Here is a 55,238-nt window from a genome sequence, read left to right as displayed (position 1 = left end):
TCGTTCGTTTGCCCTAAATTGCATCCTCCTAGTATCCGCAACACTCGATACGGGTGGCTGGTTGGGCCTTACCCGACAGGGACTCGCACCCTGCAAGAGATGCCAAGCTGCGCCTGGCGCACTACCAATGCGCTTTCGTACCAGTGAACATGGCGGGCATGGGGACCGGCCATTCCTAAGGCCGCCTTTTTGAACGCGAATCGGTATAAAGGCTCTGAGGCCAACGCCGTGGCCGCGTTTTCACTCAGTTGATTTACTTGACTCTAAGAGGCAGGCTTTTCCGAAATAATGTGGTCTGATCTCCCTCAAAATTCGGATCGTTGTATCGATTCAGGTCGTAGATCAGGCTTGCTCGGACTTCATATTCGCCTGTTTTTAACTTCGGGTCCCAGGACAGGATACGCTCCTCTCCGGCTCGAATAATGGTTTCGTGGGGACCCTGCGCATCAGCCATACTGGCCGAAATAGCATCCGGGCGTTTCTTATCTTCTTCAAGGAAAGCCTTGTCATCCGGACGATCCCCATACCAAGGAGCGAACATCCAGTCCTGTCTTGCTACAACTATGCCTTTGCCATCAGCCACATCGGCTTTGAGATACATGCCTCGTCGGTTCGAGCCTGTGGGAACGGAATGTCCTGCCCCTATGTTGATGATATGAAAATTGAGGGCTGATGTTGATTCTTTCTCTGACACAATGACAAGGCTCAATGCGCCTGATAACCGTTGGGGAGAATGTCCACCGGTCCATAGGTGTCTTGCCACTGCCCTGACTGGCACATCCTCATTCTCAGCCGACTTCCGAAGAGTTCCAGGCATGTGACAGTCTTGGCACTGTTGAGAACCCAAGCCCGGTTTATGAAAATCTTCTCGCCATTCCAGGAAGGTCTGGGTCTGTTTAGCAACCACGCGTTTTCCAACGGAGTGGCAATGAGCACACATGGCTGCCGTCTTTATCTTTGGTTCCTTAACGGTTTCATGTGGTGCTTCAGCTCCATAGGGTCCTCGAATCTTGCCCTCCGGGGTGAGATGGCAACTGGCGCAGGTGATTCCAAGTGATTCTTTGCCTTGAGGACGCGCTTTGGGTCGCTCGATCTCAGGCTTGTCCAAATCGGGAATATCAAAGGGTTCAGGGTAATGGCAAACATTACAGGATCTTCCTCCTTCCTCCACATCGCGAGCGTGTACAGGCCAGGGGTCCGTTCCCGCAAATGAGTGTGCTGAACCAGCAGTCAGGACTCTTCCCGAAAGCGAGAGTAATTCCTGCTTCGGGTCCTTGTAAGCCATCGGTTTGTACATGAGATCGGTCCCGAATCCAAAAGCGTACTCTCGGTAGATTGCCTGATGGCATTCTCCGCACTCGGCTGATGGAGTGGCCGTACCCTGGGGAAAATCTTTGGACTTGGATACGAATTTCTTCTGTTCCGCTACAGGCTGCTGTTGGGCTTGTGCCGCGCTCTTCTCCAAATAGACCAGGGCCAAGGTCCCTGCGATCATCAAGAGCGCCATGACAAAGATACATGCCTTTCTCATGGGCCTGAACCTCCTATGTAGACCAGCGGCAGAAAACTCGGCCAGTTTGTCAAAACTCAACAATAACGAAAACCTTGATCGCAGTCACAGGATCGATCACCCGGTTGGGATTGATCCCGAACTGATTAGCTGGAGATGGGTTGTCCCAGTTCGGAACGGTCTTATCAATGCAGGCGTAATTGAACCACCTTCCCGGTTGCCAGTAGCCTGCCGCCATTCTCACAGTCCATTTGTCCAGCAATTGCCAGTCTATACCGGCGTCAATCTCCCATCCCAGATTGTTGTCGGGAATCGAAGGCGCACCCGTCGTGGCGGCATTGATGGTGCTTAGGTTCTGGAATTGAACCGTGGTGCCCGTAGGCCCAGGCCGCATGAATCCCCATCCGTAACCCTGTGCGGATGCTCTGTCAAACCAGCAAAAGCTTCCAAAGAGATTCAAATTGGATGCCGCGGCATAGTCCAGTCTTGCAGCGAGAATCGAGGCGTCGTTAAGGTACCCGTCCGTGTTCAGGTTGAACAAGTTCAAGCCTCCGCCGTAATAGAAGTTCATGACAAGGCTGTACGGCATGAATAGTCCGTTGTTGGCAAAGCCGTAAAAATACGGCTGTCTATCGATGACCACACCGTGCCTTCTATCCGGCCCTGGCAGCCACGCGTAAATGAAGGAGGCCTTGATCGGGCCAGCCATGAGGCCCGTCTCCACCATCCATCTCCAGGCTTCAATGTACCGAGGAGCAAACAGGCTTCCGGTTCCGTCCGCTCGGTCAGGCGTCCCGAGGAAGGTTCCATTCAGAGATCGTTGGAATTTAGTGGTTTTGTTGACCCAGTCCAACTCAGCGTTGAGAAAATACCTTCCGTTATTGTATTTGAGAAATATTCCGCCGTCCGTGCCGACGACATCGCTCGTGGGAAAAGATGCTCGGTCGATTTGGGACCGTTGGGATTCAGGCCCTCTGTGAAAGCTAAAGTATTCAGCTACCATGCCTACGGAAATCGGTCCGGCGTCGAAAGTAATGAACGCGGTCGGCGACAAAGCCAGAACTGCGTTCGTATCCAGAGGATTGAAGTACGGATTCTCGGTTGTTTGGGGAATCGAATTGTTAGGCTGATCTTGTCTAAAAGGGTTGTCCGGCTGCTGCCTCCACGGATAGAAACCGACTCCGATTCTCAATGGACCTGTGGGCGCCACCAGGAGCAATGATTCTGAAGTCAGGTCCTCGGCTCCATTGTACTGGAGTCCGCACCCAAAATTAAACGGTCTTTTTCCATAGGTCACTATTCCCCAAGGAGTTTGGGCGCTAAACCACCACATGGTCCACTGCCCCTCTGAAATAGCAACCTGAACTCCCGGACTCGTGGAATTGGTGTATGACGAGGCTATGGGGTCGCCGAAGGCTCCGATCCGATATTCGCCTCTCAGTCTCATGGCAGAATTGATTCTCAGCTCTGGAAGAACATTCGTCTCCATAACCTGATCGGCAGCGCTACTGGATGACGAGAGATCGTTGAGTTTTCCGCTCACCCAGCCGTTGACCGAGGCGAAATTCCCTGGTGTAGAACTATTGTCCAGGTCGTACTTCCCGAAGAAGCCCCTAGATCCGAGTTGTCCGACGAATCGGTTCTTCCAGACCAGCTCGCCCTCCATTGAAAATTCCCAGGCGGAGGATGAACTTGCCCCGAAGAACAGGTTCACCAAGAACATCCCTATGAGCAGCCGGACGAATCTCGAATGAAACATGATCCCTCACTCACTTCAGCTAAACCAATTCCATACACATTAGAACAAGCCCGTTCAGGATACAGGAACGGAAGAACTCTTGACAATCAAATGTTCCGGAAAGCTTCCGGTTTTTGGTTTGTTCAATCTCGTCCTTCATGGCGATTCCTTTGGAAAATAGTTCGACGCGATTCACGGTTTGCCGCTTACCACCAAATCGTCAAAATGGGTCTGAGCATCAGATTTCGTCCACAGTCCGATTTTGCCTGCTTCCTTGAAAGTCGAGTCCTTCGCGTCCAGATACTTTTTGCCATCGTAATAGCACTCAATGTGATCGCCTGTCATGGTAACACGCAGTGTCTGCCATCCCAAAGGATGCGGGATTTCTGCGCTCTTGAGTTCGGAACGTTGTCCGTTCACGACGTGATAGAGCCTATAATTGTCTTCCAATGGATTGTAACGAGCCACATAATAGTTCTTGGCATCCTTCGCCCTCCAGACGATGCCTCCGCCTTGATCAGTGCTGCCCGCGATGGCTCTCATTTTGACCGTCACATCCACGTCCTTATAATTGGTGTTGGTGACAAGCGTGAGGTTGAACGTTTGACCGGAACTTCTTGCCAACTGGGCCAGGACATTGGGTTTTGACGGAGCCGTGTCGTCGGCAACGACTTCCCATCTTCCCCTTTCATTCGTGAAGCCTTTAGCAGTTTCACCAATCTTGTCTGTATCGAAATTCCATGACATTTTCCCATTTTGGGCTGCTACAACTACCGCTGTCATCATCACTCCAAACACAAAGATCATTATTATCTTCATTTTTCAGCCTTCTTTCAGAATCAAAAATTGTGTGCGACTTAGATAACTTTTGGGATGGTCCTCAGAGAAGCGCTCCCAGTCCCACCTATTTGATAGGTCCTTTCGCCTCATCGAACGCGGCTCGCACGGTTTGAGCCAGTTTCTCCGCAGGTCCTGTTCCCCAGTAATGGAGGAAAAATACCCGTGGCAGCTCGTCCAGCATGTGATTGTGAACCGCAACGATTTCGATGCCGCCTTTTCTGAATGCCTGTATTACTGGGTTGACCTCCTTTGGGGACATCACTACATCACCGGCCACATGCGCCTTTTCATCAGTTCCTACGAACCCGGCCCAGGAGTTGAGCCCCATGCTTGAGGTCAATTCCACGCCATGCATTTTGACTCCAGGACGACCTACCGTGATTTTGAAGGAACCACCGGCCGCCTTGCCCGAATGCCCAATGACTTGCTCGATTTTCTTAGTGTCCAAGTTTAGAGGAGGTTCTGAACTTCCTGACGAGCCGGAACTTGGGGGAGGAGTGGCGGTTTTGTCCAAAGCACTTCTGATACCTTGGGCCATCTTCACGGGATCTCCCATTCCGCCGATGTGCATAAACATGATCCGAGGCTGGTCATAGAAAAAATGGTCGTGTAGCGCCGTGACCTGGACATTTGCCTCTCCCAGTGCGGAGATGACGGGATTGACCTCTTTTTCCAACAGGACAAGGTCCCCCATCACCATAGTATCCTTGCCCATGTCCTTCCATGCGGTCCAGGAACCAAAGCCGAGCGCTGTGGGCATCTGCTCACCATCAATAGTCACCTTGATGTCGCTGCGCGCAAAACGAACGACAAACGCCCCTTCATCCATTTGGCCCGGAAATCCCAAAATCTTTGCAACATCGCCAAGATCGGCAGAGGCACAGGCGACGTTTGAGGTGGACAGTGACAGCAGAACGACCAAAGGCAAAACCATTAAGAGTTTCCATGAATTACCCATTGCTCAATTTTCCTTCTAGCAATCTTTTTACTGGTAAGCATTCTTTATGGCACCGTCAAACGCGACAACTATTTTGTGCTATAACAACAACTTCAGCACCCCTTCAGTGTGGCAACCTAGGATAAGCCCCATCGAAACAGATGATAGACGATACCGAGCATAGCGCTGCATGCTATGGTCTTGATGACGCTCAACTTGAAGCGGAAAATCGCCAACATCGCGAACGCCGTGATGAAGAGTGATGGTACGTTGATTGTGGTCCATACCGGAATCTGCAAATGGACTCCGAAAAAATGGGCATCCCGAAGCGACCCGAAGACAGTGTGCAGAGCGAACCACACAGCCAGGTTGAGAACTACTCCCACTATGGCTGCTGATATGGATGACATTGCCGTGTTTAGCGACTTATTTCCTCTCAATGCCTCAACGTAAGGTCCTCCGACAAGGACCCAGAGGAAACAGGGGACAAACGTGGCCCAAGTTGTCAGCATTGCTCCGAGAGTCCCTGCAATCATCGGATTGAGGACTCCTGGGTTGCGAAAGGCCGCCAGGAACCCGACAAACGGCAAGACCAGAATGAGAGGTCCGGGGGTAGTCTCCGCCAGTCCAAGCCCGTCCAGCATCTCTCCGGGAGTGACCCATTTGTAGTTTTCCACGGCTTGCTGGGCTACATACGCTAAGACGGCATAAGCGCCTCCGAATGTCACTACAGCAGCTTTGCTAAAGAATGTCGCTTCCTGGAAATAAATGCTTTCGGATCCCAGCAAGATCAAAATGAGGGCGATGGGACCGAACCACAAAATCGTCCAGACAAGAGCCACGACGACAGCCCTTGAGACGGAAGGTTTCGTATGCTCCGGCGGTTCTTCCTCCAGCATCTTATCTACCAGAGCAGAATCACAAGGGTCCGAGTTCGTCGCATGCCCTTGATTTACTTCGAAGAGCGTCGGACTGAGGCATCCCCCCAGATAACCGATGACCGCGGCTGAGATAACGATTAACGGGAAAGGCACATCAAAGAAGAAGATTCCGACGAAGGATAGCCCCGCCAGCGTTACCGTGAGTCTGTTTTTCAGCACTCTTTTCCCTATGCGCACGACCGCCTGTATAACAACTGCCAGAACAGCCGGTTTCAGGCCTAAAAACAACCATTGCACAATGCTCAAATCCTGATAGCCGGCATACAAAACACTCAAGATCAACATCGCAATGAACCCTGGAAGGACAAAGACCGTCCCTGCTATGATCCCTCCGGGGATTTTGTGCAGCAGCCAGCCGATGTAAATGGCCAGCTGCTGGGCTTCAGGACCGGGAAGAAGCATGCAATAATTCAGCGCATGGAGAAAGCGGCTCTCACCTATCCACCGCTTTTCTTCCACCAAATATCTGTGCATGACCGCGATCTGAGCGACGGGACCTCCAAAGCTGTTGAGGGCAACCTTCATCCACACCCAAAACGCTTCTCGGAAGGTGACCATTTTCAGTGGGGAACCTTCGCAGACCGGTTCAGGCGAAGGGCTCTTCGCTTTGCCTGTTGATTCCAAGCCATATCTCCTTAATTCAGAACAGAATTCCTGTCGTTCCTCATCGAGCCGGTTTCACCTTGTCTTCACACCAGGCATAAAGGGCATCGTACATGGGGAATTCAAGCTCCATCTTCTTGTGATCGTCGGTCCCATGGAGGAGAGAAAAACCATGCGCCATGGCTTTGAGTCCCGCTCCCTGCGGTGAACTGCCCAGGTCTGCGGACACATCGGCCGCATGGATGATTTTGGCCATTTCGATCAGAGCGGGATCGTCCATCAAGCCATACTTGATTGCGATGCTCTCGAAGGAACAACGCCCCTCGACATGTCCCAGTTCTACTCCCGGAACATCATACGGGGTTGCCCCTTCTCGCTCGGCGGTAGCAATGACCTGCCCCTTCGGTACGAAAAGAAATACGGCATCCTTATCTATGAATCGTTTGATGAGCCAAGGACAGGCGATGCGATCAACGTGGGCATTTTCCCTAGTTATCCATTTCATTTATCTTCCCCCTCCGGGTCGCCAAGCTCGGTCCAGGCCTTTATACCGCCCTGGAGAAACCGGACATCCGGGTGGCTCTGTTGAAGCCGATCAGCAACTGACTGACTCACGGAACCACCCTTGACACAGTACACTACCACCGGCCTGTTTTGAGGGATTTCATCGGTCCACTCATCGGCCTTTTCCGGATCAAGCCAGTCAGCGCCGCCGATTTTCTTCGGCGCAGCCTCGAAGTCGGCTTTTCTCCGCACATCGAAAAGGGCCGGTTTCCGCTCACTGCCCATGAGGGCTTTTAGTTCCTGGGGGGTTATGGAATCCGCCATTTTCAATTCTCCTCTCTTCTCGAAGATTATTTTGCGGGGAACCGCGCCAGGCAATGTCCCCCACAGTCGTTTTCCCTACTATGGCACTGGTGGCTCATGATCTTTGCAAAAAGGAGCCTCCCCGACCACGGGCGCTTGACACACGCGGCATAAGCCTCTCCTCACGGGGTCCTTGATGTCCGCGCACGGGTCAGCTGCCTGTGCTTCCGCTGATCCCGATGGTGCGGTTTCCTCAAACTTGCTTGTCTTTTCATCTCTTTCGGACATGGCGAATACCTCCTCTTCGTTTATCCCCATGCCGGATGTTCCATTCGGCTACGGGACGGGGCTCGTTAAAAACCGTTCTTGGAGCAGAGTGTCTCTAAAGGCCTCTTTCCTAAAATCTTCACAGTCCAATCTCTCTGACCACTTGACAAGAAGATACAACTGCATCATCATCATGTCAAGTGTTGCAATGAGGTGTGACGATGACCGAATGTCTTGACGGAAAATGGCTGCTTCTCATCCACCAGATTCCCCCAAAGCCGGGCTACCTCAGGGTCAAAATCTGGAGGAGGCTGCAGGCTCTCGGCGCTGTGGCTATAAAGAACTCCGTGTACGTCATCCCCAGGAACGAACAGACCCTAGAGGACTTCCAATGGGTCCTCAGGGAGATCGTACAGGCAGGGGCCGAGGCTTCGATCTGTGCGGCGAGCTTTGTCGAGGGATTGACGGACGAGCATGTGGAAGCTCTGTTCCGGACAGCGCGTGACGCGGACTATGGACAGATTGCCGATGAGGCGAAAGCGGTCATCGATGCCGCACCGCCTGGCGCGTCGATGACGGACGAAGATCGATCCGAATTGGAGGCAGCTCTCACACGCCTCAACAAGCGATTCTCGGTCGTCGTCAACCTAGACTTCTTCGGGGCACCAGGCCGCGAATCTGCACTAACCCTGTTGGAAAAGATTGAGTCCAGGCTCGCAGAAGCACGGAATCGTACGGATACGGGAACGAAGGCGGTTGACACTTCGGATGTCACGCAGTTCCGAGGACGTACATGGGTGACCCGGAAAGGGGTGTACGTAGATCGCATCGCCTGTGCATGGCTCATTCGCCGCTTCATCGATCCTGACGCCTCATTCAGGTTCGTTTCCGAGCGAGGGTACCGTCCGAAGACGGGAGAATTGCGATTCGACACGTTTGAAGGAGAGTTCACCCACGAAGGTGATCTCTGCAGCTTCGAGGTTCTTGTCCAGCGTTTTGCTGTAAATGACAAAGCCCTCGCAGAAATCGGCAAGATCGTACACGACCTCGATCTGAAGGAAACAAAATTCAGGAAACCTGAAACTGCAGGCATTTTAGCCTTGCTCGACGGAATTGTGGCGTCTCGCAAGCCCGATGATGCCCGGTTGGATCGGGGCTCAACTCTGTTCGACGACCTCTACGAATATTTTCGTAGAAAGTAATTCCCCAGGAGGAACACACCATGCCCAGCATAGAGAAACACGTGGAGACGAGTCGCCGAAGGACCGGCAAGGATTATCTGGAACTACACGAATGGATCGACAAGGACCCGGAAAAGAAGGTCGAACGGCACGACATCACGAAAATCTATGAGTACGGGAAAATGATGGAGGAGAAATATGGTCCTGAAGGGCTTCAGGAGTACCTCCAGCATATCCACGATGACTTTGTCGCGAGGTTCAACCACGTCAAAGAGGACGTGGACAAGGCCATTGCTGACACGCTGGCCTACTTCGGGGTGAAATCGCCGAAATAGGTTCGCCGAGTGCAGGTCTGCCGGTAGTTTAGGGGCGTCAAAACAAATCCACGACCGCGTCAGGCCTCTCAAGAATGATCGGATGAACGGCTCCGGAGCCCTGGTGTGTGAGCCGGTAGGGAGAACAAAGCATGCCCAGTACTGAAGAACATGTGGAAATAAGTCGTCAAAGAACCGGGAAGGACCATAGGGAATTGCACGAGTGGATGGACGCGGATCCAGGAAAAAAAGTTGAACGCCACGATGTGAACAGGATCTGTGAATACGGACAACTCATGAAAGCATTATACGGAGAAGAAGGTCTGGAAGAGTATGTGCAGCACATTTACGACGACGTGATCGCAAGGTATTTGCGCGGCAAGACTGATCTTGAGTCGGCTATCCTTGCTCAGACGGCCTTTTTCGCACTGAAATCGACTGCAAAAGGCCCTGACGGAGACGCGTGCAGGGTAAAGGCGTCAGATGTGGATCTTCTCCGGCAAGCAGGGGTATCTGAGGGCGACATAGCACATTCGATTCAAGTGGCCCAGAAGGCCCTGGAACTTGCTGAGAGGACCGGTGCGGACCTGGACAAAGTGTTGGTAGGCAGAGGAGCGCTGTTGCATGACCTGGGGAAAGCCAAAGGGCGTGGACACGACCACGGCATTTTCGGTGGTGAGATTGGCCGAAAGATGGGGCTTCCCGACGCTATTACCACGATCATGGAGAAGCACGTCAATGCTGGCCTAACGGAGGAGGAAGCTCATGGGCTCGGCCTGCCCAGAAAGGACTACTCGCCCAATACCATTGAAGAAAAGATAGTGATTTACGCGGACAAGCTCGTGGACATCATCACGGCTTCAGACAGAATCGTCGCCACGGAACACGAAGCCGAGGAACGGTTCCCTGAGATACTGAAGACACATCCCAATCTGGCGAAAGGCGATAAACCTCTCAGCAGGCATCTTCAATATCACGAGGAGATACAAGGACTGACAAAAGCCCGCTGAGGCGTCAAGAAAGGCTCTGATGATGACAAAGTCCAGCACGAAAATTCTCACAGAACCCACAAACGGCGTCGATGTGAACGATAGCATCAGATCAACCTTCAGCGGCTTGTGTGCGGTGGGTTTTTTTGCCAGGGCCTCCTATGCGTTGGCTCGAACGCCGGTATTGGCGCTATTCGCTGCCTCTCTGGGAGCCGGACCTGAAGCCATAGGTTTCGCTGTCGCGATTTCAACGGTCACGGGGATTTTCTTCAAGATGCCGGCTGGAGTACTCTCGGACGTGATCGGTAGGACTCGGACATTATTCATGGGCCTGGCGGTTTTCGCGGTTGTTCCGTTTGCCTACTTGTGGGTTTCTTCATACGAGGCCCTCGTAGTAGTCCGGTTCTTTCACGGGTTCGCGACGGCCATATACGGTCCCGTGGCAATGGCCGTGGTCGTCGGTGTTGCAGGGGATAAACGTGGCGAGATGCTCTCCTGGTTTTCTTCCATAACCATCATCGGCAACCTAATAGGCGCGCCGCTCGGGGGCCTGATGCTCACAGAGCTGTCCGCCGGAGCAGACCCGAGCTTAACCCACTTCCATATTGTGTATGGAGTAGTTGCGGCGTTAGGGATGGCTTCTTTGTTGATTGCTCTTTGGGTCATGCAAGGGAAGTGGGATGCTCCGAAACATGAAAATGGACGCACGCTCAGGGCAATTTGGGACCAGTTTCGAATTGGAACTCGGGAAATCCTGATGGACCGCAGAGTGCTACTCACCAGCAACATGGAAGGCGTGCAAAACCTTTCTGTAGGCGCTTTGGAAGCGTTTCTACCAATCTACGCAGTCGTGATCTGCGGGTTCTCCGCGTTCCAGGCAGGCCTCCTCTGGGGAGTGCAAATCTTCGTCACGGTTCTCTCTAAGCCCCTTATGGGCAAGATCTCCGATCGGCATGGGCGCCAGACCCTCCTGTTCTGGGGCATGTTCGTTTGTGTGATTCCTTTCGTGCTCATTCCCTGGTTCCGGAGCTTTCCCGTGCTCCTCGTTCTGGCAGCGATCTTCGGTCTTGGTGAGGCTATAGTCACCTCTTCCGCGGCAGCCCTTGTGGCGGACTTCTGTAGACAAGACCATCTGGGCTGTGCCATGGGAACCTTCGGGACCATATTCGATGTGGGGCATGCTTCGGGTCCGCTGCTTGCGGGTCTTCTCATCGGACTGACGGGTTCCGGCACTGACTACCGTTTATCTTTCGCTATTGTGGCCGCGCTCTTGGTTGCGGCTGCAATAGTCTTCCGCGCAGGAGTCAAACGCTAGCATTAGGACTAGTGCGGAAGAAATAGTCATTCAGATTCCATCACTTACACACAAAAGGAGAAAGAAACATGGCCGCATTGGACACTGACAGCAAAGAACACTTCAGGAAGCCTTTTAACTTTGAGGAGGCCCAGGAAAAAGGCTTTACTCGGAAGACCCTTTTTGAAACGGAACACATGCGCTTCAGCATATACATGATCCTGCCGGGCCAGGAGAACCCGCTGCACCGGCATCCCTTGTCGGATGAGATCCTCGCTTTCACTCATGGGGAGGGAGAGTGTGTGGTGGGGGATGAGGTTGTTGCAGTGGAGCCGGGCAGCGTTCTATTCATACCACAAGATGTGCCCCACGCTGTCAGGAACACACACAAAACCGAGACCTTGGGTTGCACTGTGGTGCAGTCCCCGCTTCCGTGCGAGCATGTGATGGGCACCTGAGCGAAAGAAGGTGGCTGGTAATCATTCACGTACGTGCGGGAGCGTCTCCCATGCCCCGAAGGGGCAGCCCGACAGTAGCCACGGGCGTAAGCCCGTGGAGAATGGTCCACACAATCATTTGGATCACCAACCCTGGAGGGGTCGCCCATGACCGTGAGTTGGACTTCGGGATTGGTCGACCCCTCCAGGGTCGGTGATTCAGGGCTGTGGCAATGCTTCCGGTCCACGGGTTACACCCGTGGCTACCATTGGTACGCCCCTTCAGGGCTAAGAATCCCTTCCACCCCCGCAAGACTGAATGGTTGCGGTGGCTGTTGTTTTACGCATCCTTGTGAATCCCCAAGGCTCAAATCGCATCTTATTTGAATGAATTACAGGACCACGAGATATGTGGAGGCTCCAAACGGTATTGGAGGTTTCAGCATGAGAATTCATCAAGGATTGAGCATATTGTCGATTCTGGTGGCCATATTATTTGTCATGAGCGCCCTGGCGGCCGATTCGGCCGTGGCGGCAGGAAATAGCGCGAAAAAGAGCACGTTTAAGGATGCTCAAACAAAAGCCGACAGAATCCTAAAGGACGCGGCAGGAGTGAGCAGTTCCGGTGTAGCTCCGGCTCAACAGGCAACCATAGCGGGCAATCCTCCGGTTGCCTTCTACACCACTTATCCGCCGGGAGGGACAGGGCCTGTTTACACATGGTTCATACCCGCGCAGCCCGCGGGCCAAAGAGCGGGACAGGCTGTCGCGGGAACAGGCGATTGGCGTACGCCGGCCGGCCAGGGAACCGCCGCTCCACAGCAGGGTGTAGCAGCGTCACAGGCTAATCCACCGAGCAGCGGCTGGGGTCCGGCCTCGCTCTGTTATTGGCTGCCGAGGTGGGGAACCGGTACTGGATGGAACGCCCCGGCAACGTCAAGTAGAACCGTGGTGCCGACTTACAACCAGCTCGCTCGGCCTGGGACCCCGCAAGCGTTACCCGGAGCCGCGGCCAGCAGTCCCATGACCGTCTGTTACAGCGGTTGCGTTCCTTCTTGGACCGGTCCCGGGTACACGACCGGCACGGTCTGCGCTCCGGCGTGTTACTGAGGTGCGCGACCTATCGTAAGCTGCTGCAGTCGTTGGCAGAGACACCTCCGGGCGGAAATGGATGCGACTTGCTGGAGTCCTCCGGTATTGTTAATTTATGAGCGAAAGAGGCCATCTGGAGTCGGATTGTGCCGTCAATCAGGTGGTCGAAAAACAGTGTGAATCGGGAGGATCTTAGCTCCGAAAGGCTGCTTCGGAATAAATTGATGCAATGACGCTGCGAGGTACGATGGATTTTCGCAAATCTGACGAAGCAGGTTAAGAGAAAGAGTAAAAGACAATGGTACACATCGATCTCAATGACGAACAGGCCGACATGCTTGAACACGTGGTCGAGAATTATTTGTCCGAATTGACCTCGGAAATCTCTAACACGGAGAAACTGTCGTTTCGTGAGGATCTCAAGCGAGAGAAGGCTTTTCTCCTGGATTTCAAGGAAAGGATCACGAAGAAGGCTGCTTAGAGTATGGGCCTATACTTCTACGAGTATTCCCGCAAGGGGCTTGCACAGGCCCTCTAAGCGCATTGCTGCAACGTCGGTGCGAGCGGGCCTCTTCCCTACTCGGGTAAGAGGTTCGCTCGTGACTTTTTCGAATTCGTACGGGCAAATCATTGCCTTTGCGGGGTGGCTCGTAATCATTCATACTGATTTGCGATGAAACTTGGAACACGGCAGAGAAGAAGCACGGACCTGCTTGGGCAGGTCAGTGCCCTACACGATGGCGATCCGAGTCATTCTTCTAAATGCCAATCGGTATGAAAAGCAGGGAGCGATCTCCGAAAATGAAGGTTGGGGTAGTGGGATCAGGTTTGGTCGGGGCAACGTCGGCTTATGCTTTGGTTATGACAGGCGTGGGAAGCGAAATAGTGCTGCTCGACAAAAACAAGGATCGTACGAAGAGCTGTCGATGAGTTGGGACATTGAAATCTTTCATGAAAGGGTACGCCACCTGACCGTCCAAACTACTGCTTGGGCGCAAGATCTTGACTGAAATTCAAAACCCCATTATTTTACACACGAATTTGTCTTATCCTTCACTACTATCTTTCCATTGACGCGCGTGATTAGCTTGCACACGCCGCGGGCTGAGGTTTCGGGGATGAAAAGGATCATCATCGTCCTTGCCGTTTGGCTGGTCCCCTTCTCGGCTGCCGCGAACGATATCGTTGGCTCTCTGGTCGTTTCAGCCGTACCTGCCGAGACTTTTGGTTCTACAGCGTTCAGGTTCGGGCAAATCAGAATCACTCCTTCGGGGCGACTGGGTTATCAAAGGATGGGGGTGGATGCCAGAATTCCGGTGCCCTTTGAACTCTCCATTAAAGGAGGCGAAGGGTACAGAGGAGACCCGGCCAGATTGAAGCTTCCGGAAGCGAATCTTTGGATCGCGGAAGCAAGCGTAACGGCCCAGGTGAACCCTAATCTTGCCTTCTTCACGAGTGTCGCGGGAAACTTCGTCCAGAGTTTCTTGGGTCCCACACTTGGAGGGACGGTTGTCCCGAACAGGCCGTCCGAATGGAGGGAGCGTCAACTTGAGTGGTGGGAGATTGAAGTGGGAGCGACTTTCAATGTTTGGAGCCCTTTTGGGCTTATCGGTGGGTTGCGATGGGATCATTTCGACCTTGCTTTCCGCGACGCCCGCGGTGTTGCCGGCGCAAGTTCCGGCACATACAAAAACGTGAATCTCGAGGCCACCGACCTTTCAAGTGAGATCTGGATACCGTATGCAGGGTTTGGATTACTGGGACGGAGTTACAAGGCCTACATCATTGCCAGTCCTTTCGCTGCTACTGATATTAAGGTGCTCACCAGGATGACTGCGAATGTATTGCCGTCAAACAATTTCTCCGGGGAGGCAGAGGTTGCCTTGAATAAGCCGGCCGGATTTGTTGAGGCCAGGTTCGAGTACGATGCGAGGGTTTCGCCTGAAATCCGTCTGGGGCTATGGTCCAAAGGCAGCTGGCTCGCAACCCGAGGCACCGGAAAGGTCGAAGGCAAATACACCACAAATCACCCGGACCTGACAGCAACACCCCTTGGTGGAGAGTCCATGACCTTCTCGCGATATAATGTCGCGGCTGGATTGGCCTTGAAGCTCTCATTCTGAGGTCGTATGGGGCGTCAACCTCGTCACCAGTCCTTGAGGCCGAACTTGTTCATTTTGTTGAGGAGTCCCTGTCTCGAGAGGCCGAGGGACCTGGCAGAGAGGCTTCTATTGCCGTCGTAACGGTCAAGGGCCTGGATGATCATCTTGCGTTCGAGGGCATCAACCGCGTCTCTGAGCTTCGGCAACTCCGTGGAGGTTTTGGCCTTGAATATCTGTTCAAGGGATTGAGTAATTCGCGGGGAGAGGCATCGCACCGAAATGTTGCCACCTTCCGACGCGAGAATCTGAGCCCTTTCAATCTCGTTTTCCAGCTCCCGGACGTTCCCCGGCCAAGGATAACGGACCAGAAGATCCAGCGCCGCGGGGTCTATCCCGCGAATCATCTTTCCTGTCTGAAGGTAGAAGCGATGGAGAAAATGCTTGATCAGGGCAGGAACATCCTCAATTCTTTCTCTTAAAGGCGGAATCGTAATCGGGAACACGTGAATACGATAAAAAAGGTCCTCCCGGAAGAGCGCGCGGCGCACATGGTCCTGCAAGTCACGATTAGTCGCGGTTATAAGCCTGACGTCAACCTGCTGGGTGATGTTGTCTCCTACAGGTCTGATTTCGCCGACCTGAATAGCGCGCAGAAGCTTGACCTGCATGGCCGGAGAAGTGGCTTCGATCTCATCCAGGAACAAACTGCCTTTGTCCGCGGACCTGAAAACACCCTTATTGTCCCCGACCGCGCCTGTAAACGCCCCCTTCTTATGACCGAAAAGCTCACTTTCAATAAGTTCCGACGGGACAGCCGCGCAATTCAGGGTGATCCATGCTGCGTTGACTCGGGGGCTGAGCTGGTGTATCGCGCGCGCTACCAGCTCTTTGCCCGTTCCTGACTCCCCTTGGATCAATACGGTGGTTTCCGTGGGCGCGACTCTCCTGATAAGGGCCCGCACATCCTGAATGGCCTTTGAACTGCCGACTATCTCTTCGAGCGGCTCCTTGTGTTGAAGGGCCTGTTTCAGGTCGACGTTTTCCCGCTTCAGAATGGAAGCTCGTTCTCTTAGATCGTCCCATTCCAACGCGTGCTCTATGGATCGCGCTGCTTGCGATGCAAAGATCTCGGCTATTTCGAGATCCGCGCCTGTGAACACCCCCGCTTTCTTGTTCAAGACCTGAAAGGCGCCGATGGTCTGGCCGACCGGGGTCTGCAACGGAACGCAAAGGAGGCTCTTTGTTTGAAAGCCGGTGCGGGAATCCACGTCCTTGTTGAAGCGGGCATCATGATACGGGTCGGCTATGTTTAGAGGCTGCCTGTGGGTAAACACCCATCCGGCAATACCCGAATTCCACGGGATTCGTATCTGATAGTGCTGTAGCCCCACACCCAGATGGGAATAGAGTTCTTCGGTTTGGTTGTCCGCGAGAAAGATGGTGGCGCGTTCCGCATTCATCACCGACGGCGCTTCTCTGATAAGAAGTTCGACCAGAGACCCCATGTTGGTCTGGGTGCTCAACAGGATGCTCATTTTGAACAGGAGCGAGATCCTTTCCAGGTACGACGTGGGGGGGCGAGTCCGTGTCTTGGAGGGAGCGGACCCGAGGGACATGCCCAGGGCTTCTTTGAGCAAGGTTATGTCCATGTGGATGGTTAGCGCCTGGACCAGTTCATCCACAGAGACCTTTCCGCTCATCAGCAGCAGCTCATGAGGAGATCTGCCTGTCTCTCTCGACTCCCGGATGGCCGTGGAATAGTCTTGGCTGGTTATTCTTCCCGTTTCCAGCAGAAGCTTTCCGATTGAATGCTGATCGATCAAACGCCACTCTCCCGCGTTGTAGGAAACAGTTTTCTCAATATAAGGCTATTTCCCCTGTTTGACCGTGGATGATCATTTTAGTCCCCACCACTACGTCCCGGCCGTCGAACTTCACGGACTCGGGTTTGCCGGAAAATTTCACTATCTGCCGGACCTGCCCCACATAGACCTTGCCAAGCGCTTTGGAGATGTCAGCCGCGTGTGCTCCACGACCACCCAAGCGGCTCACCAGCGCCGTGGCCACAGGCAGGGAGAAAACCTCGTCCATGATCTCCTCCGGGATCGGATCATTGACCACAAAGACGAACCCGTCAAGTTTGTCGTGTTCCGGCATCTTCTCGTTCATGGCCTCGATGATGGAACGCGCTTTATTGATGTGCCGAAATGGGGCAATCTGATTTCTGTCGGTTACCAGGATACCGCGAAAAATGGTCCCGGACACTCCGGTGCCTTGAGCAATAACGTTGTAACCGAAGCTTTTCAAGGAGGGGACACGCTCCTTGCGCTCGCGGTCCTTGCGGACCTGCAACACAAAGACCTTCCCCTTCTCGATTGTGTATTCCACACGGATATCCATATGAAGCCGTTCCGCGGTTCTGAACAGGATCTTCGAGAGTTGCTTCCAGCCATCCGGCATCTCCGTAGCGAGACACTCTTTGGTCTTCCACGGGTCGTAAACCGGAATGGTAGCCACTTTACCGTCCACTACGTCGGTTCCTTGATCACCCAGAGCGAAGTCTCCCCGCAGGTCCATTGTGAACGGATTGTAAGAAACCACTCCAGTCCCGGAGTTGGTCAGCTCCATATTGCCGTAGACCATGCTCTGGACAATTACGGGGGTTCGCCAATTTCCCGCGATTGCCGCGGCCTCCGCGTACTTTCTGGCTGCGGTGCTCTCGTGTGAGTGCATTACAACACCCGCGCAATAAATCAGGATATCGAGGAACTTGCCCCTGTCCAGTAGGTCAATGACTTTTGGAGCCAGTTCCGCGACTCGCCTTTTGTATTCGAAGGCAAGGCTTTTCATCTGATCGGCGCTCATGTGAGCCTTGCGAATGACCCTGTACCTCGTTTTACTTTCGTCGATAAGTTCCTGAAACTCGTCTCGCTCGATACCGAATACCGATTGGCTGAATTCCTGAAGGAAACGGCGATAGCAATCGTACGCGAACCACGGATTAACCTTTTTGGCGAGACCTTCAGCAATTTCGTCATTTATTCCCACGTTGGTGATGGTGGTCATCATGCCGGGCATGCTTATCCGGCCCCCTGATCTGACAGAGCACAAGGCAGGATTCGCGGGGTCCCCGAAGGAACGGCCCGAGTGTTTGCCCAAGTTTTCCACGGCCACAGACAAGCTCTGGCGAAATTCGGTATCGCTCAGCAGCTCATCGGTGGTCTCGAGAGGCTGGTCTGTGGTGATAACGAAGTACGGAGGCGTGTTTTCGGCGAACCTGAGCAAGAGAGCCTTCAGGCCTATTCTGCACGGAGAGATCTCTTCAGCATCCGGAAAATAGAAAGGCACCGAACGAGAAGGCGTCTTGCCACGCCTTGCCACCCTTCTGCCCGATTCGGCGAGGCGCTGGTTCAGGAACAGCTCCACTTTGTCTATAAACGTTTCCAGGACCCGGAGGTTGCCGTCTCGAGCTTGCAGATCGGATATGTACAGGGTTTTCAAATAGTTCCTAAAGAAATCCGTCTCAGGGATATCCTTGAGCGTAGTAAGCTCCTTGAGCTTTCTGGGCAGTTGTTCCATAGGATGCGCGGACAAGAAGTCGTCAAACGGCTCTTCGAAGCGGTTTCGATAGAATATGTGTATATCGTCCAGTTCGCTCTTGAGAATCTTAATTAGGTCCCGCACCTTGTCAAAAGTCAATCCAAGCGCTCCCGCGCGACGGAGATCACGGCCCGCCTGGACAAGGTAGTAACTGGAATGACCGTTGACGGAGAGCCCGCGGACAAGCTGGTCCAAGAAGCTGAGCGCCTGGGGAAGGTTTTCAATGGTGATCTGCTCAAAACGCGTGTTGTTGATGCTCGTGGCCAGAGTCTCTTGCAGGGCTTCGAGACCCAGGTCCTGCGTGAAAGCCTCAAAGCGGTGTTCAATGTACGTCGCCTTTTGCGCGTAAGCATGCCCGGCCTTCTTTGCCCGAAGTATTATAGGCGTGTCAGGCTGCTCGCGCTTTATCCGTTCCATTTCCCGGGCGCTGTCTTCGGTACCTTCAGTGAGGGTCACCGCCGGCGGCATGGGTTCACGGATGTCCGGGGTAAGAAAACGCACCTTGAGGGCCTGCCTATCCTCAATGATCTGCTCCAGCCTCTCCAGGTCCTGATGGCTTCCGGGAATGGACGTGGATTCACGGACAATGAAATATTTTGTGTGCAGGCCTTTCAACAGGTCCACTACATCAAGTACCATGCGCCGAGAGAATTCCGGCCAGGTGTCATCATCCCTGTACGCTGCTGAATCCAGGGCCACTAACGCCATCATGCCGTCTTTTTCAGCCGGGTTGATTTCCAGGTCCTCGAAAATCCGGTCGGTCAGTCCTTGGATTCCCTGCATCTCCGACTCCGAGCACCACTGGTCCATGGACAAATAGGGCATGGATTCGGGCGGCATCCATTCCACAAGCGCGTCGCGATTCCCGTCCTTGAAGTATCTCAGGATGCTCTGGCAGAAATAGAAATTCTCGACGCTGCCTCGCCAGTGAATGTCTCCCCGGAGCTTGCCGAGGAAGTTCCCCAGGGGCTTTACCCCTCGGTTAGCCAACTCTTTGGCCAGGCTCGCCGCGGTGAGCCTCAGGGCATCCAGCGGACCGATGTCCTTGAGCGAGTAGGGAATAGCCTTGATCAGCGTGCGAACCAGAAAGTGGGTCACAGGGGAATTGGCTCTGAGCAGGCGCGAGATCCAGTACTGGATGAGGTCCTCGTCGCACAGGCGAATCCGGCCGATCTCGATCTGGATGGTGAGGTACGGTATCAGCCGGTGCATGATGCGTGGATTGGACGCGATAATTGCCATCAAGCTCTTGATGTGCTGGACGTGAGCCTGATTAACACCGGCTTCTTCGGCCAGTACTAGAGGTTCCCCCGTGTCGTCGTCTTCAATTGTATACTTGGTTGTCCGCGGCTGAATCAAAGGGCGCCTGACCAAATGGTCCAGCAATTCCTGGGCCATAAGTGAATAGCCGGCATTGCCCAACGTCACTCCGAGAGATTCTATTGCTCTCAAAGAAGAAACTATCTCGTCGGTATCCTGGGCGGAGTACGCTCGATCCAGCAGCAAGCTTGCAAAGGTATTGACCAGGTCTCGAGAAGCCTGCTTTCGCGTCTTTTCCAGCAGTACGACGACTTGACAAAGGCCCCGGATGAGAAGCTCCTTGACCTCCGGTTTGTCCACACATAAGATTTGACCGGCCAGGATCTCCGCGAACGCCTCCTGAACTCTTGCCGGAAGCGAATCAATCGCCTCCTGAAAAGCAGTCAGAATCGCCTGCCATTCCTGGGCCAGTCCCCTGACAAACGCTATTCCTTCGGAGATTTCAGACTCGTCGATTGACCGCTGCCCTTCCAGGACAAGACTGTAGGCTCTTTGTCTGTCCTGGACTTTGTCCAATGAGTAGCGATCGATGCGTGCTAGAATCTCCATCCGAAAACGCTCCTTGTCCGGGAAATCCTCTTCGGAAACAGTGTCGCTGAGCTTCTGAACCAGATTCGCGGGACAAGCTCTAATATCCTCCATAACTGTGAAAAGGACCTGTGCCGCCATAAGGTCAATCATCGGACGGAGCTGAAGTCGCAGATCCTCGGCTCTCCCGTTCAACGCCGAGCGAATGCCGGATATTTCGAGGGTTCGCCGCTCGAAGGAATTCACGGGCTTGGGAAAAGCCTGCCCGGCCAAAAATTCCAGGCTTCGTTCAACAAAAGGAAGGTAATTGGTCAGGAATTTATCATCGGTAGACTTGAGGATATTTTCCACAAGGCGGGACAACGCATACTCGGCCTCGGACCTCGCCTGTGCATCAAACGGTTGCGTGATTGCCGCAAAGAAATAGGCGAAAACAATCTCAAGCACGGGCGCCAAGCGTCCTTCGAGTGAATCGTCATCGCGATCCAAAGAATACCTCGATAGCGCCGCAACCACATCAACCCAGTTCGGGATGTCATTGAGCACTGGGATTAAATTCTCTCGGATGGCGTCTCGCCTGCCCTCAAACGACGTGAGATAAACCACGTTCTCCAGGGCCTCTCGCGGAAACCGGACGAACAGGGTCAGTTTCGAATCATCTTGTCGAAGGCCGATGAGATAAGGAGACGCCTCCTGCCCCGAGCGGTCCAGTACCATCAGGGCGTTTTCCAGATTTTGCACTTCCAGCGTGAAATGATTGTCCAGCCGGATTCCGGACGCGGCTATGACGGAAGCCATCCCTGCGACCTGGTAAGGATTCAGCGGCTCCCGGTCTCCGATTTGTCGAATAAGGTCTTTTGGATCCACGATTAATCTCGGTTATGCAAGCAATCTGCCAACTAAAGGGTAAATCATTGTGATTTTCACCGCAAGCAAAACAGCTAAAGCCGCGGGAAGATTGTGGGGAGGCCCTTTTTGTAAAAAGGGCCTCCCCACGCCCCTCTCCAAAAACTTCTATATCCTGCTCGCTGTATGTCCTCCGCTGACAGCGGAAGACATACAGCGACTACGATATATAGTTCTTGAAGACGACACGGGGGAAACTCTCTTACATAAGAAAGTTCCCCCCGTAAGTGCCTTGAAATTGGAGCAACACTCCTATATCCTCCAATTATCCCAACATTCTGTTCGGTTGAAAGATGGACACCGAAATCCCAAGACATAGTCGCCACATGCTTCTGCGAGTGATCGGGGAGGGCGGACAGAAGAAGATAGAGAAATCGCGGGTCTTTGTTGCAGGCCTCGGGGCCCTGGGGTCCGTCATCTCCATACTTCTGGCCAGGGCCGGAGTGGGCTTCCTGAGAATCGCGGACCATGACGCGCCGGAATTGCACAATCTCCACCGGCAAATCCTCTACGATGAAGAGGACGTCGTACGTGGATGCTCCAAGGCAGAGGCAGCCCGAGAACGCTTACATGCCGCGAACTCACAGGTGGAAATCGAAGCCGTGACCGCTCTGGTGGGGCCGGAAAACGTCGAAGCGCTCACCGAAGGAGTAGACCTGGTTGTGGACGCGCTGGACAATATCAGAGCCCGATACTTCATAAACGACATGATCCTGGCACGCGGCATCCCTTACGTGTTTGGCGGCGCCATTGAAACCGTGGGAAATGTTATGACCATCATTCCCGGGAAGACCCCGTGCCTCCGATGCCTTTGGCCGGATCCCCAGGCGGTGGACAATCATCCTCGCGCCTCCACGGTAGGAGTTCTTTCGGCAGCAGCGACCGCGGTGGCAGCCGTCGAAGTGAGCGAGGCATTGAAGATACTCGTTGGCCGGGAAAATGAAGCATTGCAGGGACTCCTGGTAATGGACCTGTGGCGCGGCCAGTTCCAATGCGCTCCTGTTGCGCCTGACCCAGCATGCCTGTGCCGGGGAGAGAAGAAATGAACATTGCGGGGAGAACCTTTTTGTAAAAAGGTTCCTCCCCGCACCCCTCTCCAAGAACTTCTCCATTTCGCTGGCCGGACAGCTTCCGCCGTCAGCGGAAGCTGTCCGGCCAGCGTAAGAAAGTTTTTCGAAAGCGCCCGAAGGAGGCTTTTATTGTGACAAGCTTTCCTGGGCACTCCTTGCTGGAAAGTTTGTTCGTATCGAACTCCTTATGGTGTTTGCCAAAGGTAATGGCCTATTGACGACTCGTCACCTTGGCGTTCGCCGGAATGACGGTATCAGGCCACCTCCAATCGGACAAAACTTTTGGCCACAGGTATAGATCGGTTTTGCCCCAAGGTATTTCATGTCCTCAGAACTACCCATTGCTGCGATGATTCTTGCCGGGGGCCTAGGCACCAGGCTTCGGTCGATTGTCAACGACCGGCCCAAGCCCATGGCCATGATCCACGGCAAGCCCTTTCTGGATATACTTATCCGGTCGCTGGCGAAAAAAGGGGTTCGGAAATTTGTCCTGCTCACGGGATATGGAGCTGAATTAATTGAGGATTATTTTAGAACTAGGCCAAATCAAGATGTCGAAATAACCGTGTCGCCCGAACCCGCGCCTCTAGGCACCGGCGGCGCGGTTAAGAATGCGGAGCAATTCGCGACTGACCCGTCTTTGTTGGTCAATGGAGACACCTTCTTTGACGTAGATGTGGGAGAACTGTTCCGGTTTCATGTGGAACGCCGGGCAAAGGTCACTCTTTCACTGCATCACGTTGCCGATGTGAGCCGATACGGCTCGGTGCTTGTCAACGACAAGGGCGCTGTCACTGGCTTCCGCGAAAAAGAGCCGAAAACAGGGGGTCCCGGGCTCATTAACGCCGGGCTGTCTCTCCTGGCCAAGGATTTCATTCAATCGTTGCCTGACGGGCCATTCTCCATGGAAGTCGATGTGTTTCCGAAATTGGCCGGGACAGGCGAAATGTTCGCTCTGCGCCAGGAAGGGCCTTTCTTCGACATCGGCACCCCTGAAAGTTACGAGGCGTTCCGAGCGTTCGTGAAAGGGCAATGATTCTCTTTCTTTAAAACAATCGGGGCATGAGAGGCGGTCGCAGAACTCCTCTGCGGAGGCTTTGAACGAAACCCGCAGGCCCTGAAACCATTTCTGGGATAAAATGAGATCCATGAGCAAGGGAGATTAATAACAAACCGGAAAGGAGAGAGACATGGGAATCAAGAAAATACTGATGCTCGTCGGTGACTACGTGGAAGACTACGAAGTCATGGTGCCTTTCCAATGTCTGTTGATGGTGGGCCACACGGTTCATGCCGTGTGTCCGGGCAAGAAGGCCGGTGAGGTTGTTCGGACCGCGGTGCACGACTTCGAAGGAGACCAGACCTACAGCGAAAAGCGAGGGCACAATTTTGCTCTCAACGCGACCTTTTCCGAAATAAGACCTGAGGATTACGATGCCCTGGTCATTCCGGGGGGACGCGCGCCGGAGTACATCCGTCTGGACGCCAATGTGGTGAGGGCTGTTAAACATTTCGCCAACGCAAACAAACCGATTGCCTCGATTTGCCACGGGGCCCAGGTGCTGGCCGCAGCCGGGGTCCTGGATGGGAAATCCTGTTCCGCTTATCCTGCCGTGGGCCCGGATGTGAACCGAGCGGGCGGCAAATGGGTTGATATTCCCATGGATAAGGCCCATGTCGAGGGCAATATGGTCACCGCGCCGGCCTGGCCCGCGCACCCGGACTGGTTGGCAAAATTTCTGCAAGTCCTCGGCACTAAGATCGAGCCGTAATACAAATGTGGGCTCACAGAGATGCCATTCCAAAACCGTGATGTTTAGCCCAAGGTTGTCAAATCACTCCTTCCCAGCGTAAGTGGAGGGTTACTCCGCGGTAATCGTTCAGTTATCCGGGGACGCTTCACCCATGCAAATAACCTCGCGTCCCGCACGGGGTCACCGCAGAGAACGCAGACCGCGCGGAGAAGAGGTAGGGGCGCACGGCCGTGCGCCCTTACACTCCGCGAGTATTTTCCCCTTGACTCAAGCAGCGCATCTGTGTCATTTAGTGCGCTTACGCAATGGATTTGGAGTCTATTAACTGGGCGGCCGCGCCGGGAGACGGTGGTGGTCTTACGAGGAAGTGACCGGGGATCACTTTCCTGTTCCGAGCCGTGCAACAAGGATCTATGCTGGGTAGGTGACTGACGGACGCATGTCAAACGGTTTTGAGAAATCCGAGGTCATCAAGAAAGATTAGACTCTTTTCTTTTTTTGACTGGAGGAAAACGAAAGTTCCCCTTGCTTTTACTCCGGTTTTTGTGTATATTTGGCGTGCCTTCTCGATGGGAGAGGCCTTTTCTGTTTAGTTGCCGAGGTCAAGGAGGTTGGAAGCGCATGAGATTGCCGGCTGGCCACGCTGGGAGGCTGTTTCTCGGCTTCACTTGCTGTATCATGTTTCTCGTGGTGTTCGCCCTGTTGATCGCTCACAACACGGAGGCTGAATCCTCGGGTTTCGCTGGCTCCGCGGTGGAAGATTACCCGATAACTATCGGGATACCAACGTCTAATCCTGAAGGTACGATAAGCTTTTACGGCAAGCTGGGCTTCAAGGCCACCGAAGGGCTCTCCAAGGGACTTGACGTTGTTTGCATGGAAAAAGAAGGGACCCCTTACAAGCTGGAAATATGCCACAACAGATTTTCGGAGGCTGGACCGCTGACGGGTGGGGTTTCCGGCATGAGCTTTCGTGTAAAGGACCTTGCGGGTTCCGTCCGTGATCTGGAAAAGAAAGGCTTATACTTCGTTGAAACCGACGGGAAACGGGACGGAGTGACCTATGCGTCTCTGAAGGACCCCAACGGAATCAGTGTCAAGTTGTTCGAGCCTTGAGCTGATCAGGAAATCAAGAACTTTCAAAACGGCGAGAGGAAACGCTCTTTCACAATGTTTCCTCTCGCCGTTTTTATTCATACTGTTTCAACTCCTGGACTATTTTTGTCATGTCGTGGGCTTCCGGAGGGAATGGAAAGTTCCTTATTTCGTTGCCCGGCTTTTCATTGCCGTATGGCCTGTTGCACGCTACTTTCCCGTCGAGGCCGGGGCACCCCGACGTCTGAAAAGGTTCGCCCGCGTCTATAATCCTTTGCAGCTCCTGTTGCGGAAGACCAAAAGTCAGAATTCTTTGCGTTTTGTCGAATTCCATCTGATCCGAGCGGATCATGTCCTTGTCTATCAACCAGCGCGCCAACTGCACGCGGCGGTAACTCCCCATTGAAGGTGGGGGGTCTTTTTCCATGGCCGAGCCCTTCTCCGGGAAAAAGGAGAAAAGGTGAGTGCAGCCTCCCATGGATCGTGCCCGCGAGATGGCCGAGACCATCTGCTGTTCGGTTTCGCCTAATCCGCAGATAAGGTGCACGCCCGCCATTCCCTGACCGAAGACCTGCAAACTCTGTTCGTAAATCTTCCAGTACTTTTCCCACCGATGGGGTCCATGGACAGCCTTGCCTCGCAAACGCTCGAAGATCTCCGGCGTGGCTGCATCCACGGCAACTCCAATGCGGTCGGCTCCGGCGTCCTTCATAGCCTTCAAATCGTCGAGAAGAAGCATTGTCGGAGAAATTAGCAAGGAAACCGGTTTGCCGGTCAAATCTCTCACACCGCGGCAAATCGAAAGCACATCGTCCCTGCAACGGGCATGGGTGATCATTGATATGCAAACTCGTCCCACATGTTCAGGGGCAGTCTTGATGGCTTCAAGAACATCTTGGGTTGGAAATGTCCGCCAAGGCACGCGGATAAATTTCCGCTCGGAAGGTGCTTTGTTTTTCTCTCCGGCAAGCCCGCAAAACGCGCAGTTCGCGCGGCAGCCCTCCGAATACGTAAGCAGCAAGTTTATACACCCGAGCTTGGCGTTTCGGTAAAACCATCCGGGCACCAAACCCAGAGTCATGGCCGCGGCCAGTGAAAGCCGCACATATTCCGGGCTCTCACATTCCTGTTCGGTTTCCAGTCTAGCCCGGAATACGTTCATTTCGCGATTGCCTCCTCCGGTTGAATTCGTTCCTTACTCGACCGTCGCGTCAAGAGATAGAACAGTACCAATGACATCCGATAATTCGTCTGTTTTGAAGGGCTTCTGAATGAAGCCTGCAACTCCTTGGTCCAGAGTATCGCGGACCTCTCCGTCTTTTGAAAACCCCGTCGAGAGTATCGCCTTGATCGAGGGATTGATCTGTTTCATTCCCAGAAAGGTCTCTCTCCCGCTCAATCGGGGCATGATCATATCCACAATGACCAGATCTATCTTTCGCCACTGTTTACGATAGATTTCCAAACCTTCGACGCCGTCACGAGCCGACAACACCTTGAAACCCATTTCCTGGAGCATTTCCGACAGCAGTTGCTGCATAATTTCCTCGTCGTCGATCACCAGGATCGTCCCGGGGCCGCATGTCAATCTCTTTTTGGCGACCAACTTCATCTCGGTTTCGGGGCTTTTCTTTAAGGGGAGCAGGACGGTGAAAACGGATCCGCGACCCGGCTCCGAATAGACCTTCACTATTCCGCCATGACTCTTAACTGCGCCGTAAACCATTGAAAGCCCCAGTCCGGTGCCTTTCCCCTCCTCTTTGGTGGTGAAGAACGGCTCGAAGAGGCGCTCCATAACTTGAGGGCTCATCCCCTCACCGGTGTCCTCAACCGATATTTGGAGAAAAGATCCTGGAAACAATCCCTTGTAGATGCGGCTGGAGTTTGCATCGATTTCAACAACCTCGGTGGTTATGGACAAGCGTCCGCCCTTGGGCATGGCATCCTTAGCATTTATGCTCAAGTTCATTAATACCTGCTGAATTTGGCCCGGATCTCCCTCAACAGTATAGGCCTCAGCGCGCTTGTCGGTCACGACGGATATTTTTCTGTCCACGGTTCGTTTCAAAATGTCCACAACATCGTCTATGTGTTGGTGGATATCGACGCTCTGCACGAATCGCTTGCCTTTTCGCGAGAATGCAAGCAACTGGCCGGCCAGATTAGCTCCCCTTTCCGCGCTTTTTTCGATCATGTCCACGTAGTGGGCCAGTTGCGATTCAGGTCCTACGAATTTCCTCATGAGCGAAGCGTACCCCAGGACACCGCTCAATATGTTGTTGAAGTCGTGAGCGATCCCTCCTGCAAGTGTTCCGATGGCTTCCATCTTCTGCGATTGTTGCAGTTGGGCTTCCAGCTTTTTGAGTTCGCTGATGTCCGTATAAATGCCGATTGCGCCTTTGTAATTGTTCTTTTCATCGAAGTATGGAGTGCCGCTGATCACCATATGGCGCGGGGTTCCTTCAAGGTCCGTTATTGTGGCAAAATAAGTCGAGCTTATTCCTTTCAAACGAAGCCCGATATGCTCCTCCAGTATTTTCCGGTTCTCCTCATCGTAATAGTCAAACAGTCGTTTTCCTTCCGGATGAGGGTCTTTCAGGATCTCTTTCATTCTCGGATTACAAAACTGAAGCCTGGAGTCTTCATCAATGTAAGTGATGCCGTCGTGGGCGTTTTCCACAAGAATCTCGAATTTTGCCTCAGACTCCTTCAGTTTCTTTTTCATGAGCACGCGATCGGTAACATCTCGCGCCATCCCCACCACGTAGTGGGGACGATCCCCCGGACGAATTGCAACGCTGCGATATTCCAGGTAATGTATGCTGCCGTCTTTGGCCAGGTATTGCGACAATCCTTCCGAAAAACCGCCGTCCGTGACCTTTTCCAAGTTGCCCGCAATTTGCTTGCTCACCTCATGCGGAATGAGGTCTCGGATGTTCCTGCCAACAAGTTCCTCCGGTTCATATCCCATCGACCGGGCCGCGGCCCTGTTAACTCCCAGCACGTTTCCCTTGGCGTCAAGCGTGTATACGAAGTCAGTCAGGTGCTCCAGCAGGCCAAGATACCGTTCTTCGGAGATCCGGCGGGCCGACCAAGCAAGGAAAAGCTGGGAACAGTCCTCGCAAACAACTACACGTTTTCCGTCAGTGAGCGGAAAGAACTTGAACCGAATCTTCTTTGACGTTCCGTCTTTGGATTGTGCTTCGCAGCAAGGTTCCAGGGATTCGGGGGAGGCCAGGCCTTCAAGGCCGCCCAAAAAGGCGTCCTGAATTACTTCCATTGACGCAGAATCATCCAGCACGCGCTCCATCCACTTGTCCAGGCTGGGCACCTCGTCAACGGAATAGCCGAACATGGCTACAAATGTAGGATTGAAGTACTCAAAACTGCCACTCGAATCCAGGATGGCCAACCCAATGGGTGTTTTCTCGGTAAGTAACCGGAATTTTTCCTCGCTGTCCCGGAGTTGCTGTTCAGCCTGCTTGAGAAGAGTCACGTCCTGGACAACGGCCATTCCGTGCTCCAGGTTCCCTTTGCTGTCTGTCACCGGAAACGCTATGGTCTTGGTCCAGATTCTTTTGTTCCACTTGGAGACGTAGAGGGTCTCGATCTGTTGGGGACCCCCGGAATCCAAAGCTTTTGCCAGCACTTCGGATATTCCGGCTTCGATCATATTCTGGAACTTGAATAGATTGACCTGTTTCGTGGCTGCCACAGAGGGGGACCCGAGCAGATCGACGAGAAAGCGATTCGCGCTGATGATTTTGCCCTCACGAGAATAAGTCAGTATGCCGAGCGGGGCCTTCTCGAAAAGGATTTTTAATTCACCCAGTTGGCTTTCTCTTTGGGTTTTCGCGGCTTTGCTCGCGCCGCGCCGACTACTTTCCGGCATATTGCCACCTTCGGTCACTAGAATAGTAGAAAGGGTCTCCACGAGCCGTCAGTGGAGATACTGAAAGGACTGGAGCGTCCATACCGTCTCGCATTTGCGGGACCACAAACAAGGGATTTCCGCCGCCTCGATCTGCGGGATTAGGTAGATTTTATACGATTGAGGCCGGAGTGTGAACTCTTATTTCAACAACCCTTTCACGGACTTATGGATTAAGGCCCAAGAATGACCCTGTGAGCCATTTTCTGCAAACTTGTGAACGTGCCGATACCATGAAAGAAATCACGTCCCGTACTCTCGAGGCAAATTGAAGAGCCGGATTGCGTTGGCCGTGGTGATTTCCGAGATTTGCTCCAGCGAGACCCCTCGGACTTCCGCCACCCTTCGCGCGGTGTGCACGATGAACGCGGGCTCATTGTCCTTTCCCCTCATGGGCTCCGGCGAAAGGAAAGGGCAATCCGTTTCGAGCAGCAGCCTTTCAGGTGGAAGCTCTGCAACAATGGACCGCAGGATTTCGTTCTTCTTGTACGTTACCGTACCGGGAATGGAAATGTGGAACCCCAGGTCCATAGCGCGCCTGGCATCCTCCAATGTACCTGAAAAACAGTGAATAACGCCTCCAGCCGGAAACGGCGCAGCCGCTTCGAGCATTGCAAGGCCTTCGGAATAAGCGTCCCTTAGATGAATTACCACCGGCTTTCCAAGCGCCTTGGCAAGTACGAGCTGGTCTCCGAAAACCGCCAGTTGAGAGTCGCGAGGTGATCGGTTCCGAAAGAAATCCAGCCCGACTTCACCGTACCCCACTACTTTGGGCCCGCGTGCTAATGCCTCCATTTGGGTCAGGCCGTTGTCCCCCACGTCCTTGGCGTTGTGAGGATGGAATCCGACACAAGCGAAAACCCGATTGTATCGCGCGGCTATATCCAGCGCGATTTTTGCGTCTTCCAAGTCGATTCCCACGGTAACGATCACGGCGACGCCCGCGGCCAATGCACGTTCTACAACCGCGCCGGGATTGTTAACCAGAGGCTCCAACTCCAAGTGAGCATGAGAATCAATCAGCATTGGATTTACGTCCCGCAATTTTCGTTTCGCGATGTCACGTGTCCTCCCGGCTTACGTGAAGGCTTTCCAAGTCGATGTCCATTCCCGACCGCTCTTAAATTCACTTGTCGGCCCTGTTTATGTCGAGAAAATAATCCTGTAGCCACTTCTTTTTCAAGCTCTCCAGGCGTCCGTCCCCTTTAATTTGGCCTATGAAGTGATTCAACCAGTTCAGCCAATGCAGATCGTCCGGCCGCACGGCCCAGGAAATGGGCTCGTAGGTGATCGGCTTGAAGCGGCCGGTCAAGGCCTGTGGGTACATGGCGCACGCCAAACGAATCGAGAACTCCTGGTCGATAAACGCGTGAGCCCGCCGATCCAGCACCTCACCGATGGATCCCTTCCTGTCCGGGAACTCCCGGTGCGAAGCCTTGGGTAGAAGCTCTCGAATGCGGAGTTCCCCCATCCCGCCTGGGGTCGACACAATGAAAACTCCCTGTTTATTCAGGCTTTCCAGGTCTTTGAACTGCCCCTCGCTGGATGAGTGGACCAGAAACATCCTCCCTGTTTCCACCACTGGGGCCGTAAAGAGTACCTGGAGGTTTCTCTCGGAAGTGACACTCATTCCCGACATCACCACGTCAGTTCCACCCTCCAGGAGGGATGGGATCAACTCTTGCCACGTGAGCCGCACCACCCTGAGGACTACGTTCAACCTGCGGGCGGCCATCTCGGCAAGGTCAACTTCCAACCCTATGAGATCCCCCTGGTTTCCTTGCATCTGGAAGGGAACGTATCCGACCTGCATACCCACCCGGAGTTCCCCGCGCCGAGTTATCGCCTCAAGGGCACTGGCAGTCGCGGCTTCTTTTACCGCGGGCACTTCTGCTGGAGGTTTTTCACGGACCTCGCTTTTCGCCTGGACTTTCTCTTTGGAAGCGGGACTCTGGCACGATGGCATTGCCAGGCTGCCGACTATGACGAGCAGGGTCACCAATAGAGTTCCGGCCGGAATTCTGTTCATTTTGAAACTTTTCTATTATAAGGAATGGAAAAGCTCACTGGATGAACTGGCTCGGGGATTCTTTGCAGCAGGCCTTGGACATGGCTGAATTAATCAAATCGGGTTCGATGATGCTCATGCGAGTCTGGTCGTCGATTTTGGCTTCGATAAAACGCACCAAATTCTCAAAATCCCTTTTGGAGATGACAGGCAGGTGTTCGCCGCGCTCCGGAGACGGATAGTCCAAAGCTGTGAAATTGCCCGTGTGAGGATCAACTTCTCCGGAGATCTGAATGACCTCCACGTTTCCTCCGGGAGCATGCCGGCCCACAATGGCCAGCCCTCGAGAACGAGAAAAATAGAGAATAGCGAGTTTGTAGATTTCCGACGATTGAAACAACTCAAAGGGGTTCATCTGCGCTCCCCCTATAAGGACGCAAAGAGTAACGTCGCGCTGTGTGCCTCGGGATTTAACTCGGTTGACACAAATGTACTCGGGCCGGGGGTAAAAGTCAAGGAAGGGATGCCGGAAGTTGGCGGTAGGCCGGTCAGCCGATGCAAGGTGCCATTGTGAAGGGCCGAGCGCCCCTTCATTGTGACGGACAATCAACGCGTTCGAAACCGCCAACCATGGCGATTGCATCCCTGGCGTTTCGGTGGCGTCGCGATGGCCCTGAGGCGCTTCTTTCCCGCGCGGGACTGAATCCTTGCCGGACCTCCCCTCATACAGCCTTTATCGCGCATAGAGGGAGAATTTCCGGTCCGTTGACCGATTTCCCATTTTGCTGGTATATTATTCAAGAAAGCGTTTGTATCAAGTTGTCGAAGTTTATTTGTAAAGAATACTGAATCAGACCAGAATTGAGGCGGTTCCACCCGGACGGAGGATCGAATGAAAAAGATCATCTTTGGGCGCTGGGGCAATTTACTGGAAGATCGCCGCAGCCAAGTGGAAAAACCCGAACTCCCCTTACATGAAGAATTCCCCGCCTCAAAGAACTTTCCCGAGGATATTGTCGCTCTGATGAGCGGCAAAGGTTTCTTACAGTTCGAGCCGAAATTCAATTTCGTTCCGATGATACGTGAGTACGTGAGCCAGATCCAGGCCAAGTACTGCTGCGGAAAGTGCATCACGGGGATCAAAGGGTCCAAGATGATTCTGCTTACCCTCGACAAGATGTCTCGGGGTGAAGGCGCAGACTCGGACATAGATCTTCTGGATAGAATGGCAGACATTCTCAATGACGCTGCAAAGTGCTCGGTGTGCCAGAGTGCTGGAGAGCTGCTCAAGGACGGCCTGTACCATTTTAGAGAGCATTTTGTAGAAGCCGTTAAATCGGGGATTCCCGAGGATTCGGTGCGTTATGTGGGACGCATCTCCGCGCCTTGCATGAATGCCTGTCCGTGCCACATTAACATTCCAGGTTATGTAGAGGCGCTTCTGGAGATAAGATACAATCAGTCCTTGCAGATAATTCGCGAAGAAATGCCTCTACCGGGGGTCACGGGGCGGATTTGTCCTGCCCCCTGCGAAAAGGCGTGCAGTGTGGCCAACATGGGTGATGTGGCCATTCCGATCAAAACCCTCAAGAGAGTGGCCGCGGATTATGAACTGGAGCATCACCTTCCCGTTCCCCTTGACAAAGTGGAGCTTACCGGCGCTCCGGTGGCAGTAATCGGCGCGGGCCCGGCGGGGATCTCCGCGTCGTACTATCTGAGCAGGCTTGGCCATCCGGTGACTGTCTTTGAAGCGCTACCGGTGTCCGGCGGGATGGTAGGGGTTGGAATCCCACCGTATCGCCAGCCCAGAGACGTGCTCACAAGAGAAATCGGCATTATTAGCGATCTCGGTGTAAACTTTAAATACGGGGAACGATTGGGGAGGGATTTCAAGGTCCAGGACCTGTTTGATCGAGGTTTCAAGGCGATTTTCCTCGGGGTTGGTTCACATCAATCGCTTCCCATGGGCATAAAGGGTGAACATGAAGGTATAGAAGGGGTTTTCTCCGGTGGCATAGATTTCTTAAGAGATATCAACCTCGGTCGGGACGTGAGGGTCGGTGAAAAAGTCGTGGTGGTGGGCGGCGGCAATACAGCGATTGACTGTGTCAGGACCGCTCTGCGAATGGGAGCGTCGGACGTCTCCCTAGTATACCGGCGGACCGAAAATGAGATGCCCGCGGACCTTGAAGAAGTTGAGGACACAAAAGAAGAAGGAATCAATTTATTCTTTCTCACTCAGCCGATTCAGATTCTGTCCAAAGAAGGAAAGATGACCGGCCTTCGATGCCTTCGCATGCAATTGGGGGAGCCGGACGCCAGCGGTCGGCGGCGACCGGTTCCTGTGGAAGGGTCGGAATTCGAAATAGAAGCAGATACAGTCATCCCCGCAATCGGCCAGAAATCCCTTTTGGATTTTCTGGGGCCCGATCTGGGCATAGAAGTAACCCGTCGTGGGACCATAAAGGTCGATCCGAACACCATGATGACTTCACGACCGGGAGTCTTCGCAGCCGGAGACGCTGTCAGCGGGCCGCTTACGGTTGTTCATGGCATGGCGGGCGGCAAGCGGGCGGCAAAAATGATTCACGAATACCTTGCCACCGGCAAATGTCGGGTTTCCGAAGAGCACCGCATGCAGGACTTGATTGCAAATATAGAGAAAGACTATGGTGTGCTGGTAACCGCCCGGACTCCGACGCGCGAAGGCGGACCGAGGCCGTATCGCAAACTCGATGTAAATGAAAGAATAACCAGCTTCCTGGAAGTGGATTCAGGATTCACCCAGCGCAGCTCCTTCATTGAAGCCAGTCGTTGCCTGCGATGTTTTCATCTGATCCTGGCAGCAATTCACAAAACAGATCGCGTTAAACAGGGAGCTGTTTAGAGATGGTTGAGGCGTTACAGGCTGCCACGGTTTGGCCGATCCCTCTTGAACCGGTCGCTATGCCTCATCGATGTCTGATGTTAAGTCTGTGATGGCACATCGATTACAAATCACGTTCAGTTGACTAAACCCGCCACGAGGGCGGCAAAACATTCCCTCTGGACTGAAAACTTCACTGGACGCATTGTCCCGTGTGTCTCCTGCGTAATAATGGTTGATCGGCCATCAAAACCAGATGAGAAAAAGATAACCAACTTCTCTCCACAGGCAGGACAGGAAAATGCCGCTATTAACAATTGATGAAGTGGAGGTGCAGGCCTCGGATGGGATGACCATCCTTGAGGCCTCAAAGAATGCGGGGATTTGGATTCCGACGCTTTGCTATTACCCCAAGACTAGCCCGTCTGATTCGTGTCGCATGTGTGTGGTCGAAGTGGAAGGGATTGCGCGTCCCGTGACCTCCTGCAACACAATAGTTGAGGATGGTATGCGCGTTCATACCGACACGCCTCGCTTGAGACGCATCCGAGAAGAGGTCATGAAGCTGGTCCTCATGGACCACCCTCTTGAATGCCCCACGTGTCCGGCAGGCGGAGAATGTGAGATTCAAAACCTGACTTACCGCCTCGGCATTTACGGGACCGAGTATCCCATGACCAAGCGGGACAGCCCTGTTGAAAGAAGCTGGCCGCTCATAGAATACAATCCCAATTTGTGCATCACGTGCCTGCGATGTGTCAAGGTTTGCCATGAGGTTATTGGAGCAAGCGCCCTGGCGCTCAAAGACGTAGGTTATGAGGCCCGCATAGGCACTCGCGATGGGGGCGTGCTCAACTGCGACTTTTGTGGCGAGTGCGTGGAAGCATGTCCGTCCGGCGCAATGTCCAACAAGGTGACTCGCCGCTGGGCTCGTTCCTGGGAAATGCGAAAGACGCCCACCATATGTCCGCTGTGCTCCGCGGGATGCCGGATGGAAATAAACGTCAAAGACAACAGGATCTTTCGCATCACCACGGACCTTGAGACCCACAACAAAGGGACCCTGTGTGTGGGCGGCAGATTTGGCTACGATCTTGTCCACCATGAAGATCGGCTCCTCACTCCATTGCTGCGTCAGGGCGGAGAGTTGAAGCCCGTTTCATGGGAAGAGGCGCTCGGGTTTGTTTCCGGAAAACTGAAACAAATTTTGAAGGACACCGGACCTGACAGCATCGCGGGATTGGCCTCTCCCCGCCTGACGAACGAGGATTGCTATGCGTTTCAAAAATTCTTCAGGGCCGTGTTGGGAACAAACAACATAGACAGCGAGGCCCGTTTCAGCTATCTCCGTGTTCAGCGCGCTCTCGAATTGACATGCGGGACCAAAGGGGCCACCGGGACCCTGGGCGAATTGCTGGAAACAAGCGCTGTTTTCGTGATCGGCACAGACCCGCTGGAAGAGACGCCGGCCCTGGCCTGGAAGATTAAGGCGGCAGCTAGAAGGTACGACAGCAACGTCGTGGTAGCCAACTCTCGCCAGACCAGTCTCGACCCCTTCGCACGGATTCGGCTCCGAATTAGGCCGTATTCCGAAAGCGATCTTGTGCTGGGAATAATGAAAATGGTCTTGGACATGGATTTGTGGGACAGGAAATTCGTTAGGGATCAGACCACTAATTTCCTTCCCATGAAGAACCTGCTTGACAAGATTTCGCTGAAAGGCATCCTGAAAAGAACAGGCGTTTCCGGTGAGGACCTGACCGAGGCGGCTCGAATTTTGGCAGAGGCCCCCAACACGGCCGTAATCTTCGGGGGCGATGTAATACTTCAGGAAAATGGCCCCCAGTGCGTGATGAACCTGGTCAACCTGGCCCTTCTCACCGGCAACATGGGAAGGCCCAGTTCGGGAACATATCCGATTTTTGAGAAAGGTAATATCCTCGGCCTGTGCGACATGGGCGCGTTGCCCGAGTACCTGCCCGGATATCAGGACGCTGCCACGGTGAGAGACCGTTTCGAGGGGTTATGGAAGGCCCGCCTCCCCTACGCTCGCGGCATGACAGCCCCGGAAATGGTCAGAGGCCTGGAAACCGGAGAGCTACGCGGACTTTATATTGCAGCTGCTGATCCGTTGACTGATTATCCTCACGCGGGACGCTACGAATCAGCCCTTGCCAAAGCGGAGCTGCTCGTTGTCCAAGACATCTTCTTGAGCCCCACCGCAAGGCTCGCGCACTGTGTCTTCCCTGCCGCTTCTTTCGCGGAAAAGGAAGGGACGATGACGAATATTGAACACCGTATCCAGAAGCTTAACCAGGCCATACCGCCGCAGGGTATGTCAATGCCTGACTGGGGAATCCTTGAAGAGGTCGCTAAGGCCCTGGGTCGACCTATGGGTTTTTTCAGCGTCGCGGATATATTTCGGGAGATGAGCCTCACAATACCGTTTTATAAGGGCTTGAAACTGAAGGATCTGGAAGGTGACGGCAAAATCTCCCATCCGTTTGTTGAAGGGGCCGCGATAACCCGAACCGGAAAATCCTTTTCCTTCGCGCCGGTTAGAGCGTGGGAAGCGCCTGAACCGGACCATGCAGCTCAATACCCCTTTGAAATGATAGCAGGCCGCTCTATGTATCATTTCGGATCTACTTCTACTCGATCACAAAATTTGTTGACCCTGTGTCCCGCGGGGTATGTGGAAATCAACCGTCTGGATGCGGAAGAACTAGGGATCAAGGAAGGGGGACTAACAGAAGTTAGTTCGCCTGTAGGTTCTTTTGTTGCCCCGGCGAAGATGTCTGATAAAATTGACCGGGGGATGGTTTTTGTCCCGACCAATTTTCCGGATCTTGCGGTGTACAAACTCTTCGAGGAGAATACCAACGTTTGCAGGGTCAATCTGAAGTCGCTCGGAGGCAACATCGCTTCGCGATGACGGCTGCTTGCAAATTTGTGCAAGCCATTGAGTCGGAGGCTCTGAACCAGATGGGGGGATATCGCACCGCCCTGAGAGTGTGGCCGCAGGCAAGCATATCGTATAGTGTTCGGCCAAAGAAGCCGCCGGCGTTCGCGGCGCCGTCTGCTGAGATAAATTATTCTTCAAGAAATGAGCTCTACAAAAAGGAGGTTTGCATGAACGCCCGGGGAAAACCCAAAGCGAAAATCCTGGTCATTGATGATGAACAAATCGTCCACGAAAGCGTCCAGAGAATTCTGGAGGAACAAGGATACCGGGTGGAGGGGGCCTTACGTGTGGATCAGGCCCTCGATATGCTGGCCGGCAGGTCTTACGATCTTGTCCTCACCGACCTAATGATGCCGGAGCGTAACGGGATGGAGGTTGTAGAGGCTGTTGCTCGCGATCATCCCGAAGTCGGTGTGGTAATCTTTACCGGTTTTGCTACCGTTGATTCCGCGGTGCAGGGCATGAAGCTGGGAGCATTGGACTATCTTCCTAAGCCGTTCACGCCGGAGGAGCTTCTCGAGGTCACCGGAGTCAGCCTGGACAAAACCTGGAAAGCACGAAAAGACCGAGAAATTGAGCAAACCTATGCTGAGGCCGAAAAAGCGATTACCTCCAGCTTGGACTTAAAAGAGATTCTTGGCCTTATCTGCGTGAGTGTGGTGAAACTTTTCAAGGTCAAGGCCGCGGCCCTGCACATGTACCGTAAGAAAGACAACGTTCTGGAAATTGCATCTTCGTGCGGCTTGAGTGACGCATACGTGAGCAAGGGTGTCCTTGCCTCGGACAAAAGTATCGCCGAGGCATTGGAGTTCGGCAAGCCGGTGCTCATTGATGAGGCCTCTTTTGGTTCCAAGCTTCATTACCCTGAAGACGCCAAGAAAGAAGGAATCAAATCCATTTTGTCCGTTCCTTTGCGGCTTGACGATACGGTCCTCGGATTCTTGCGCATCTACAGTGCGGAGAAGCGATCCTTCGGTGACGAAGAAATGGACCTGCTGTTGAAATTCGCCGAACAGGCCGCACGAGCCCTGGAAAACGCCATGACGTACGAGAGGGTGCGGACCGATATTGAAGGTATGAAGAAGGCGATTCCGGAGCCTGTCGCGAGAAAGATGCAGGAGCAAGGTTAGTGCGGGCTGCAACCGATTGCCCGCGAAAATTGATGGATTTCAATTCCCCCAAGGGGGCGCTTTGCCGGGAGTAGGAGACGATGGATAAGAAAGAAGCGAAAGTTCTCGTGTTGGATGACGAGCAGATAGTGTTGGACAGCGTTTCTCGCATTCTTGAAAGCGAGAACTACGAGGTTGCCACTTGCCGCAGTGGCGGGGAAGCTGTGCAAAAGTTAAAAGAAGGCGGCTTCGACATCCTGATCACGGATTTGAAGATGCCCGGTATGGACGGCCTTCAGGCCATGGAGGCCCTCACCGAGGTGGACCCCGACCTGTCCATGATCATGGTAACCGCGTATTCCACGGTTGATTCAGCCGTCAAAGCCATGAAACTGGGCGCAATGGACTACATCAGGAAGCCCTTTACCCCGGATCAGCTAACCGAGCTTGTGGGCAAAGTTATGGAAGACCGCAAGCAACGCTTCGAGAAGCGTTACCGGGAAGACACCTTCGCTGAAGTCAAGACAGCCATTTCCTCTACCTTGAACCTGAAAGAGGTTTTGGATCTGATCGTTCATGGCGTGGTAAAGGTAATGAAAGTCAAAGGTAGCACGCTCAGTCTCCTCGACAAGAACCGCGAGAAACTGCGCGTGTTTGCATACAACGGACTTAGTCGCGATTATGTGGACAAAGGCCCTCTGGACGCTTCCAAAAGCATCGGCGACTCAATAATGAGCGGGAAGCACGTGTGGGTCGAGCATGCTTCGACAGACCCCAGAGTTCAATATCCTGTGGAGGCGATGCGCGAAGGCATTGCTTCAATTCTCAGCGTCCCGCTGGTGGTACGGAACAAGGTAATCGGGACACTGCGGGTCTATACCTCCGAACCTCGGAATTTTTCCGAAGAAGAGGTTCGATTCCTCTACGGTTTTGCAGAGCAGGTCGCGCTGGCCATCGAGAACGCCCGTTCGTACGAAGATGTCAAAGATGAGTACCAGGCACTGAGAGACGACCTGTGGGACTACTTCGACAAAAGCGGATGGATGTGACAAGCCGGTTCTTCATCCGCGCCTCTGCTTTAGATCCGATTTCACGGGAAGGAAACTATGGCTTCCAGCCTTGTGAAGAAGAATACGGACCCTACGGGCATTGAGGGGTCAATCGGTCAGGGTACGGGAGTGGAAGAACTGGGACATCCTTTCCAGATCAGCGCTCTGAAGCCCGGCTGGATACTGCATCTTCTGGCAAGGATCGAAAAGCTCTTTCCCAAGTTTGTCAGGCAGAGGATCGGCTTCCTGTCTTCGTTCAAAAACAGAATATTAATTAGTACGCTTATTTTGCTCGTCGGCGTGGTTTTTGTTATCGGAGTCACCCTTCAGATAGCTATCTTTCCCAAACTAAGAGGTGACTCCACGGTAATCTTCAACCTGAAAGTCCTTCATTTCCTGGCCAGTATTGTAGTCATCTTCATCGGCTGGTGTTTCATCGAGTTCATTTCCAAGAGAATTGCTCTCCCCCTTCGGCAACTCACTGAAACCGCCGACCAAATAAGCCGAGAAGCCGGAGGCGGTATTTCCAACGGGACTCTTAACGGCATTCACCATGCGGAAACCCGTGCCCTTGAACTTACCGACGCGGCGGTCGAAGGTGATGAGATTGTCCAGCTTACATCCTCCTTCAATAGAATGCTTGCGCATCTTAAGGCATCAGAAGCGAGGCTGCGGGAATCCGAAGAGAAGTACAGGTTTCTTTTTGACAGCGGGCCTTCCCCGATTTTTGTCATGGACGCAGATGATCTTAGAATCCTCGATGTCAACGCCAGGGCCGAAGAAGAGTATCAACACACTAGACAGGATTTTCTCAATATGAGCTTCGCGGACCTCGGCCTGGACCGGGACCGCGAGGCCACTCGCAACCGTCTGAAACATGTCTTTGCCACAGAAATCACCTTCCTGCCGGTTCTTCAGCACCGACGGCGAGATGGGTCACCGTTTATGGTAAACTTCCAGGCAAGCCTCAGCCGGTACCGTAACCGTCCGGCTATTATTGCAGCGGTGTGGGACGTGACTGAACGATTGGAACGGCAAGCCAAGCTGATTCAGGCGGGCAAAATGGCCACTCTCGGCGAGATGGCCACTGGAATTGCGCACGAATTGAATCAGCCGCTCAACATTGTCAGATTGGGCTGTGACTACCTTTCCAAAAAGACTAAAAGCGGTCAGAGCGTTTCCGCCGAAGACCTCAACCAGGTGCTTGAAGAGCTTGCGTACAGCGTGCAACGCGCTTCGCGCATCATCAATCACCTTCGTCAGTTTGGGCGCAGGGCCGACGATATCATGTTCCCTATTGATATCAACGGACCCATTGTGAATGTCTTCACTCTGGTGGGCACACAGCTCAAGAGTCGCGGGATCCGGTGGACACTTTCTCTGGACGTTAATCTGCCGAAAATCATGGGAGATGATAACCGGCTGGAACAAGTCTTTATAAACCTGATTCTTAACGCGCGTGACGCTATACTTTCCAAAACGAGCGACCCGACCGCTGAAGGGGAAGCCGGCGACAAAGTCATAACCATTAAGTCTTTTTCAGAGACCGATAGAGTTTTGGTCACGGTTTCCGATACAGGTCCGGGAATTCCTGAATCCATTAGGCCGAAGGTATTTGAGCCGTTTTTTACTACCAAGAAGACCGGAGAAGGGACCGGTCTGGGTCTTTCGATCAGTTACGGAATTGTCAAAGAACACAAAGGCACAATCGAGATCGATCCAACAGCGACGGAGGGCACGACTTTTCGACTGTCTTTCCCCGCTCTCAAGAACGGAGACCAATGATGACGACGGTTCTCGTGGTTGACGACGAAGAAAGCATTCGCAACCTCATGCGCATGACTTTGGAGCTGGATGGATACCGGGTCCTGACGGCTGAAGATGGCCACGCGGCTCTCGAAATATTCGAGAAAGAAGATCCTGATGTGGTGTTGCTGGATGTGCGCATGCCCGGCATGGACGGCATTGAAGTTCTTCGCCGCATCAAAGACGCGAATCCTGACACCGAAGTCGTCATTATCACAGGCCACGGAGATCTGGACATGGCCGTGGAATGCCTTCGAAAGGAGGCCTCCAATTTCCTGACCAAGCCTGTGGACGACGAAATACTTTCCTTGTCTCTTAAGCGCTCTCTGGAGAAACTGGCCCTGAAGAAAAAGCTCAAACAATACACGAGCAACCTTGAAACCCTGGTCCGTGAAGCGAACTTGGAATTGGAAAGGGCCTATCAGTTCAGGGAAAACCTGATAGAAAACTCCCCTGACGCGATCGTGTCCATACGAAAGGGCGGGCATATCATCATCTTCAACTCCGCAGCGGAAAGACTTCTGGGTTACAGGAAAGACGAAGTCATCGGAAAAATGAATATCGTCGATGTGTACTTTTTCTCTGGAGTCGCGAAACAAATCATGAAGGACTTGAGATCCGATGATTTTGGAGGTCGCGGAATCTTGCAAAAGAGGGAAGTGGTGTTGCGGGACAAACAGGGTGAGCAGATCCCTGTGTACATATCCGCCGCGATTCTGTATGACGAAGGTCGGGAATGCGGCTCGGTGGGCATTTTCACGGACCTCAGAGAGAAACAAAAGCTGGAAAAACAATTGCTCCGCGCCGAAAAGCTCTCATCCCTCGGCAAGCTTTCCGCGGGCATTGCTCATGAAATCAATCAGCCCTTGACCGGCGTGCTGACGTTTGCCCACCTGCTTTTGAAGAAATTCAAGGATGAACCCCAGACCCGCAAGGACCTCGAGACCATAGTGCGTGAAACCACCCGCATTAAAGGGATTGTCCAGGGAATCTTGGACTTTGCCCGTGAAACCCCCATGCAGAAGGCCCCGCGACGCATTCAGGATGTCCTGGACCAGACCCTTGAGATCATAGTGCATCAGCAGCGGTTCTTCGGGATAACGCTTAACAAGAAATATGACGATTCAGTTCCGGAGGTTGTGGTTGACTCCAACCTTATGGAACAGGTCTTCATGAACATAATCCTGAACGCCCTCGACGCGATGCACGGATCCGGAGCACTAACGGTCAGGACCCGCCGTCAAAACGGCTGGCTGGAGATCGACCTGGAAGACACCGGCGCGGGCATGCCCGAGTCAATGCTGGACAAGATCTTCGACCCGTTTTTCACCACTAAGGACTCAACCGAAGGCATGGGAATGGGCCTGGGGCTGGCCATCAGCTACGGAATAGTAAAGAACCACAACGGCGACATTCAGGTGAGCAGCAAAGAGGGTAAAGGTACCACTTTTACTGTCCGCTTACCGCTGGACAGCGCCTGACCCCGGATAACCGGGGGCATCAGCCAGGCTCCAAAACGTTGACACCCCACAGGGAAAGAGGTAGATTTGACTCACGCGCCCGTAGCTCAGTAGGATAGAGCGCAACACTCCGGATGTTGAGGTCGTACGTTCGAATCGTATCGGGCGCACCAAACACAAAGCAGTGGATGCTGGGTTATTCCCTTCCTCCAGCCGATAGCCATCGCGCTGAAAGAAGTCACAAACACAGAAGATCTCTGGGATACAGTCAACACCCCGGCCTTTTATGCATTTGTATGCATTTCTTCGCGAATCACCCGCCGCAGCGTCTCTTCCAAGGGTTCCTTGTGCTGTTTTATGTACTCACGTAGAGCGGTGTTGATGAGGGTCTGATAGTTGCCGCCGCCCATCTCGTGTACCTGCGAGCGAAACCAATCCAAGACATCGTTATCAATTGGAATCGTGATGTGCGTTTTGCCCGTGGGAATCGGAACCACTGCCCCGCGCTTTCCCTTACTGAAATCGTACTGTTTCTTCATGGGCTTGTTCCTTCATATTGGGTCCGCTCACGTCGCGTTGCCTTTCTTGCGGAGATGAGGCGAATGCGCTCGCCACGCCAGGTGTAGACCACTACTACAATGCGTCCCAGGGCGTCCATTCCGACTGTGATGAACCGTTCTTCCTCGGGATCTTGGTCTTCCAACGTGACAGCGTTGTCGTCTTCCAAAGCAGTGACGGCATCAGCAAAATCCACATCATGCTTTTGCAGGTTGTTGGTCGCCTTGTCTTGATCCCACTCATATTCCATGAGGCCATCGTACCACCGGATACGTGTCGGGGCAAGTCGGCAGACGGGTCGTGCAATCCCAGAGAGCACAACACCCCGGATGTTGCGGTCGTACGTTCGAATCGTATCTGGCGCACCAGTAAACGCTTTTAGGAATCACGATGGCACGGTTCAGTACGTGCCATCGTGATTTCGCATTCTTGGGGGGCCGGTTGTTATCAGATACTAAGATTCCCGCGTAGCCGCCAAACGCTAGCTCGGAGACGCACCGGCATTCCTAAGGCTTCACCCGTTTCCACGTATTTCGAATATGGCCTGTTCCGTCCTTGGTAACGAATTCCTTGAGAGTCATGCTTCCGGTGGGATCGAAAGCAAACTTGTACTGGTCGTCACCTTCAAATTCGAAGATCCCTATGAGGGTCTTGCCCGCGTTGGGACCGGTTTTGCGGATAAAATGCATTTCCTTGGGGTTTTTCACCGGGTCGATCTTTACGATATCCGCGACGATCGTTTCCCCGGTCTGATTAGGAACGACAATCTGAATTTTGTTCCCTTCATAGATTATTTTGCTCTGTTTCACATGCTCATCCGCTGCCTTTTTCCCGCCCATTTCCCCTGATACCATTACCCACGTGCCTTGGAGCTTCTTGAGTTCCTTTTCAGCGTCCTGGCCCCCCACATCCGCGGCAAAGAGAGTTCCAATGGGGCACAAAAGCAATAGGCTAACGGCTATAAACACAATTTTTCCGCGCATAATTTGGTCCTCCGTTTCGGAATGAATTAATGGTGCTTGAGGCTTGTCCGGCACAGCAAGACGCGCTCTCTGCCCCCCATTTAATTCTGGCAGGCTGGTTAGCTCCTAGTCAAGCACTACGATGCCGTGCCTCGGTAGGAGGATCGCAACCCGACCATAGGAATTTTCTTGACAGGAGCGCTGCCGCGCCCTTACTTTTGGTAACTTCACCGGTTTTCATGCCGCGTTGAACTCGGACGGCGAATCTGCCCGCAGAAACTTTTCTTTCGCAAAGTGCTCTATTTGGTGGAGGATCGGTTTGAAGGCCCTTATTTATTGGTCTCGGCTTTGGCAATGCAATTGCTAGGAAAGGAGCTAGGACAATGCTCAACGATGTCTGCTTTTTCGAGATCCCTGCCGACAATTTGGAAACACTGCAAAAGTTCTATAATCACCTGTTCGGCTGGACCTTCCAACGGATGCCCGGACCAATGGACTATTACACGATTACCACGGGTTCAGGCGAACCCAGGGGCGGAATGTTGCCGAGGCAGCATCCCCAGCACACGCCCATCAGCTACGTTATGGTAGAATCCGTCGAGAATGCGCAAAAAACAGCGGAAGGAATGGGAGCGCAGGTCCTAGTCCCCAGAACGGCCGTTCCGGGGATGGGCTGGTTTGCGGTGTTGGCCGACCCCCAGAACAACGCGTTCGGCCTCTGGCAAGACGACCCTTCGGCCGCTTGACATGTTTTGAACAATGCCCGCAAAATTGCATTTGAATAATGGAGGTATGCACTATGGTTGATCGGCCTGACCTCACGGAGAAGGTTGCCATTGTGACAGGAGGGGGAAAAGGGATTGGGAAATCCATTGCGCTTGGTCTTGCTGATTCCCGAGCCAAGGTGGTGGTTGCCTCAAGGACCGCAGCGGAAGTCGAGGCTGTAGCCGACGAAATCCTTTCCCGCGGTGGAGAGGCTGTGGCGAAGGTCGCCGACGTTACTCAGAGCGATCAAATTCAGGACCTCGTTGACGCGACTGTCAAGGCTTTCGGCCGAATAGATATCCTGGTCAACAACGCTGCCAGGAGCTTTCTGCGCCCATTGATGGACCTTCGCGAAGACGGGTTCGACAAGATCTTCGACACTAATGTGAAAGGGACTTTCCTCCTGAGCCGTGCCGCGGCCAAAGTCATGATGCAAAACGGCGGTGGCCGCATCGTAAATATTACCACCGTGGGTGCGGTACGCGGGGGCACTATGATGGGAGTGTATCATGCAAGCAAGGCGGCAGTGAAAATGCTGACCATGTGCATGGCCACCGAATGGGCCCCCATGAATATCCTGGTCAACGCGGTTGGGCCCGGAATGACCAGGACCCACTTCAGCCAGCCCATATGGTCCAATCCCGAAATAGAACGGCAACTGACCATGCGTATTCCAATGGGAAGGTTAGCCGAACCTGACGAAATAGTCGGGGCTGTGCTATTTCTTTGTTCAGACGGCGCGAAATTCATTACCGGGCAAAGCATTTACGTTGACGGCGGAACGCTGGCTAACACGTGAGAGACGAGTAAACATTCACCGGTAAGGCCTTAAGCGTCCGGAATTACAATGGGAGAGGCTTGGCGGGGCGGCTACGGAGCAGGCGTACTGTGGCCGAAAGCCTGAAACGCCTCGCGGCCTAACGAAGGTGCCGGCGGTGAGGCTGGTAAACAGCCTGGCGCGGCCGGTCGCTGGGTCTACAAGCTATCTCTCCCCGTCCATCCTCACCTGGCACACCACGCCGAGGCGTGGAAGCCTGGTAGATTATTATAGAGGGGCCGAAACATGACTGAAAATAATCCTTGGGGTCCTTTCGAAGACATCGTGGGGGCGCCTTGGGAAAAAGCCCTGGCGTGGAAAGAAAGCACCGGCAGGAAGGTTGTGGGACATCTTCTTCCTGATGTTCCGGAAGAGATTCTCCATGCCGCGGGAGCGCTTCCGATGGCTGTCGAGGGCGCAGGGATTCAGGTTTCCCGTGCGCAGGAGCACATTCCCGGCTACACATGCAGCCATGCAATGGGCGCGCTTGAGCTGGGTCTGCGAAGTGAACTGGGTGTGCTTGACGGCATGGTAATCCCGTATTTGTGCGACACCACGCGCAACCTTTTCCACATATGGAGCAAGTGCTTTCCGGACCTGGCAAACGAATTCCTGCGTCTTCCCAAGCGCCTTGATCATCCGGGTGCTCGGGACTATATGCGAGCGGAGTTCAGTAGGCTTTTCGAGACCATGACCCGGATTACCGGCCAGGAACCGAAAACCGACGCGTTGGAGTCCAGTGTAAAACTATACAACAAGAGCCGGCAGCGACTTCGTCAGGCATATCTCAAGCAGGCCGAACAACCTGAGGTCTGGACTTCTCAGAGAGTTCAAATGCTCTTTGCTTCAGCGCTGAGAGCGCCTCGGGAAGATCACCTGGCTTGGATGGACAGGCTGCCATGGGATGAAAAGACCGCTGCGGACTCTCAGGAGCGTGTTGCCGTTTATGTTCGGGGAAAGGTGTGGGACCCGCCGGGCATTCTGGATCTGTTCGACCAGTTGGGTCTGCTCGTGGTTCAAGACGAGATTGTCACCGGTTTCCGATCGGTAGCGCTGGACGCCTCAACAGACGGGGACCCGATCGCCGCTTTAGTTGATAGGCATCTTGCCAACATTCCTTACACCGGTTACCATTTGGACCCCCATTTGATGGTTCAGGGATTCTTGAACAGGGTCCGCGACAGCAAAGCCAAGGGAGTAATTTTTCTCAATCCCAAATTCTGTGAAGCGGCTGCTTTTGACACGCCCGATTTCCAGAAGGCGATCCAGGATGCCAATATCCCGAGCCTGATTCTCGAAACCTCCGCCCGAGGGGTCTCCCTGGGACAAATTCGCCTCCGACTGGAAGCCTTCCGAGAAATGCTTTCTGACGACCTGCCCTGATGTGGGCACGGGATGTCAAGGCAGGCTCGAAGAGACTGTCTCAAGACCCTGAAATGACCGGTTCTCCGTGTACGGAGCGCTTCGAGGAGGCTGTCTCAAAGGTACTTTACGGCCTCGAATGGTGGCACGATGGCCTGTAGGGGCGGGGTTTAGAAACTGTCTCAAAATAAGGGATTTCACGCTTCGGCCGTAGGGGCGGTTCGTGAACCGCCCGGAATCAGGGCGCTTCTCGAAGCGCCCCTACAGATGAATTCACATCGCTGCCATTCTGAGACAGTTTCTTTATCCCTGCCCGTCTTGTGAGGCCCGGTATAGCGGGCGGGGATAAACCCCGCCCCTACACGGGCTTTCCTGGCCGACAGCCAGTATGCCACGAGGTCCGTCCCGTACTGCGCCGCGCGTAGGCTATTAGAATCGCGCAACGATTTCATACAACGTTCGACTTTTGAGACAGCCTCCGAGAAGCGCATGAATTAGGGCGTTTCACGAACCGCGCCTTACCGACCATGTGTTGAGATTGGCAGTTTTGGGAGAGTGTCCGGTGGTCGGCGCCTACCAATTTCCGAGAGGCGCTTTTCGAAATCAGACACTATTTTTTGACATCTGCTAGATATCAGATCTTACGGCCATAGAAATCGGCCAGTGTTTTAGCCACGGTCTCAACTTCGTCGTCTGTCATGCCGTAGTACAGAGGGAGCCTGAGCACTCTGGCGCTTACGTCCTCGGTAACATTCATGGTACCGGCTGTCCGGCCGTACTTTATTCCCCCGGGTGATGAGTGCAGCGGTACGTAATGAAAGACAGTCAAAATATCGTGCTGAGCCATGTGTCGGATCAATTCGGAGCGCTCTTTTTCGGATCTCGTGATGACATAGAACAAATGGCCGCTGCACGTGGTGTAATCTTCGAAGTAAGGCAGCCGGATGAGTCCTTCATCACCAAAGCCCCTGAGCAAGTCTTGATATCTTGCTATTATCTTACATCTGGCCGCGACAATAGCCTCAGCGTGCTCCAGTTGAGCGTAAAGAAACGCTGCCACCAGATCGCTGGGCAAAAACGATGAGCCCACGTCCACCCATGAATATTTGTCTAATTCGCCCCTGAAAAACTTGGTTCTGTTGGTACCCTTTTCCCTTATTATCTCAGCCCTTTCGATGAACTCCTCAGAGTTTATCAACAAAGCTCCGCCTTCGCCGCTTATCACATTTTTGGTCTCATGAAAGCTCAAGCAGCCGAAATCGCCAATCGCGCCAAGGTATCTGCCTTTGTAGGTGGAGAGCAGAGCATGGGCCGCGTCTTCCGCCACCCATAATCCGTGCCTTTTTGCAGTGCGCATGATTTCGTCCATGTTGCATGACACGCCTGCATAATGAACCGGAATAATTCCTTTGGTTCGCGGCGTGATCGCCTGGTTAATGAGGTTTTCGTCAATATTCAAGGTGTCCGGCCGGATATCTACAAATACCGGAACCGCTCCCCGCAGCACAAAGGCATTGGCCGTAGAAACGAAAGTGAAAGAAGGCATGATCACTTCATCGCCGGCCTTCAGGTCGCACAGCATGGCCACCATTTCGAGTGCCCCGGTGCAGGAGTGGGTCAGCAAGGCTTTGCGACATCCTAGTTGCCTTTCCAACCATTCCTGGCACTTCTGAGTGAAAGGACCGTTGCCTGACAAATGTTTGTTCGCCAAGACCGCCTGGGCAACGTAGTACAGCTCCTTGCCGACAATAAAGGGCTTATTGAAAGGTATTTTGGGACCGTCGGGCATCAGCTCACCCGACCCTGGAGATGGAATGGAAACATATCTGTCTGGTCACTAACTTCTTTGCCCACGCTTTAGAAAGCGTGATGGTTCTAGGTTGGCCTTGTGTTTTTTCCACGACTTTTTTAAACCTTTTCGTAAATCCGGTGACGTATTTCGGGCAGCACCGGTGGGACAGGCATCTTGCCTGTCTCCCGAGGAATGACAGGCAAGATGCCTGTCCCACCAAAACAGAGGATTCGAAGCCCCTCTCACTGTCTCCGATCGGAGGACACGCCACCCGGATCACGAACTCGCCGGCTTAGTGGAAACAATTCTCACTATTTCACCATAGCTGACCATTTCAGCTATCTCATCGTCCAGGAATTGAATACCAAACTCTTCTTCCAGCGCGAAGACAATGTCCATATGTTTCAGGGAATCCCACTCCTCGACGGTCTTGGGAGAGGTGGTCTCATTTATTTCCGAGGGCTTCAGATCAAGGACCTCGCTTAAAACCTTCCTTATCCTATCTTGCACTGGCGACCTCTATATAGTCTACATTACCCGGCCGGTACTCTAGTATGTCCAGCCGGTATATTTTTTCACCGCCCGATTCCGACACAAGGGAGAAGCCGAGTTTGTCGTAAAAGGTGGCGACTTGATCATTCTTGAGGGTCCGAACGTACTCTGCATCTATTGAAGTTGTGCCTGAATTGCGCAGGTAGTCCACCACAAAATCGAAGAAGGCCAATTCGATGTCTCTCCCTATGATTCGGCAGCTCATCAAAAAAGTGTCTATGTGGGCCAGGTGGTCTGCGTTCATTCTCGCAATACAGAGGCCGGTCAGGCCGTACTCACCGAATTTGTCCATTGCCTCAAGCGCGAGAATGGCTGTACTGCCGGCCTTGATGAATGCCTGAATATCCTGCTCTGTGTAACGCTTAGTCGTGAGGTTGAATTGATTGGTCTTTTGCGTCAGTTGGGACACTCGAGGGATGAGGGATTCATCGTTTAGATGAATCCGCACCCGAAGGTTCAGAGATCTCAGATAATCGACAAGGTTTTCGAATCGCTGTTGTTCCGTTTTTCTAAGTACTTGCTGTTTGTACATTTGGGCTTTGAGCAGGTCTTCCGGCGTCTCCGACAGGTTGTAAAACAGCCTCGCTATCTCCCTCATCACTCCAGGGTATTCGTGAATCGCAGCCGGGACCTGCACTGTGGTTATTTCGGGCAAAAACTGTCTTACATAATTGATTTCAAACGAGGAATCATCCACGAAGACTATGCTGTCGGTGCCAATATTGAGTTCGGCCGCTATTTCGGAGAGATTTGATACCTTGTCGCTCCAATTCACTTTCTTAATTGTCAGATGCTTGTCGGTAAGGACCATGTCCGTGCTGTTTTGAAGCACATTGTTGACTTCCTCCGGTTCGTTTTTGCTGCAAAGACCTAATATTACTCCTCGGCCGGCCAGCCCTGCCGCAATAGTCTGGACCTCGCGAAAGATCGCACCGTCTTTGTTGTCCGACGACATTTCTATGCCGTCAATGCCTTCTTCTCCCAGTATGCCTTTCCAGAGCGTATTGTCACAGTCGAATATGAGGGCCTTCTTGCTCTTGCCGTTTGCAGACAATACGTACGGTTTTATGAATTCTGCATATTCCTTGTAGAAACTGATGGAATAAAGCGCCTTGGATGAATAATAGTATCTGAGGTCAACACACTTTTCGACCGAGAGGCGGCAGAATATTCGTTCAATATCTACCACTTTCACGTTGCCGGCTCCTTTGGCCTCAACGTAACGATTCAGATTGTCGCAGAGCCGCTCGAAATTGCTCTGCCTGATGTTGCTATGACTGAACACGAGCGGAGAAAATCTATTCAGCAACACCAACGAACAATTGGCTGCATTGGACAGAACCAGGTCTATCTCTCCTCTCATTCTGGACTGGAGGTCCTCGAATTCCTTGGGGCCAAGGAGGTCAATTCGGTAGTGCCCTCCGTCAATGAAATTAGCCGGTTCCCAGAAAATTACCATGGCACGTTTGTCTTGGAATTCGCCGGAGTCCTGCGCCACGTTGTCGTAGTTACCCACAGCCACTTGTGCGTTGATACCACAAGTCCGCAAGGAGTATTCCAACACGTCCTTGAGTTGCGCGACAACAATGTTGCTCAATAAACTTATCGTATAAGGCGGGCCGCTCATTCGCTTGCCCAATTCCCTGTTTGCCTTGATAATCTCAGAGTATTTCATCTCTTTCATGACTCTGACTCCAAGAACTCAAAGAGCCCTACGCCCTTCACATAGTAGAAAGAGACAGGTCTTTGATCGAACAATACAGCCGGTGTCCGCGGCTTAACGCACACAACCCGATGAGTCGCCTTAAGCGACTTCAAGAACTCTTCGAGGTTATCGACCTCGAGACAAATGTGATAAATGACCGCGTCGGATGTTTTCAGGCTCCTGCTAACCGGGGATTTGTCATGAAGCGGCTTTAACAGCTCAACATCAGGAAGCAACGCCGACCTGCACATCACTATCTCTACTTCTTGAGACATGTCGACAATTGGGTCCGAACACTGGTAGCCCAGAGCCTGGTAAAAGGTGCAGGCAGAGGCGAGATCTCTGACGGCCAACCCGAAATGATTGAACCTAGCTTGCCGAAAAACGGATTCATCAAGCACGATCTAAACCTTTTCCAGCAACGCGCAGTAGTTTATGGCCAGTTTCTTCTTAATGGCTTCCTCCAATGTCTTTCCGGCGTACGGCAACTCCAATTCATCCCGGATTGAAAAACCAGACCCGCGAACCACTTTTTTGATTTCATCAGTATGCGAGAAAAGGTGTATGTGGTCAATCGCGGGGGCGTTCACGCAAGTGGAAACAAAGGCTTGGCCATGAGGCCTCAACAGGCCGAAAACTAGATTCATAAAGGTCTCGGGCTCCTCAATATGCTCCAGCACTTCGCCCGCGGTCACAAAGTCGTAGGTTTTCCCTAACTCCTGATGGTGGATATCTCCCAATATGAAGTCTACTCCCCTGTTATGTTGTGGGAACTCGTAATCGAGTATCGCTCGGCACAGGTCTATGGAAGTTTGACTCACGTCAGCAGCGGTATAGGTATCGAATTGTCCGAACTTTACAGCTTCCAGCAGAAATAGGCCGTGACCGGGTCCTATTTCCAGGTAACTTCCGCCACGCGATTCCCTGATTTTTGCTTTGAAGAATGAGAAGATGTCTTGGTGATTGGGCCACAGGAACTGAGTAAGAGCAAGGCCCACCATGTACCGCATCATGTAATCCGGCCGTGAATACACCTTGTCGTAGACTTCTTTGAAGTTGCTGTACCTGTACCTTCCGTTCCTTTTAAACCAGACCTGTTCCCGGACAGTGTCGTCAACAACCATCAGGTAGCTGTCCACAGCGAATTCACGATCGAGGTTCCTGGCCTGCAGAAAACGCATATACCCGGCCAGATAGGAATCGGCAAAGGCGAGAAATTCCGGACTGCATCGGCGGATATGTTGATCCAGTGCTTTGCCGTGAACAGGGTTCTTTTTATTTATGAGTTCGATCACCGGATCTAGAGTCGGCAAAGGCATCTCACACCTTGGAGGTCAACCCGTGGGAAATTTCGAAAACTCGATCCGGGCGCTTAGTCGCCCGGGTTCATCACAAGAACGGTAACTGCTTGCTGGTAATGCGCATGGGCTTAGACTCCAAACCCCTATAAACCCCATCCTCGACAGTATTTTTCAGGATCAAAGCCCCGGCGCCCACCACGCAATGGGCCGCAATCTTCACGCGGTCTTTGATTATGGCTCCGTGTCCTATAAAGGCACCGGAAGCGATCTCGCAGTTGCCGGCGATTGTTGCCTGAGCGGCTATGAAGCAATGATCAGCGATGGTGAGATGATGACCCAGGACATTGCCGCAGGCTATTATAACGTCATTCCCGATTTTAACGAATGGCTGTATGACGTTGTTTTCCATTATGAAACAGTTGTCACCCATTTCGAAGTCATTCCAATGAGCGTTCTTGGAACAAACATAGCTGATCAGAGTATATCCTTTTTGCTTGCACTGCTCATAAACCTGTGCCCGTCCTCTGTTCACCTTGGTGTACCCTACGCCGACAAACATGGAGAATTCCGAGGGCGGATAGATTTCCTCGATTCTCTCGAAAGGCACGACCCCGAGCCCCGCGACCGTACCGTCGTGCAGGAACTTCTCGTGGACGGTGAAAGCAACTACGTCGTGGGGACTGTCCTTTGAAAGGTAGAAATGGGCCAACTGCGCCATTTCACCAATGCCGAATATGACCACCTTTTTCGCAGGCACAGGCTCCACTCCTGGCGACGATTTTGGGACTTGCCTTAGGCTGCCTCAACACAGGCAACTTCGGAAGGCCGAATCAGGATTCTCCTGAGTTGCTGTCTGCCTCGGCGGACCGGTCGTAAACATTCCTCACGACAGTATAGGGTCTTCGCTTCACTTCCATAAAGATCTTGGCAAGATAGATTCCAATGATGCCCAGGCAGAATATGATTAACCCTCCAAGCAACCACAAGGAAACGATGAGCGAGGGCCAGCCCGTCAGATACTCCTGAAAAAAAATTCTGCGAACCACGAGCGTCAGCGCGGCGATCCCGGAAATTGAGCTTATCAGCATGCCCAAATAGAAGATGAACAGCAGGGGCTTGTTGCTGAACGAGGTGACCGCATTCACCAGCAAGGATACCCTATGCCTCCATGTGTAACTGGTGGAACCGCGGGAGCCTTTGCTGACAACGATCGGCGCCTGTCTGAAGCCGGTTATTGCGCACAGCCCACCCAAAAAGAGTTCGCGGTCTCGATGCTCCACGAGGCTCTGAACGTACTTCCTCCGCATAAGGCGGCTGGTCAACTGATTCGGGACTACCGGATAATAGGACAACAGGTTAAAGAGCCCAAAGAAGATGTGGCCGGATGTCCTCTCCCAAAAACCGCCCTTCCTGGATTGCTGGACACCGTAGACAACGTCGGAAGATGACTTCAGCAGCTCCTGATAAAACCGGCCCAACAGCCGAGGGTCTTCTTCCAGATCGCAGTCAATGAGGAACACCAACTCTCCTTTGGCGTGAGACAGTCCTGTCATGATGGCCTTGTGGTGGCCAAAATTTCTCGACAATTCGATGATCTTAATCCTGGGGTCCTTTTCCTGGAGAGATTTAGCGATGTTAAGAGAACCGTCCGGTGAACCGTCATCAACGAAAATGATTTCATGGTCGGGAGTTATGCTTTCCGCTTCAGCTCGGACTCTGCGATAAAACTCCTCCACAAACGCTTCCGAGCGGTACATCGTGGTGACAATCGATAGTTCCATCTTAGGCCTTCATGTACTTTCGCGCGTCCGGACCCACGTTGAATATTAGATCCACTATGCTGACACCGTGCTCGAAGGGAGCAAATAACTGATCGTACTCCGGATAACCCGAGTAGTCCGCATATGCCAGCTTGATGTTCGCCCGCTCGAACAACCGCTCTTCAATGTAATTTCCGGCTGAAGGCCCACTCAAATAGTCGGTGGCCTTTGCCTGCCGACACATTTCCACCAGCCTCTCGGTCTTGCCGTCCACAAGAACGTAATTCATGGACCAGGTTATCGTGGTGTTGATTTCCAACAATCTGCAAATGGCCGACAAAAACCTGAAGTTGACATCGCTCAAAAGATCTTCGTGCGTATTCAAGAACAATTCTTCAAAGAAATCGCTATACATTTTGAAGTGCTTGGCCTTGCGGTAATTCTGGACGATGGTCTTCCAATGCTTGGCCGGCCACCCGTGATAAGCGATCGTGGCGTCTTTAATCTTCTGAGGAAATCGTCCTTTCATCTTAACCGGTATGGTCAGCCATTTCATGCCATTAGGCGTTTTTATCAGGTTACGGTTGCGCCAATCATTTTTGGTAAACTGTGCATCGTCGAAGAGAATGAATTCATCGACTGAGGCGATGAGATCGAAATAGCCCTTCCATGGGATATAGTTGGATTGAACAATGGCTACTTTCTTCTTATAGTCCATTTCCGACTCATTGACGATCTTGGTCGCAGGGAAACGGCCAAATTGGGCCAGGCTTTCATAGCTGTCGTCCCAGGGATCTTGCTGAATAGCGGTAGAAAATCGTGGGCCCACGCGCCCAAAGAACGTCCTGACTTCCTTCCTTATTGATATCTTACCATTTTTCGTTCAATGCTGTCAAACTCGCGGCAGTGATCAGAATGGCAACTCGCCTGTGATTACAAACAATTGCTTGGTTGACGACCTATAGCGGTTGCCATAATTTTTGTCCGATTGGCAAGCACTCCAGTCCGTCATTCCTGCGGAGGCAGGAATCCAGTCCCGCGTCTCGCGGGATTTCCTGGGTTCCCGCCTTCGCGGGAACGACGGGCGTTATAACGCTCTTGAAAAGTAGGCCCCGTAGATACGATCTGAAGACCAGATTGATTAT

Annotated in this window: 47 protein-coding genes and 1 tRNA gene; 23 read left to right on the top strand and 25 right to left on the bottom strand. The window is 53.1% G+C overall.

All coding sequences use genetic code 11. The annotated features are described in order from the left end of the window. Positions 1-253 precede the first annotated feature (253 nt). The 7 genes from HY913_14470 to HY913_14440 form a co-directional block, all read right to left on the bottom strand. Entirely contained in the window at positions 254-1,531 is a 1,278-nt protein-coding gene (locus HY913_14470; GenBank protein ID MBI4964479.1) for a hypothetical protein, read from the bottom strand. A gap of 49 nt (positions 1,532-1,580) precedes the next feature. After that, positions 1,581-3,269 carry a hypothetical protein gene (locus HY913_14465; GenBank protein MBI4964478.1) on the bottom strand — a complete coding sequence of 563 codons (1,689 nt, stop codon included), beginning with the start codon at positions 3,267-3,269 and terminating at the stop codon, positions 1,581-1,583. 171 nt (positions 3,270-3,440) lie between these two features. After that, complete coding sequence (locus HY913_14460; protein MBI4964477.1) at positions 3,441-4,067, bottom strand: DUF1080 domain-containing protein; 627 nt, start codon at positions 4,065-4,067, stop codon at positions 3,441-3,443. Between the two features lie 85 nt (positions 4,068-4,152). After that, on the bottom strand, positions 4,153-5,046 hold the full coding sequence (locus HY913_14455; GenBank protein MBI4964476.1) for a DUF1259 domain-containing protein: 894 nt from the start codon (positions 5,044-5,046) through the stop codon (positions 4,153-4,155). Positions 5,047-5,162: 116 nt separating this feature from the next. Then, positions 5,163-6,524 (bottom strand): chromate efflux transporter, encoded by a 1,362-nt coding sequence (gene chrA / locus HY913_14450; protein MBI4964475.1) that lies wholly within the window; start codon positions 6,522-6,524, stop codon positions 5,163-5,165. A gap of 106 nt (positions 6,525-6,630) precedes the next feature. Beyond that, positions 6,631-7,074, bottom strand: coding sequence for a chromate resistance protein (locus tag HY913_14445; GenBank protein ID MBI4964474.1), 444 nt, complete (start codon positions 7,072-7,074; stop codon positions 6,631-6,633). After that, positions 7,071-7,397: a thiosulfate sulfurtransferase GlpE gene (locus tag HY913_14440; GenBank protein MBI4964473.1), complete on the bottom strand. Its 327-nt coding sequence runs from the start codon at positions 7,395-7,397 to the stop codon at positions 7,071-7,073. Before HY913_14440 ends, HY913_14445 begins: the two co-directional genes overlap by 4 nt. Positions 7,398-7,864: 467 nt before the next feature. On the opposite strand from HY913_14440, the gene HY913_14435 reads away from it, so the two are divergent. The 9 genes from HY913_14435 (at position 7,865) to HY913_14395 (ending at position 15,073) form a co-directional block, all read left to right on the top strand. Continuing rightward, positions 7,865-8,845, top strand: a complete 981-nt coding sequence (locus HY913_14435) for a chromate resistance protein (GenBank protein ID MBI4964472.1) — start codon at positions 7,865-7,867, stop codon at positions 8,843-8,845. A gap of 20 nt (positions 8,846-8,865) precedes the next feature. Continuing rightward, positions 8,866-9,159, top strand: coding sequence for a hypothetical protein (locus tag HY913_14430; protein MBI4964471.1), 294 nt, complete (start codon positions 8,866-8,868; stop codon positions 9,157-9,159). A gap of 131 nt (positions 9,160-9,290) precedes the next feature. Further along, entirely contained in the window at positions 9,291-10,148 is an 858-nt protein-coding gene (locus HY913_14425) for an HDIG domain-containing protein (GenBank protein ID MBI4964470.1), read from the top strand. A gap of 22 nt (positions 10,149-10,170) precedes the next feature. Next, positions 10,171-11,442 carry an MFS transporter gene (locus HY913_14420; GenBank protein ID MBI4964469.1) on the top strand — a complete coding sequence of 424 codons (1,272 nt, stop codon included), beginning with the start codon at positions 10,171-10,173 and terminating at the stop codon, positions 11,440-11,442. Positions 11,443-11,510: 68 nt separating this feature from the next. Then, entirely contained in the window at positions 11,511-11,879 is a 369-nt protein-coding gene (locus HY913_14415; protein ID MBI4964468.1) for a cupin domain-containing protein, read from the top strand. 423 nt (positions 11,880-12,302) lie between these two features. Next, positions 12,303-12,968 carry a hypothetical protein gene (locus HY913_14410; GenBank protein MBI4964467.1) on the top strand — a complete coding sequence of 222 codons (666 nt, stop codon included), beginning with the start codon at positions 12,303-12,305 and terminating at the stop codon, positions 12,966-12,968. A 280-nt stretch (positions 12,969-13,248) separates the two neighbouring features. Next, positions 13,249-13,431: a hypothetical protein gene (locus tag HY913_14405; protein MBI4964466.1), complete on the top strand. Its 183-nt coding sequence runs from the start codon at positions 13,249-13,251 to the stop codon at positions 13,429-13,431. A gap of 320 nt (positions 13,432-13,751) precedes the next feature. Continuing rightward, a complete protein-coding gene (locus HY913_14400) occupies positions 13,752-13,880 on the top strand; it encodes an NAD(P)-binding protein (GenBank protein MBI4964465.1) in 129 nt (42 codons plus the stop codon). A gap of 188 nt (positions 13,881-14,068) precedes the next feature. Beyond that, entirely contained in the window at positions 14,069-15,073 is a 1,005-nt protein-coding gene (locus HY913_14395; GenBank protein ID MBI4964464.1) for a hypothetical protein, read from the top strand. Positions 15,074-15,096: 23 nt separating this feature from the next. Here HY913_14395 and HY913_14390 read toward each other — a convergent pair whose 3' ends face one another. Both HY913_14390 and HY913_14385 read right to left on the bottom strand, forming a co-directional pair. Further along, entirely contained in the window at positions 15,097-16,875 is a 1,779-nt protein-coding gene (locus HY913_14390; GenBank protein ID MBI4964463.1) for a sigma 54-interacting transcriptional regulator, read from the bottom strand. A gap of 34 nt (positions 16,876-16,909) precedes the next feature. Beyond that, positions 16,910-21,367, bottom strand: coding sequence for a hypothetical protein (locus tag HY913_14385; protein MBI4964462.1), 4,458 nt, complete (start codon positions 21,365-21,367; stop codon positions 16,910-16,912). A gap of 332 nt (positions 21,368-21,699) precedes the next feature. Here HY913_14385 and HY913_14380 point away from each other — a divergent pair, with 332 nt between their 5' ends. The 4 genes from HY913_14380 (at position 21,700) to HY913_14365 (ending at position 25,346) form a co-directional block, all read left to right on the top strand. Further along, the gene (locus HY913_14380) at positions 21,700-22,452 is read left to right on the top strand and encodes a HesA/MoeB/ThiF family protein (protein ID MBI4964461.1); all 753 of its coding nucleotides are present in this window, start codon (positions 21,700-21,702) and stop codon (positions 22,450-22,452) included. 346 nt (positions 22,453-22,798) lie between these two features. Continuing rightward, entirely contained in the window at positions 22,799-23,512 is a 714-nt protein-coding gene (locus HY913_14375; GenBank protein ID MBI4964460.1) for a nucleotidyltransferase family protein, read from the top strand. Between the two features lie 154 nt (positions 23,513-23,666). Then, positions 23,667-24,248: a DJ-1/PfpI family protein gene (locus HY913_14370; protein ID MBI4964459.1), complete on the top strand. Its 582-nt coding sequence runs from the start codon at positions 23,667-23,669 to the stop codon at positions 24,246-24,248. A gap of 603 nt (positions 24,249-24,851) precedes the next feature. Then, positions 24,852-25,346, top strand: coding sequence for a hypothetical protein (locus HY913_14365; GenBank protein MBI4964458.1), 495 nt, complete (start codon positions 24,852-24,854; stop codon positions 25,344-25,346). Between the two features lie 73 nt (positions 25,347-25,419). Here the strand turns inward: HY913_14365 and HY913_14360 are convergent, their stop codons facing one another. From HY913_14360 to HY913_14340, 5 genes are all read right to left on the bottom strand, one after another. Continuing rightward, positions 25,420-26,487: a radical SAM protein gene (locus HY913_14360; protein ID MBI4964457.1), complete on the bottom strand. Its 1,068-nt coding sequence runs from the start codon at positions 26,485-26,487 to the stop codon at positions 25,420-25,422. Positions 26,488-26,520: 33 nt separating this feature from the next. Continuing rightward, a complete protein-coding gene (locus HY913_14355) occupies positions 26,521-29,217 on the bottom strand; it encodes a PAS domain S-box protein (GenBank protein ID MBI4964456.1) in 2,697 nt (898 codons plus the stop codon). A 282-nt stretch (positions 29,218-29,499) separates the two neighbouring features. Beyond that, positions 29,500-30,282: a TatD family hydrolase gene (locus tag HY913_14350; protein ID MBI4964455.1), complete on the bottom strand. Its 783-nt coding sequence runs from the start codon at positions 30,280-30,282 to the stop codon at positions 29,500-29,502. A 100-nt stretch (positions 30,283-30,382) separates the two neighbouring features. Next, the gene (locus tag HY913_14345) at positions 30,383-31,285 is read right to left on the bottom strand and encodes a transporter substrate-binding domain-containing protein (GenBank protein MBI4964454.1); all 903 of its coding nucleotides are present in this window, start codon (positions 31,283-31,285) and stop codon (positions 30,383-30,385) included. Positions 31,286-31,319: 34 nt separating this feature from the next. Next, entirely contained in the window at positions 31,320-31,679 is a 360-nt protein-coding gene (locus HY913_14340; protein MBI4964453.1) for a hypothetical protein, read from the bottom strand. Positions 31,680-32,156: 477 nt separating this feature from the next. Here HY913_14340 and HY913_14335 point away from each other — a divergent pair, with 477 nt between their 5' ends. The 7 genes from HY913_14335 to HY913_14305 all read left to right on the top strand — a co-directional run bounded on the left by HY913_14335 (position 32,157) and on the right by HY913_14305 (position 42,692). Continuing rightward, the gene (locus HY913_14335; protein MBI4964452.1) at positions 32,157-34,151 is read left to right on the top strand and encodes an FAD-dependent oxidoreductase; all 1,995 of its coding nucleotides are present in this window, start codon (positions 32,157-32,159) and stop codon (positions 34,149-34,151) included. Between the two features lie 280 nt (positions 34,152-34,431). Next, entirely contained in the window at positions 34,432-37,065 is a 2,634-nt protein-coding gene (locus tag HY913_14330; protein ID MBI4964451.1) for a molybdopterin-dependent oxidoreductase, read from the top strand. Positions 37,066-37,262: 197 nt separating this feature from the next. Further along, positions 37,263-38,225, top strand: coding sequence for a response regulator (locus HY913_14325; protein MBI4964450.1), 963 nt, complete (start codon positions 37,263-37,265; stop codon positions 38,223-38,225). 80 nt (positions 38,226-38,305) lie between these two features. Continuing rightward, on the top strand, positions 38,306-39,253 hold the full coding sequence (locus HY913_14320) for a response regulator (protein MBI4964449.1): 948 nt from the start codon (positions 38,306-38,308) through the stop codon (positions 39,251-39,253). Between the two features lie 57 nt (positions 39,254-39,310). After that, a complete protein-coding gene (locus HY913_14315; protein MBI4964448.1) occupies positions 39,311-41,038 on the top strand; it encodes a PAS domain S-box protein in 1,728 nt (575 codons plus the stop codon). Next, positions 41,035-42,540: a response regulator gene (locus tag HY913_14310; protein MBI4964447.1), complete on the top strand. Its 1,506-nt coding sequence runs from the start codon at positions 41,035-41,037 to the stop codon at positions 42,538-42,540. Before HY913_14315 ends, HY913_14310 begins: the two co-directional genes overlap by 4 nt. A 75-nt stretch (positions 42,541-42,615) precedes the next feature. Next, positions 42,616-42,692 (top strand) — tRNA-Arg (locus HY913_14305). A gap of 111 nt (positions 42,693-42,803) precedes the next feature. Here HY913_14305 and HY913_14300 read toward each other — a convergent pair. The 3 genes from HY913_14300 to HY913_14290 form a co-directional block, all read right to left on the bottom strand. Then, positions 42,804-43,058 carry a BrnA antitoxin family protein gene (locus HY913_14300; protein MBI4964446.1) on the bottom strand — a complete coding sequence of 85 codons (255 nt, stop codon included), beginning with the start codon at positions 43,056-43,058 and terminating at the stop codon, positions 42,804-42,806. Continuing rightward, complete coding sequence (locus HY913_14295; GenBank protein MBI4964445.1) at positions 43,055-43,327, bottom strand: BrnT family toxin; 273 nt, start codon at positions 43,325-43,327, stop codon at positions 43,055-43,057. The genes HY913_14300 and HY913_14295 overlap by 4 nt, the downstream gene beginning before the upstream one ends. Before the next feature lie 256 nt (positions 43,328-43,583). Continuing rightward, complete coding sequence (locus HY913_14290; GenBank protein MBI4964444.1) at positions 43,584-44,060, bottom strand: TIGR03067 domain-containing protein; 477 nt, start codon at positions 44,058-44,060, stop codon at positions 43,584-43,586. A gap of 362 nt (positions 44,061-44,422) precedes the next feature. Here HY913_14290 and HY913_14285 point away from each other — a divergent pair, with 362 nt between their 5' ends. The 3 genes from HY913_14285 to HY913_14275 all read left to right on the top strand — a co-directional run bounded on the left by HY913_14285 (position 44,423) and on the right by HY913_14275 (position 47,004). Further along, positions 44,423-44,785: a VOC family protein gene (locus tag HY913_14285; GenBank protein MBI4964443.1), complete on the top strand. Its 363-nt coding sequence runs from the start codon at positions 44,423-44,425 to the stop codon at positions 44,783-44,785. A 53-nt stretch (positions 44,786-44,838) separates the two neighbouring features. After that, positions 44,839-45,603 carry an SDR family oxidoreductase gene (locus HY913_14280; protein MBI4964442.1) on the top strand — a complete coding sequence of 255 codons (765 nt, stop codon included), beginning with the start codon at positions 44,839-44,841 and terminating at the stop codon, positions 45,601-45,603. Positions 45,604-45,867: 264 nt separating this feature from the next. Beyond that, entirely contained in the window at positions 45,868-47,004 is a 1,137-nt protein-coding gene (locus HY913_14275) for a 2-hydroxyacyl-CoA dehydratase (GenBank protein MBI4964441.1), read from the top strand. A 613-nt stretch (positions 47,005-47,617) separates the two neighbouring features. On the opposite strand, the gene rffA is transcribed toward HY913_14275, so the two are convergent. The 8 genes from rffA to HY913_14235 form a co-directional block, all read right to left on the bottom strand. Then, on the bottom strand, positions 47,618-48,772 hold the full coding sequence (gene rffA / locus HY913_14270) for a dTDP-4-amino-4,6-dideoxygalactose transaminase (GenBank protein MBI4964440.1): 1,155 nt from the start codon (positions 48,770-48,772) through the stop codon (positions 47,618-47,620). Between the two features lie 279 nt (positions 48,773-49,051). After that, the gene (locus HY913_14265) at positions 49,052-49,285 is read right to left on the bottom strand and encodes an acyl carrier protein (protein MBI4964439.1); all 234 of its coding nucleotides are present in this window, start codon (positions 49,283-49,285) and stop codon (positions 49,052-49,054) included. Continuing rightward, complete coding sequence (locus HY913_14260) at positions 49,275-51,011, bottom strand: HAD-IIIC family phosphatase (GenBank protein ID MBI4964438.1); 1,737 nt, start codon at positions 51,009-51,011, stop codon at positions 49,275-49,277. The genes HY913_14265 and HY913_14260 overlap by 11 nt, the downstream gene beginning before the upstream one ends. Continuing rightward, positions 51,008-51,433 carry a VOC family protein gene (locus HY913_14255; protein MBI4964437.1) on the bottom strand — a complete coding sequence of 142 codons (426 nt, stop codon included), beginning with the start codon at positions 51,431-51,433 and terminating at the stop codon, positions 51,008-51,010. The genes HY913_14260 and HY913_14255 overlap by 4 nt, the downstream gene beginning before the upstream one ends. 3 nt (positions 51,434-51,436) lie before the next feature. Further along, positions 51,437-52,345 carry a methyltransferase domain-containing protein gene (locus HY913_14250; GenBank protein ID MBI4964436.1) on the bottom strand — a complete coding sequence of 303 codons (909 nt, stop codon included), beginning with the start codon at positions 52,343-52,345 and terminating at the stop codon, positions 51,437-51,439. A 76-nt stretch (positions 52,346-52,421) separates the two neighbouring features. Then, positions 52,422-53,090 carry an acetyltransferase gene (locus HY913_14245; protein MBI4964435.1) on the bottom strand — a complete coding sequence of 223 codons (669 nt, stop codon included), beginning with the start codon at positions 53,088-53,090 and terminating at the stop codon, positions 52,422-52,424. A 73-nt stretch (positions 53,091-53,163) separates the two neighbouring features. Next, the gene (locus HY913_14240; protein MBI4964434.1) at positions 53,164-54,114 is read right to left on the bottom strand and encodes a glycosyltransferase family 2 protein; all 951 of its coding nucleotides are present in this window, start codon (positions 54,112-54,114) and stop codon (positions 53,164-53,166) included. Between the two features lies 1 nt (position 54,115). Then, a complete protein-coding gene (locus HY913_14235) occupies positions 54,116-54,811 on the bottom strand; it encodes a WbqC family protein (GenBank protein ID MBI4964433.1) in 696 nt (231 codons plus the stop codon). Positions 54,812-55,238: the final 427 nt, after the last annotated feature.

It is taken from the genome of Desulfomonile tiedjei (assembly GCA_016212925.1).
In the GTDB taxonomy this organism is placed as follows: Bacteria; Desulfobacterota; Desulfomonilia; order Desulfomonilales; family Desulfomonilaceae; genus JACRDF01.
The sequence above is the reverse complement of the archived record's forward strand: the minus strand, read 5'-3'. Positions and strand labels throughout refer to the sequence as shown.

What these genes read in the sequence shown, in the direction of transcription:
- HY913_14370 (MBI4964459.1), top strand. Translation starts at nt 23,667, where the DNA reads ATGGGAATCAAGAAAATACTGATGCTCGTCGGTGACTACGTGGAAGAC.
- HY913_14380 (MBI4964461.1), top strand. Translation starts at nt 21,700, where the DNA reads ATGGACACCGAAATCCCAAGACATAGTCGCCACATGCTTCTGCGAGTG.
- HY913_14395 (MBI4964464.1), top strand. Translation starts at nt 14,069, where the DNA reads ATGAAAAGGATCATCATCGTCCTTGCCGTTTGGCTGGTCCCCTTCTCG.
- HY913_14330 (MBI4964451.1), top strand. Translation starts at nt 34,432, where the DNA reads ATGCCGCTATTAACAATTGATGAAGTGGAGGTGCAGGCCTCGGATGGG.
- HY913_14315 (MBI4964448.1), top strand. Translation starts at nt 39,311, where the DNA reads ATGGCTTCCAGCCTTGTGAAGAAGAATACGGACCCTACGGGCATTGAG.
- HY913_14285 (MBI4964443.1), top strand. Translation starts at nt 44,423, where the DNA reads ATGCTCAACGATGTCTGCTTTTTCGAGATCCCTGCCGACAATTTGGAA.
- chrA (MBI4964475.1), bottom strand. Translation starts at nt 6,524, where the DNA reads ATGGTCACCTTCCGAGAAGCGTTTTGGGTGTGGATGAAGGTTGCCCTC.
- HY913_14410 (MBI4964467.1), top strand. Translation starts at nt 12,303, where the DNA reads ATGAGAATTCATCAAGGATTGAGCATATTGTCGATTCTGGTGGCCATA.
- HY913_14280 (MBI4964442.1), top strand. Translation starts at nt 44,839, where the DNA reads ATGGTTGATCGGCCTGACCTCACGGAGAAGGTTGCCATTGTGACAGGA.
- HY913_14320 (MBI4964449.1), top strand. Translation starts at nt 38,306, where the DNA reads ATGGATAAGAAAGAAGCGAAAGTTCTCGTGTTGGATGACGAGCAGATA.
- HY913_14335 (MBI4964452.1), top strand. Translation starts at nt 32,157, where the DNA reads ATGAAAAAGATCATCTTTGGGCGCTGGGGCAATTTACTGGAAGATCGC.
- HY913_14340 (MBI4964453.1), bottom strand. Translation starts at nt 31,679, where the DNA reads ATGAACCCCTTTGAGTTGTTTCAATCGTCGGAAATCTACAAACTCGCT.
- HY913_14405 (MBI4964466.1), top strand. Translation starts at nt 13,249, where the DNA reads ATGGTACACATCGATCTCAATGACGAACAGGCCGACATGCTTGAACAC.
- HY913_14275 (MBI4964441.1), top strand. Translation starts at nt 45,868, where the DNA reads ATGACTGAAAATAATCCTTGGGGTCCTTTCGAAGACATCGTGGGGGCG.
- HY913_14295 (MBI4964445.1), bottom strand. Translation starts at nt 43,327, where the DNA reads ATGGAATATGAGTGGGATCAAGACAAGGCGACCAACAACCTGCAAAAG.
- HY913_14365 (MBI4964458.1), top strand. Translation starts at nt 24,852, where the DNA reads ATGAGATTGCCGGCTGGCCACGCTGGGAGGCTGTTTCTCGGCTTCACT.
- HY913_14260 (MBI4964438.1), bottom strand. Translation starts at nt 51,011, where the DNA reads ATGAAAGAGATGAAATACTCTGAGATTATCAAGGCAAACAGGGAATTG.
- HY913_14325 (MBI4964450.1), top strand. Translation starts at nt 37,263, where the DNA reads ATGAACGCCCGGGGAAAACCCAAAGCGAAAATCCTGGTCATTGATGAT.
- HY913_14465 (MBI4964478.1), bottom strand. Translation starts at nt 3,269, where the DNA reads ATGTTTCATTCGAGATTCGTCCGGCTGCTCATAGGGATGTTCTTGGTG.
- HY913_14415 (MBI4964468.1), top strand. Translation starts at nt 11,511, where the DNA reads ATGGCCGCATTGGACACTGACAGCAAAGAACACTTCAGGAAGCCTTTT.
- HY913_14470 (MBI4964479.1), bottom strand. Translation starts at nt 1,531, where the DNA reads ATGAGAAAGGCATGTATCTTTGTCATGGCGCTCTTGATGATCGCAGGG.
- HY913_14400 (MBI4964465.1), top strand. Translation starts at nt 13,752, where the DNA reads ATGAAGGTTGGGGTAGTGGGATCAGGTTTGGTCGGGGCAACGTCGGCT.
- HY913_14235 (MBI4964433.1), bottom strand. Translation starts at nt 54,811, where the DNA reads ATGGACTATAAGAAGAAAGTAGCCATTGTTCAATCCAACTATATCCCA.
- HY913_14375 (MBI4964460.1), top strand. Translation starts at nt 22,799, where the DNA reads ATGTCCTCAGAACTACCCATTGCTGCGATGATTCTTGCCGGGGGCCTA.
- HY913_14355 (MBI4964456.1), bottom strand. Translation starts at nt 29,217, where the DNA reads ATGCCGGAAAGTAGTCGGCGCGGCGCGAGCAAAGCCGCGAAAACCCAA.
- HY913_14460 (MBI4964477.1), bottom strand. Translation starts at nt 4,067, where the DNA reads ATGAAGATAATAATGATCTTTGTGTTTGGAGTGATGATGACAGCGGTA.
- HY913_14420 (MBI4964469.1), top strand. Translation starts at nt 10,171, where the DNA reads ATGACAAAGTCCAGCACGAAAATTCTCACAGAACCCACAAACGGCGTC.
- HY913_14360 (MBI4964457.1), bottom strand. Translation starts at nt 26,487, where the DNA reads ATGAACGTATTCCGGGCTAGACTGGAAACCGAACAGGAATGTGAGAGC.
- HY913_14290 (MBI4964444.1), bottom strand. Translation starts at nt 44,060, where the DNA reads ATGCGCGGAAAAATTGTGTTTATAGCCGTTAGCCTATTGCTTTTGTGC.
- HY913_14345 (MBI4964454.1), bottom strand. Translation starts at nt 31,285, where the DNA reads ATGAACAGAATTCCGGCCGGAACTCTATTGGTGACCCTGCTCGTCATA.
- HY913_14425 (MBI4964470.1), top strand. Translation starts at nt 9,291, where the DNA reads ATGCCCAGTACTGAAGAACATGTGGAAATAAGTCGTCAAAGAACCGGG.
- HY913_14240 (MBI4964434.1), bottom strand. Translation starts at nt 54,114, where the DNA reads ATGGAACTATCGATTGTCACCACGATGTACCGCTCGGAAGCGTTTGTG.
- HY913_14440 (MBI4964473.1), bottom strand. Translation starts at nt 7,397, where the DNA reads ATGGCGGATTCCATAACCCCCCAGGAACTAAAAGCCCTCATGGGCAGT.
- HY913_14350 (MBI4964455.1), bottom strand. Translation starts at nt 30,282, where the DNA reads ATGCTGATTGATTCTCATGCTCACTTGGAGTTGGAGCCTCTGGTTAAC.
- HY913_14455 (MBI4964476.1), bottom strand. Translation starts at nt 5,046, where the DNA reads ATGGGTAATTCATGGAAACTCTTAATGGTTTTGCCTTTGGTCGTTCTG.
- HY913_14430 (MBI4964471.1), top strand. Translation starts at nt 8,866, where the DNA reads ATGCCCAGCATAGAGAAACACGTGGAGACGAGTCGCCGAAGGACCGGC.
- HY913_14300 (MBI4964446.1), bottom strand. Translation starts at nt 43,058, where the DNA reads ATGAAGAAACAGTACGATTTCAGTAAGGGAAAGCGCGGGGCAGTGGTT.
- HY913_14435 (MBI4964472.1), top strand. Translation starts at nt 7,865, where the DNA reads ATGACCGAATGTCTTGACGGAAAATGGCTGCTTCTCATCCACCAGATT.
- rffA (MBI4964440.1), bottom strand. Translation starts at nt 48,772, where the DNA reads ATGCCCGACGGTCCCAAAATACCTTTCAATAAGCCCTTTATTGTCGGC.
- HY913_14445 (MBI4964474.1), bottom strand. Translation starts at nt 7,074, where the DNA reads ATGAAATGGATAACTAGGGAAAATGCCCACGTTGATCGCATCGCCTGT.
- HY913_14310 (MBI4964447.1), top strand. Translation starts at nt 41,035, where the DNA reads ATGATGACGACGGTTCTCGTGGTTGACGACGAAGAAAGCATTCGCAAC.